Annotated in this window: 56 protein-coding genes and 1 other RNA gene (2 of these 57 cut by a window edge); 34 read left to right on the forward strand and 23 right to left on the reverse strand. The window is 68.0% G+C overall.

All coding sequences use genetic code 11. The features are described 5' to 3' along the window. A protein-coding gene (locus tag GGR03_RS08520) for a nucleoside hydrolase (protein ID WP_183207221.1) crosses the window boundary here: on the forward strand, positions 1-97 show its 3' portion. The gene continues 845 nt to the left of window position 1, outside the view; only the last 97 of its 942 coding nucleotides appear in the window; its start codon lies off the left edge, out of view; its stop codon occupies positions 95-97. 28 nt (positions 98-125) lie between these two features. Here the strand turns inward: GGR03_RS08520 and GGR03_RS08525 are convergent, their stop codons facing one another. After that, positions 126-347: a SlyX family protein gene (locus GGR03_RS08525; protein ID WP_183207222.1), complete on the reverse strand. Its 222-nt coding sequence runs from the start codon at positions 345-347 to the stop codon at positions 126-128. Beyond that, on the reverse strand, positions 344-802 hold the full coding sequence (locus GGR03_RS08530) for an acyl-CoA thioesterase (RefSeq protein ID WP_183207223.1): 459 nt from the start codon (positions 800-802) through the stop codon (positions 344-346). Before GGR03_RS08530 ends, GGR03_RS08525 begins: the two co-directional genes overlap by 4 nt. A 157-nt stretch (positions 803-959) precedes the next feature. Between GGR03_RS08530 and GGR03_RS08535 the strand changes: the two genes are divergently transcribed. Genes GGR03_RS08535 through deoA form a run of 8 tightly spaced genes read left to right on the forward strand, consistent with a single transcriptional unit; the run spans position 960 to position 8,399 of the window. Next, positions 960-2,492: an ABC transporter ATP-binding protein gene (locus GGR03_RS08535; protein ID WP_183207224.1), complete on the forward strand. Its 1,533-nt coding sequence runs from the start codon at positions 960-962 to the stop codon at positions 2,490-2,492. Further along, positions 2,489-2,932 carry a VOC family protein gene (locus GGR03_RS08540; RefSeq protein ID WP_183207225.1) on the forward strand — a complete coding sequence of 148 codons (444 nt, stop codon included), beginning with the start codon at positions 2,489-2,491 and terminating at the stop codon, positions 2,930-2,932. The genes GGR03_RS08535 and GGR03_RS08540 overlap by 4 nt, the downstream gene beginning before the upstream one ends. Positions 2,933-2,940: 8 nt before the next feature. Then, on the forward strand, positions 2,941-4,077 hold the full coding sequence (locus GGR03_RS08545) for an ABC transporter permease (protein ID WP_183207226.1): 1,137 nt from the start codon (positions 2,941-2,943) through the stop codon (positions 4,075-4,077). Then, positions 4,077-5,045 carry an ABC transporter permease gene (locus GGR03_RS08550; protein WP_183207943.1) on the forward strand — a complete coding sequence of 323 codons (969 nt, stop codon included), beginning with the start codon at positions 4,077-4,079 and terminating at the stop codon, positions 5,043-5,045. Before GGR03_RS08545 ends, GGR03_RS08550 begins: the two co-directional genes overlap by 1 nt. Positions 5,046-5,087: 42 nt before the next feature. Further along, the gene (locus tag GGR03_RS08555) at positions 5,088-5,480 is read left to right on the forward strand and encodes a cytidine deaminase (RefSeq protein ID WP_183207227.1); all 393 of its coding nucleotides are present in this window, start codon (positions 5,088-5,090) and stop codon (positions 5,478-5,480) included. Continuing rightward, positions 5,477-6,271, forward strand: coding sequence for a purine-nucleoside phosphorylase (locus GGR03_RS08560; protein WP_183207228.1), 795 nt, complete (start codon positions 5,477-5,479; stop codon positions 6,269-6,271). Before GGR03_RS08555 ends, GGR03_RS08560 begins: the two co-directional genes overlap by 4 nt. 53 nt (positions 6,272-6,324) lie before the next feature. Next, entirely contained in the window at positions 6,325-7,086 is a 762-nt protein-coding gene (gene deoC, locus GGR03_RS08565) for a deoxyribose-phosphate aldolase (RefSeq protein WP_183207229.1), read from the forward strand. Next, positions 7,086-8,399 carry a thymidine phosphorylase gene (gene deoA, locus GGR03_RS08570; protein ID WP_183207230.1) on the forward strand — a complete coding sequence of 438 codons (1,314 nt, stop codon included), beginning with the start codon at positions 7,086-7,088 and terminating at the stop codon, positions 8,397-8,399. The genes deoC and deoA overlap by 1 nt, the downstream gene beginning before the upstream one ends. Positions 8,400-8,430: 31 nt before the next feature. Here the strand turns inward: deoA and GGR03_RS08575 are convergent, their stop codons facing one another. The 5 genes from GGR03_RS08575 to GGR03_RS08595 all read right to left on the reverse strand — a co-directional run bounded on the left by GGR03_RS08575 (position 8,431) and on the right by GGR03_RS08595 (position 12,629). Then, positions 8,431-8,958, reverse strand: coding sequence for a retropepsin-like aspartic protease family protein (locus GGR03_RS08575; protein ID WP_183207231.1), 528 nt, complete (start codon positions 8,956-8,958; stop codon positions 8,431-8,433). A gap of 148 nt (positions 8,959-9,106) precedes the next feature. Then, entirely contained in the window at positions 9,107-9,736 is a 630-nt protein-coding gene (upp, locus tag GGR03_RS08580) for a uracil phosphoribosyltransferase (RefSeq protein ID WP_183207232.1), read from the reverse strand. A gap of 37 nt (positions 9,737-9,773) precedes the next feature. Continuing rightward, a complete protein-coding gene (locus GGR03_RS08585; RefSeq protein ID WP_183207944.1) occupies positions 9,774-10,769 on the reverse strand; it encodes an adenosine deaminase in 996 nt (331 codons plus the stop codon). 47 nt (positions 10,770-10,816) lie between these two features. Next, positions 10,817-12,013 carry a phosphopentomutase gene (locus GGR03_RS08590; protein WP_183207233.1) on the reverse strand — a complete coding sequence of 399 codons (1,197 nt, stop codon included), beginning with the start codon at positions 12,011-12,013 and terminating at the stop codon, positions 10,817-10,819. Positions 12,014-12,155: 142 nt separating this feature from the next. Continuing rightward, complete coding sequence (locus GGR03_RS08595) at positions 12,156-12,629, reverse strand: pilus assembly protein N-terminal domain-containing protein (RefSeq protein WP_183207234.1); 474 nt, start codon at positions 12,627-12,629, stop codon at positions 12,156-12,158. A gap of 223 nt (positions 12,630-12,852) precedes the next feature. Between GGR03_RS08595 and GGR03_RS08600 the strand changes: the two genes are divergently transcribed. The 9 genes from GGR03_RS08600 (at position 12,853) to GGR03_RS08640 (ending at position 21,827) form a co-directional block, all read left to right on the forward strand. Next, positions 12,853-13,023: a Flp family type IVb pilin gene (locus tag GGR03_RS08600; protein ID WP_183207235.1), complete on the forward strand. Its 171-nt coding sequence runs from the start codon at positions 12,853-12,855 to the stop codon at positions 13,021-13,023. A 116-nt stretch (positions 13,024-13,139) separates the two neighbouring features. Beyond that, entirely contained in the window at positions 13,140-13,661 is a 522-nt protein-coding gene (locus tag GGR03_RS08605; RefSeq protein WP_183207236.1) for an A24 family peptidase, read from the forward strand. 123 nt (positions 13,662-13,784) lie between these two features. Beyond that, complete coding sequence (cpaB, locus tag GGR03_RS08610; RefSeq protein ID WP_183207237.1) at positions 13,785-14,606, forward strand: Flp pilus assembly protein CpaB; 822 nt, start codon at positions 13,785-13,787, stop codon at positions 14,604-14,606. Positions 14,607-14,617: 11 nt separating this feature from the next. Then, a complete protein-coding gene (locus GGR03_RS08615) occupies positions 14,618-16,219 on the forward strand; it encodes a type II and III secretion system protein family protein (RefSeq protein ID WP_183207238.1) in 1,602 nt (533 codons plus the stop codon). Between the two features lie 20 nt (positions 16,220-16,239). Next, on the forward strand, positions 16,240-16,959 hold the full coding sequence (locus GGR03_RS08620; RefSeq protein ID WP_252920174.1) for a CpaD family pilus assembly lipoprotein: 720 nt from the start codon (positions 16,240-16,242) through the stop codon (positions 16,957-16,959). A gap of 11 nt (positions 16,960-16,970) precedes the next feature. Beyond that, positions 16,971-18,233, forward strand: coding sequence for a CpaE/TadZ family protein (locus GGR03_RS08625; protein ID WP_183207240.1), 1,263 nt, complete (start codon positions 16,971-16,973; stop codon positions 18,231-18,233). 36 nt (positions 18,234-18,269) lie between these two features. Further along, complete coding sequence (locus tag GGR03_RS08630) at positions 18,270-19,763, forward strand: TadA family conjugal transfer-associated ATPase (protein WP_183207241.1); 1,494 nt, start codon at positions 18,270-18,272, stop codon at positions 19,761-19,763. Then, complete coding sequence (locus GGR03_RS08635; protein ID WP_183207242.1) at positions 19,763-20,773, forward strand: type II secretion system F family protein; 1,011 nt, start codon at positions 19,763-19,765, stop codon at positions 20,771-20,773. The genes GGR03_RS08630 and GGR03_RS08635 overlap by 1 nt, the downstream gene beginning before the upstream one ends. 61 nt (positions 20,774-20,834) lie before the next feature. Further along, a complete protein-coding gene (locus GGR03_RS08640) occupies positions 20,835-21,827 on the forward strand; it encodes a type II secretion system F family protein (RefSeq protein ID WP_183207243.1) in 993 nt (330 codons plus the stop codon). A gap of 120 nt (positions 21,828-21,947) precedes the next feature. On the opposite strand, the gene GGR03_RS08645 is transcribed toward GGR03_RS08640, so the two are convergent. Then, positions 21,948-22,766 carry a tetratricopeptide repeat protein gene (locus GGR03_RS08645; RefSeq protein ID WP_183207244.1) on the reverse strand — a complete coding sequence of 273 codons (819 nt, stop codon included), beginning with the start codon at positions 22,764-22,766 and terminating at the stop codon, positions 21,948-21,950. Positions 22,767-22,893: 127 nt separating this feature from the next. On the opposite strand from GGR03_RS08645, the gene GGR03_RS08650 reads away from it, so the two are divergent. Genes GGR03_RS08650 through copM form a run of 3 tightly spaced genes read left to right on the forward strand, consistent with a single transcriptional unit; the run spans position 22,894 to position 25,719 of the window. Then, on the forward strand, positions 22,894-24,306 hold the full coding sequence (locus GGR03_RS08650) for a leucyl aminopeptidase family protein (RefSeq protein WP_183207245.1): 1,413 nt from the start codon (positions 22,894-22,896) through the stop codon (positions 24,304-24,306). Positions 24,307-24,352: 46 nt separating this feature from the next. Then, on the forward strand, positions 24,353-25,258 hold the full coding sequence (locus tag GGR03_RS08655; RefSeq protein WP_183207246.1) for a C40 family peptidase: 906 nt from the start codon (positions 24,353-24,355) through the stop codon (positions 25,256-25,258). Between the two features lie 53 nt (positions 25,259-25,311). Next, positions 25,312-25,719 (forward strand): CopM family metallochaperone, encoded by a 408-nt coding sequence (gene copM, locus GGR03_RS08660; RefSeq protein WP_183207247.1) that lies wholly within the window; start codon positions 25,312-25,314, stop codon positions 25,717-25,719. Positions 25,720-25,741: 22 nt separating this feature from the next. On the opposite strand, the gene GGR03_RS08665 is transcribed toward copM, so the two are convergent. Beyond that, positions 25,742-26,677 carry a LysR substrate-binding domain-containing protein gene (locus GGR03_RS08665; RefSeq protein ID WP_183207248.1) on the reverse strand — a complete coding sequence of 312 codons (936 nt, stop codon included), beginning with the start codon at positions 26,675-26,677 and terminating at the stop codon, positions 25,742-25,744. Between the two features lie 125 nt (positions 26,678-26,802). Between GGR03_RS08665 and GGR03_RS08670 the strand changes: the two genes are divergently transcribed. Next, positions 26,803-26,997 (forward strand): hypothetical protein, encoded by a 195-nt coding sequence (locus tag GGR03_RS08670; RefSeq protein ID WP_183207249.1) that lies wholly within the window; start codon positions 26,803-26,805, stop codon positions 26,995-26,997. A gap of 27 nt (positions 26,998-27,024) precedes the next feature. Here GGR03_RS08670 and GGR03_RS08675 read toward each other — a convergent pair whose 3' ends face one another. The 9 genes from GGR03_RS08675 to GGR03_RS08715 form a co-directional block, all read right to left on the reverse strand. Then, the gene (locus tag GGR03_RS08675) at positions 27,025-27,930 is read right to left on the reverse strand and encodes a 2-hydroxyacid dehydrogenase (protein WP_183207947.1); all 906 of its coding nucleotides are present in this window, start codon (positions 27,928-27,930) and stop codon (positions 27,025-27,027) included. Positions 27,931-27,969: 39 nt separating this feature from the next. Then, positions 27,970-28,626 carry an NUDIX domain-containing protein gene (locus GGR03_RS08680; protein WP_183207250.1) on the reverse strand — a complete coding sequence of 219 codons (657 nt, stop codon included), beginning with the start codon at positions 28,624-28,626 and terminating at the stop codon, positions 27,970-27,972. Continuing rightward, positions 28,623-30,266, reverse strand: coding sequence for an ABC transporter ATP-binding protein (locus tag GGR03_RS08685; RefSeq protein ID WP_418885032.1), 1,644 nt, complete (start codon positions 30,264-30,266; stop codon positions 28,623-28,625). Before GGR03_RS08685 ends, GGR03_RS08680 begins: the two co-directional genes overlap by 4 nt. A gap of 22 nt (positions 30,267-30,288) precedes the next feature. Beyond that, entirely contained in the window at positions 30,289-31,248 is a 960-nt protein-coding gene (locus tag GGR03_RS08690; protein WP_183207252.1) for a cation diffusion facilitator family transporter, read from the reverse strand. A 4-nt stretch (positions 31,249-31,252) separates the two neighbouring features. Then, positions 31,253-32,377: an ABC transporter permease gene (locus tag GGR03_RS08695; protein ID WP_183207949.1), complete on the reverse strand. Its 1,125-nt coding sequence runs from the start codon at positions 32,375-32,377 to the stop codon at positions 31,253-31,255. A gap of 376 nt (positions 32,378-32,753) precedes the next feature. Continuing rightward, on the reverse strand, positions 32,754-33,881 hold the full coding sequence (locus GGR03_RS08700) for a microcin C ABC transporter permease YejB (protein WP_183207253.1): 1,128 nt from the start codon (positions 33,879-33,881) through the stop codon (positions 32,754-32,756). Between the two features lie 128 nt (positions 33,882-34,009). Further along, positions 34,010-35,890, reverse strand: a complete 1,881-nt coding sequence (locus GGR03_RS08705) for an extracellular solute-binding protein (protein ID WP_183207254.1) — start codon at positions 35,888-35,890, stop codon at positions 34,010-34,012. Further along, complete coding sequence (locus GGR03_RS08710; protein WP_183207951.1) at positions 35,890-37,761, reverse strand: extracellular solute-binding protein; 1,872 nt, start codon at positions 37,759-37,761, stop codon at positions 35,890-35,892. Before GGR03_RS08710 ends, GGR03_RS08705 begins: the two co-directional genes overlap by 1 nt. 230 nt (positions 37,762-37,991) lie before the next feature. Continuing rightward, positions 37,992-39,335 carry a c-type cytochrome gene (locus GGR03_RS08715; RefSeq protein WP_183207255.1) on the reverse strand — a complete coding sequence of 448 codons (1,344 nt, stop codon included), beginning with the start codon at positions 39,333-39,335 and terminating at the stop codon, positions 37,992-37,994. 187 nt (positions 39,336-39,522) lie between these two features. Between GGR03_RS08715 and GGR03_RS08720 the strand changes: the two genes are divergently transcribed. Beyond that, positions 39,523-40,257 carry a 3-deoxy-manno-octulosonate cytidylyltransferase gene (locus GGR03_RS08720; protein WP_183207256.1) on the forward strand — a complete coding sequence of 245 codons (735 nt, stop codon included), beginning with the start codon at positions 39,523-39,525 and terminating at the stop codon, positions 40,255-40,257. Next, positions 40,257-41,150: a prephenate dehydratase gene (locus tag GGR03_RS08725; protein ID WP_183207257.1), complete on the forward strand. Its 894-nt coding sequence runs from the start codon at positions 40,257-40,259 to the stop codon at positions 41,148-41,150. The genes GGR03_RS08720 and GGR03_RS08725 overlap by 1 nt, the downstream gene beginning before the upstream one ends. Before the next feature lie 3 nt (positions 41,151-41,153). On the opposite strand, the gene nudC is transcribed toward GGR03_RS08725, so the two are convergent. Together nudC and GGR03_RS08735 are read right to left on the reverse strand one after the other, a co-directional pair. Beyond that, entirely contained in the window at positions 41,154-42,101 is a 948-nt protein-coding gene (nudC, locus tag GGR03_RS08730) for an NAD(+) diphosphatase (protein WP_183207258.1), read from the reverse strand. Next, positions 42,098-42,511: an HIT domain-containing protein gene (locus tag GGR03_RS08735; RefSeq protein ID WP_183207259.1), complete on the reverse strand. Its 414-nt coding sequence runs from the start codon at positions 42,509-42,511 to the stop codon at positions 42,098-42,100. The genes nudC and GGR03_RS08735 overlap by 4 nt, the downstream gene beginning before the upstream one ends. Before the next feature lie 62 nt (positions 42,512-42,573). On the opposite strand from GGR03_RS08735, the gene ffs reads away from it, so the two are divergent. After that, an RNA gene (gene ffs / locus GGR03_RS08740) (signal recognition particle sRNA small type) lies at positions 42,574-42,671 on the forward strand. Positions 42,672-42,722: 51 nt separating this feature from the next. Here the strand turns inward: ffs and GGR03_RS08745 are convergent. Then, positions 42,723-43,325 (reverse strand): methyltransferase family protein, encoded by a 603-nt coding sequence (locus GGR03_RS08745; RefSeq protein WP_183207260.1) that lies wholly within the window; start codon positions 43,323-43,325, stop codon positions 42,723-42,725. A gap of 229 nt (positions 43,326-43,554) precedes the next feature. Here GGR03_RS08745 and GGR03_RS08750 point away from each other — a divergent pair, with 229 nt between their 5' ends. The 5 genes from GGR03_RS08750 (at position 43,555) to GGR03_RS08770 (ending at position 49,531) form a co-directional block, all read left to right on the forward strand. Then, positions 43,555-45,411, forward strand: a complete 1,857-nt coding sequence (locus GGR03_RS08750) for a DNA polymerase III subunit gamma/tau (RefSeq protein WP_183207261.1) — start codon at positions 43,555-43,557, stop codon at positions 45,409-45,411. Between the two features lie 12 nt (positions 45,412-45,423). Beyond that, the gene (locus GGR03_RS08755) at positions 45,424-45,747 is read left to right on the forward strand and encodes a YbaB/EbfC family nucleoid-associated protein (protein ID WP_183207262.1); all 324 of its coding nucleotides are present in this window, start codon (positions 45,424-45,426) and stop codon (positions 45,745-45,747) included. 103 nt (positions 45,748-45,850) lie between these two features. Next, entirely contained in the window at positions 45,851-46,456 is a 606-nt protein-coding gene (gene recR, locus GGR03_RS08760) for a recombination mediator RecR (RefSeq protein ID WP_183207263.1), read from the forward strand. Positions 46,457-46,607: 151 nt separating this feature from the next. Further along, a complete protein-coding gene (locus tag GGR03_RS08765) occupies positions 46,608-47,828 on the forward strand; it encodes a lytic murein transglycosylase (RefSeq protein WP_183207264.1) in 1,221 nt (406 codons plus the stop codon). Between the two features lie 401 nt (positions 47,829-48,229). Then, the gene (locus GGR03_RS08770) at positions 48,230-49,531 is read left to right on the forward strand and encodes a ChaN family lipoprotein (protein WP_183207265.1); all 1,302 of its coding nucleotides are present in this window, start codon (positions 48,230-48,232) and stop codon (positions 49,529-49,531) included. A 29-nt stretch (positions 49,532-49,560) separates the two neighbouring features. Here the strand turns inward: GGR03_RS08770 and GGR03_RS08775 are convergent, their stop codons facing one another. Beyond that, the gene (locus GGR03_RS08775; RefSeq protein WP_252920175.1) at positions 49,561-50,412 is read right to left on the reverse strand and encodes an LOG family protein; all 852 of its coding nucleotides are present in this window, start codon (positions 50,410-50,412) and stop codon (positions 49,561-49,563) included. Positions 50,413-50,521: 109 nt separating this feature from the next. On the opposite strand from GGR03_RS08775, the gene dapD reads away from it, so the two are divergent. Continuing rightward, on the forward strand, positions 50,522-51,379 hold the full coding sequence (dapD, locus tag GGR03_RS08780; RefSeq protein ID WP_183207267.1) for a 2,3,4,5-tetrahydropyridine-2,6-dicarboxylate N-succinyltransferase: 858 nt from the start codon (positions 50,522-50,524) through the stop codon (positions 51,377-51,379). Positions 51,380-51,431: 52 nt separating this feature from the next. Beyond that, positions 51,432-52,217: a phosphodiester glycosidase family protein gene (locus tag GGR03_RS08785; protein ID WP_183207268.1), complete on the forward strand. Its 786-nt coding sequence runs from the start codon at positions 51,432-51,434 to the stop codon at positions 52,215-52,217. A 25-nt stretch (positions 52,218-52,242) separates the two neighbouring features. Here GGR03_RS08785 and GGR03_RS08790 read toward each other — a convergent pair whose 3' ends face one another. Further along, positions 52,243-53,322, reverse strand: coding sequence for a lytic transglycosylase domain-containing protein (locus GGR03_RS08790; RefSeq protein ID WP_183207269.1), 1,080 nt, complete (start codon positions 53,320-53,322; stop codon positions 52,243-52,245). A gap of 155 nt (positions 53,323-53,477) precedes the next feature. Between GGR03_RS08790 and dapE the strand changes: the two genes are divergently transcribed. Beyond that, positions 53,478-54,671, forward strand: a complete 1,194-nt coding sequence (gene dapE / locus GGR03_RS08795; RefSeq protein WP_183207270.1) for a succinyl-diaminopimelate desuccinylase — start codon at positions 53,478-53,480, stop codon at positions 54,669-54,671. Between the two features lie 4 nt (positions 54,672-54,675). After that, positions 54,676-54,966, forward strand: partial view of a hypothetical protein gene (locus GGR03_RS08800; protein WP_183207953.1) — the start only. Its footprint extends 300 nt past the window's final position; 291 of the gene's 591 nt are visible here — the first part of the coding sequence; the start codon lies at positions 54,676-54,678; the stop codon falls past the right edge of the window.

Below are 54,966 nucleotides of genomic sequence, written 5' to 3' on the forward strand. Positions count from 1 at the left end.
CGTCACCGGCCGGCGGAAGAACGCCTTCTGGGTCCGCTCGGGTGACCCGGACGCCTATTTCACGTTATTGAGCGAGCGGGTCGGCCGGTTGCCCTGAGGACTCGGCGAGCGTCTCGCGGCGCCCTTCAGTAGTGCGGCGGCTTGGTGGCCTCGGCTTTCGGCGTCGCCACCGCCTCCAGCGCCTCGAAGCGCTCGCCGAGCCCCTTCAGCGAGCGCTGCATCCGCTCGATCGCCTCGAAGGCGCGGCGCAGTTCCTCCGACAATTCCTCGATCGTCTGCGCCTGGTGCGCCACCATGATCTCGAGATCCTCGATCCGCTGGGTGGCAGGCTCGTCGGTGTTGCTCATCGGGCAATCTCCGAAAGTTTTGCCCGCATCGTCGCGGGCAGGCTCGCCGGGCGGCTGGTCGCCCGGTCGACATAGACATGGACGAAGAACCCCTCGGCGGCTGCCGTGTCCGCGTCGCCGCGGAACAGGCCGACCTCGTAGCGCACCGACGAGTTGCCGATCCGCGCCGCGCGGATGCCGGCGGTGACCGGATCGGGGAAGGCGAGCTCGGCGAAATAGCGGCAGCCGGTCTCGACGACGAGGCCGATCGTGTCGCCGGCCTGGATGTCGAGCAGGGCGTTTTCGATCAGCCAGCCGTTCACCGCGCTGTCGATCAGCGCGTAGTGGACGACATTGTTCATGTGGCCATAGATGTCGTTGTCCGACCAGCGCGTCGGCAGCGTCACGAAGGCGGCGTAGGCGCTCCGCAGGCCGGGCGTCGCCCGCCCGTCCGTGCGATCCTGTGCGGCTGGCATCGTCGCTCCCGGGTCCCGTGCCGTCGTCCCGTCCCGAGGACGGCTGGTGCCGTCGGCTATCGCACAAAACCTCGCCTCTGCCGAGGCGCTTTCCGCTTTCCATCGCCGGTTGCGCTGACTACTGTCCTGCCACGAGGGACGAGTACAGAGTGTGCCCATGGCCGAGCCGGCGATCGAGCTGATCGACATCGACAAGCGGTTCGGTGTGGTCCGGGCCAACTGGCGGGTCAACCTCACCGTCGAGCGCGGCACGATCCACGGCATCGTCGGCGAGAACGGCGCCGGCAAGTCGACCCTGATGTCGATCATCTACGGCTTCTACCAGGCCGATTCCGGCGAGATCAAAGTCGGCGGCCGCAAGGTCGACATCACCGATCCCAATGCCGCCATCGCTGCCGGGATCGGCATGGTCCACCAGCATTTCATGCTGGTCGAGAACTTCACCGTGGTCGAGAACGTCATGCTGGGGGCCGAGCAGTCGCCGCTGCTCCGATCCGGCATCGCGAAGGTGCGGGCCGAGCTGAAGCGGCTGGAAGCCGACCATTCGCTCGACGTCGATCCCGACGCGATTGTCGAGGAACTCCCCGTCGGGCGCCAGCAGCGGGTGGAGATCCTCAAGGCGCTCTATCGCGGCGCCGAGATCCTGATCCTCGACGAGCCCACCGGCGTGCTGACGCCTGCGGAGGCGAACCATCTCTTCGCCGTGCTCCGGCAGCTGCGGGACGAGGGCAAGACGATCATCCTGATCACCCACAAGCTGCGCGAGATCATGGCGATCACCGATCGTGTCTCGGTGATGCGGCAGGGCGAGATGGTCGCGACGCGCGAGACTGCCGCCACCTCCGTCGGCGAGCTCGCCGAGCTGATGGTCGGCCGGCGCGTGCTCCTGACCGTGGACAAACAGCCGGCGGCGCCGGGCGCGGTGCGGCTCGATGTCCGCGGCCTGACCGTGCGCGACGGCCGCGGCGTCACCATGGTCGACGACGTCTCGCTGACGGTGCGGGCCGGGGAGATCGTCGGCATTGCCGGGGTCGCCGGCAACGGCCAGTCGGAGCTGCTCGAGGCGCTGTCGGGCATCCGGCGCGCCGAGGCCGGGCGGATCAGCATGGCTGGCCACGAGATCGATCCCTGCGTCGAGGCCGACCCGGCGATGCTGCGGCGGATCGGCTGCGCCCACGTGCCGGAGGACCGGCACAATATGGGCCTGGTCCTCGCCTTCGAGGAAAACGAGAACGCCATGCTCGGCTATCAGCGCGACAAGCGCTTTTCCCGCGGCCTCCTGCTCGATCGCGATGCCATGCGAAGAGATGCGCGCGAGAAGATCGAGGCCTACGACATCCGCCCGCCAGACTGTCGGCTGAAGACCGCGAATTTTTCCGGCGGCAACCAGCAGAAGATCGTGCTGGCCAGGGAGATGGAGCGCGACCCGGAGGTGCTGCTGATCGGCCAGCCGACCCGCGGCGTCGATGTCGGCGCCATCGAGTTCATTCACAAGCGCATCATCGCCATGCGCGATGCTGGCAAGGCGATCTTGCTGGTGTCGGTCGAGCTCGACGAAATCCGCGCTCTGTCGGACCGGATCCTGGTGATGTTTTCCGGGCGCATCGTCGGCGAGCGCGCTCCGGACGCCAGCGAAGGCGAGATCGGCCTCCTGATGGCCGGGGTGGACGAAAGGGAGGCGGCGGCATGAAGGACGCGCGGATCTGTCTCGTGACGCTGGCGGTCGACGACCTCGAGCGCGCAGCGGCATTCTACGAGGCGCTCGGCTGGACGCGGACCACGGCCGGCAACGAGACGGTGGTCTTCATGCAGGGCGAGCGCATGGTCCTGTCACTGTTCGGCCGCAAGGATCTCGCCGCCGACGTCGGGACCTCGGTGAAGGGTAGTGCCGCGCCCTATCCCAATGTCGCGCTGGCGATCAACATGGCCAGCGAGAAGGAAGTCGACCGGCTGTTCGACAAGGCGGTGGCGGCGGGGGCTTCGGCGGTGAAGTCGCCGGAGCCGACCTTCTGGGGCGGCTATTCGGGCTATTTCTCCGATCCCGACGGCCATCTCTGGGAACTCGCGCACAACCCGTTCTTCCGGCTGACCAGGCGCGGCCATGTCGACCTCCTGAAGACGCCCGAATAGCCCGCCCAATGAGCCGCCCCTTCGCCAAGCTGCCGGCCTGGATCGACTATGGCCTCATCCCGCTGGTCAATCTCGTCGTTGCCTTCGCGGTCGCCGGGCTCGTCGTGCTGCTGGTCGGCGAAAGCCCGGTGGAAGCCGCGCGGTTGATGATCCGGGGCGCGTTCGGCTACGGCGAGGGGATCGGCTTCACCCTCTATTACGCCACCAGCTTCATCTTCACCGGGCTTGCCGTCGCGGTCGCCTTTCATGGTGGGCTGTTCAATATCGGCGGCGAGGGCCAGGCCTATCTCGGCGGTCTCGGCGTGGCCACCGTGGCGCTCGGCCTCGGCGGCATCCTGCCGTGGTGGCTGAACCTGCCGCTCGCCGTCGCGGCGTCCTGCGCCTTCGGGGCGCTCTGGGCGCTGATCCCGGCCTGGCTGCAGGCGCGGCGCGGCAGCCACATCGTCATCACCACGATCATGTTCAACTTCATCGCCGCGGCGCTGATGGTCTATCTGCTCGTCAACGTGCTGAAGCCCGCCGGCACGATGGCGCCGGAGACCCGCACCTTCGAGGCCGGCGGCCAGCTGCCGAAGCTGGATGGCCTGTTCGAGCTGTTCGGCGCAAGCCTCGGCGGCGCGCCGCTCAACGTCTCGCTGTTCGTGGCGCTCGCCGCCGCGCTCTTCGTCTGGGTGCTGATCTGGCGCACCCGCCTTGGTTACGAGATCCGCACGCTCGGCTTCTCGCCGCGCGCCGCGCGCTATGCGGGCATGTCCGGCACGCGGCTCGTCGTCGTCACCATGCTGATCTCCGGCGGCCTCGCCGGGATGATGGCGCTGAACCCGGTGATGGGCGACCAGTACCGGCTGTTGATCGACTTTCCGGGCGGCGCCGGCTTCGTCGGCATCGCCGTCGCGCTGATGGGCCGCGGCCACCCCGCCGGCATCATCCCCGCGGCCCTGCTCTTCGGCGTGCTCTACCAGGGCGGGGCGGAACTCGCCTTCGACATGCCGGCGATCTCCCGCGACATGATCGTCATCATCCAGGGCCTCGTCATCCTCTTCGCCGGGGCGCTGGAGAACATGTTCCGGCCGGGCGTCGGGGCCGCCTATCGGTGGGCGCTTCTGCGCCGGGCGCCGGCGATCGGCGCGGAGGAGGCGCGATGATGGATTTCGGCGCCTGGATCAACGTGCTCGATTCAACCATCCGGCTGTCGACTCCGCTGCTCTTCGCGGCGCTTGCCGGGCTTTATTCCGAGCGGGCGGGCATCTTCGACATCTCGCTCGAGGGCAAGATGCTGATCGCCGCCTTCGCCTCCGCCTCGGCGGCGGCGGTGTGGGGCTCGGCCGTGCTCGGCCTGCTGGTCGGGGTTCTTGCCGCCACCGCCTTCTCGCTGGTGCACGGCCTTGCCTCGATCACATATCGCGGCAACCAGATCGTCTCGGGGGTCGCGCTCAACTTCATCGCGGCGGGCCTGACCATGATTCTCGGCCAGGCCTGGTTCGCCCAGGGCGGCCGCACGCCGAGCCTCACCGGCGACGGCCGCTTCGCGTCCATCACCTTGCCGGGTGCCGAGGCGATCGCGGACGTGCCGGTGATCGGGCCGATCTACGCGGTGATCGTCTCCGGCCAGACGCTGCTCGTCTACGTCGCCTTCCTCATGGTGCCGGTGACCTGGTGGGTATTGTTCCGCACGCGTTTCGGCCTGCGACTGCGCGCGGTCGGCGAAAATCCCGCCGCCGTCGACACGGCCGGCATCTCCGTCACCTGGCTGCGCTACCGGGCGGTGATCATCTGCGGCATCCTCACCGGCTTTGCCGGCACCTATCTGTCCGTGGCGCAGGCCGCCGGCTTCACTCGCGACATGACCGCCGGCAAGGGCTACATCGCGCTGGCCGCGCTGATCTTCGCCAACTGGAAGCCGATGCCGGTGATGTTCGCCTGCCTCTTGTTCGGCTTCCTCGACGCCTCCTCGATCCGTATCCAGGGCCTGTCCCTCCCGCTGATCGGCGAGATCCCGGCGCAGTTCGTCCAGGCGCTGCCCTACATCCTGACGGTCGTGCTGCTCGCCGGCTTCGTCGGCAAGGCGACGCCGCCCAAGGCCGGCGGCATTCCCTACGTGAAAGAGCGATGAGGTCGCCGCGCGATGCGAGGGGCCCGATGAGGAGCCGTGTCCATGGCTGAGGATCTGTTCGCGCTGGCGCGCTCGGCGATGCGCAAGGCGCACGCGCCCTATTCGAAATTCCCGGTCGGGGCGGCGATCCGCACCAGCGACGGCCGCATCTATGCCGGCTGCAACATCGAGGTGGTGAGCTTTCCCGAGGGCTGGTGCGCAGAGACGACGGCGATCGCCCACATGGTGATGGACGGCGGCGGGCGCATCGCCGAGATCGCCGTGCTCGCCGAGAAGCTGGCGCTGTGCACGCCCTGCGGCGGCTGCCGCCAGCGCATCGCCGAGTTCGCCGATCCGCGCACCAAGGTGCATCTCTGCGACGCGACCGGGGTCAGGGAGACGCTGCTGCTCGGCGATCTTTTCCCCCGGGGCTTCGCTGCGGACGATCTCGGGTGAACGTCGATCCGGACCTGCTGAGGAGCCGGCTCGGCGACCGGCGCGCCCGCACCGCGATGGTCCTCGGCTCCGGCCTCGGCGGTCTCGTCGACGTGCTCGATGAGCCCGTGCGGATTGCCTATGGCGACCTGCCGGGCTTTCCGCAAAGCGGCGTCAGCGGCCATTCAGGCGAACTTGTCTGGGGCCTGTTGAACGGCGTGCCGGTGATCGTCCTGTCGGGCCGGATCCATTATTACGAGGCAGGCGACGCCGCGGCGATGCGGCCGGCGCTGGAGGCGCTGAAGGCGGTCGGCGTCGAGATCCTGGTGCTGACCAATGCCGCCGGCTCGCTGAAGCCGGAGCTTGCGCCCGGCTCGGTGATGCTGATCGACGACCACATCAACTTCTCCGGCCGCAACCCGCTGATCGGCGAGCCGTCCGACGCACGCTTCACCGGCATGACCGAAGCCTATGATGCGGCCCTGCGCCGCCACATGCGGGAGGCAGCAGCGGCCGAAGGGCTGACGCTCTCCGGCGGCGTCTACATGTGGTTTTCCGGCCCCTCCTTCGAGACGCCGGCTGAGATCCGCATGGCCCGCCTTCTCGGCGCCGATGCCGTCGGCATGTCGACCGTGCCGGAGACGATCCTTGCCCGGTTCCTCGGCCTCAGGGTGGTGGCGGCCTCGGTCCTGACCAATTACGGTGCGGGCATGACCGGCGCCGAGCTGTCACACCAGGAGACCAAGGACATGGCGCCGAAGGGCGGCGCGGTCCTGGCGCGCATTCTCGCGGCGGCCGTGCCGCGCTTTTGATGCCCGCCGTTGCGTTCGCTCGATAGTCCGCCGCAATTCTGAAAGAGCGTGAGATGACCGACAATCCCGATGCCGATGCCGCGCGTGCCCTGATCGCCTGTCTCGACCTGACAAACCTCAACGACGACTGCACCGAGGCCGACATCGCGGCGCTCTGCAAGCGCGCCGAGACGCCGCAGGGGCGCGTCGCGGCGATCTGCATCTGGCCACGCTTCGTCGCCCTGGCGCGGTCGCTCGCCGCCCCGGAGCTGCGCATCGCCACGGTGGTGAACTTTCCGCATGGCTCGGACGATCCGGCCCGCACCGCAGGGGACGCGGCTTCGGCGCTGGCGGATGGCGCCGACGAGATCGACATGGTGATCGACTATCGCCGACTGGCCGACACGCAAGGCCATGTCGAACGCCAGGTAGGGACGGTGAAGCAGGCCGTCGGCCCGACGCTGCTGAAGGCGATCCTCGAGACCGGCGAACTCGCGACGCCGGAGCTCATCGCGCGGGCTTCGCAGGAGGCGCTCGCGGGCGGTGCCGACTTCCTGAAGACCTCGACCGGCAAGACCGCCCGCCATGCCAGCCTCGACGCCGCGACGATCATGCTGGAGGCAATCGCTGCCCATGGCGGCAGCGTCGGTTTCAAGGCCTCCGGCGGGATCAGGGCTTTCGAGGAGGCCCGCGCTTACCGCGATCTGGCGGACAGCGTCTGCGGCGCCGGCTGGGCCGGCCCGGCGCGTTTCCGCATCGGCGCCTCTTCCGTGCTCGGCGATCTCCTGGCGGTCGCCGCCGGCACCGCCCGCGCCACTCACAAGGCCACCTATTGATGCTGCCGCAGGAGGTCATCCGCGCCAAGCGCGACGGCGGACAACTCGATGCGGCGGATATCAAGGCCTTCATCGACGGCTTTGCCGGCGAGCGGGTCACCGAGGGCCAGGTGGCGGCCTTCGCCATGGCCGTGTTCTTTCGCGGCATGGCGACGGCGGAGACCGTGGCGCTGACCGAGGCGATGCGCGATTCCGGCGACGTGCTCGACTGGTCGGACCTTGACCGGCGGGTGGTCGACAAGCACTCCACCGGCGGCGTCGGCGACAATGTCTCGCTGATGCTGGCGCCGATCGTCGCCGCCTGCGGCGCGGCCGTGCCGATGATCTCCGGCCGCGGCCTCGGCCATACCGGCGGCACGCTCGACAAGCTGGAATCGATCCCCGGCTACGACGTGGCGCCCGACAACGCGACCTTCCGCCGGACGGTGCGCGACATCGGCTGCGCGATCATCGGCCAGACCGCCCGTCTCGCCCCGGCGGACGCGCGCTTCTACGGCGTCCGCGACGTCACGGCGACGGTTGAATCGATTCCGCTCATCACCGCCTCGATCCTGTCGAAGAAGCTGGCGGCTGGGCTGCAGGGCCTCGTCCTCGACGTCAAGACCGGCTCCGGCGCCTTCATGGCGCGGCCGGAGGATGCGAGGGCCCTGGCGACCAGCCTCGTCGGCGTGGCCAACGGCGCGGGACTCAGGACCACCGCGCTGATCACCCGCATGGACGAGGCGTTGGCATCGGCGGCTGGCAATGCCGTCGAGATCCGTAATGCCGTCCGCTTCCTCACCGGCGCGCAGCGCGACCCGGCCCTGCAGGAGGTGACGCTGGCGCTCGCCGCCGAGATGCTCGTGCTCGCCGGGCTTGCGCCGACGCCGGCCGACTGCCACCGCATGGCGACGGCGGCGCTGGAGGACGGGCGCGCCGCCGAACGTTTCGGCAAAATGGTCGCGGCCCTCGGCGGCCCGGCCGATTTCGTCGAGCGGGCGGAGGCGCATCTGCCGCAGGCGCCGCTGGTCCGTGACGTGACGGCCGAACGGGATGGTACCGTCGCCAGCGTCGAGACCCGCAGCCTCGGTCTCGCCGTCGTCGAGCTCGGCGGCGGGCGCACAAGGCCGCAGGACGCGGTCGACCATGCGGTGGGCCTGAGCGAACTCGTGCCGATCGGCCGGCATGTGGCGAAGGGCGAGCCGCTTGCCCGCATCCACGCCCGCGACGAGGTGGCCTTCGCAAGGGCAGCCGCAACCATCCGGTCGGCCTATGTCCTCTCGGACACGCCCGCCCGCGAACCGGCACCGGCGGTGATTGAGCGGATCGGCTGAGAGCCGGCTTCGTCCGGCGGTCGGTTCCGGCCTACTGGCGGAGCGTCAGCTGGGCGCCGTCGCTCTCGAACCGCAGCTGGTTGAGGAAGCTCATGCCGAGCAGCGCGGTCGGCAGCGTCCCGTCCCGCATGACCATGGCGTCCACATTGCGCACGACGAGCAGGCCGAGCTCGATGCGGTCGAGCTGGGCAATGGCGGCAGGGGCAGCACCGTTGGCGGTCTGCACCGTGTGGCGCCAGTCGCTGGCGCGTAGCACGACGCCGAGGCGCCGGGCGGTCGTCTCGTCGATCGCGACCAACGTCGCGCCGGTGTCGACGAGCACGGAGACCGGCCGGCCGTTCATCCGGACATCGGCGCGGAAATGTCCGTCGCGATCGGCAGTCAGACGCGCGGCGCGGACGGGGGCAGGGGGAGCTATTGCCGCATCGAGAACGGTCGGCGCGGGGTCCAGCGTCTCGACCTGCCCCGAGAGCATCTGCGCCTGGTACCGTTCGAACACCGAAGGCGCGGCGAGCCCGACGAGGGACGAGACGACGAGGATCAGGGCGAATTTCGACATGACGGCAGTCTGCGCGGTTGCGGTTCGCAGACAGGCTGGGGCGTCGGGCTTAAGGCTTCGGCAAGTTGCGCCGCAAAGCGCCGGAATTCTGACATCGGCGTTGCCGAACGGTTAATGGCGGCGCGGCAACTCTCGCGGCAGGCCTCGCCTATTTCGTCCCGTACATCCGGTCGCCGGCGTCGCCGAGGCCGGGGACGATATAGCCCTTCTCGTTGAGATGGCTGTCGATCGCGGCGGTGAAGACCGGAATGTCCGGATGCGCCGCGCGAAACCGCTCGATGCCTTCCGGGGCGGCCAGCAGGCAGAGGAACCGGATGTTCTTTGCGCCGCGCTCCTTCAGCTTGTCCATGGCGGCAATGGCCGAGTTCGCCGTGGCCAGCATCGGATCGACGACGATGACAAGGCGGTTGGCGAGGTCCTCGGGCGCCTTGAAGTAGTATTCCACCGGCTGCAGCGTCTCGTGGTCGCGGTAGAGCCCGATATGGGCGACCCGCGCCGCCGGCACGAGATCCAGCATGCCTTCCAGAAGCCCGTTGCCGGCCCGCAGGATCGAGGCGAAGACCAGCTTCTTGCCCTCCAGCACCGGCGAATCCATCGGCTCCAGCGGCGTCTCGATGCGGACCATCGTCAGGTCGAGATTGCGCGTGACCTCGTAGCAGAGCAGCGTCGAGATTTCCCGCAGCAGCCGGCGAAAGCTGGCCGTCGAGGTCTCCTTGTCGCGCATCAGCGTGAGCTTGTGCTGGACCAGCGGGTGGTCGATGACGGTGACGCCGTCCATGGGGCCTCGCTTTCCTGTCTGCCGTTTCGCTTCCTGCTTAGCCGCCTGCCGGAGGCGCGCCAAGTGCGATCGCGGCAACGCCGAGACGCTCGAGCAGGCGGCGCCGTGTCGCTTCATCGACGAACGCTGCCTCGATCGCCTGACGGGTGAAGCCGAGCCGGGTGCCGGCATCGATCCCCACTTCGGCGGCAAAGGCATATTCGTCGGCAAGTGTGGTCCGGAAGAAAGGCGGGTCGTCGGAATTCAGCGTCACCCGCGCGCCGGTTGCCACCAGCTGCTTCAGCGGATGCGCGGCAGCATCCGGGTAGATGCCGAGCGCAAGGTTGGAGCCCGGGCAGACTTCCAGCACGATACCCTCGGCGACGATGCGCCGGACGAGCTCGGGGTCCTCGATGGCGCGCACGCCGTGGCCGATGCGCGACGGCTTCAGCGCATCGAGCGTGGCGCGGACGCTCTCCGGCCCACAGAGTTCGCCGGCATGGGCCGTGAGCCCGAGCCCGGCATTGCGGGCGATGGCGAAGGCGCGGGCGAAGTCGGCGGGCGTGCCCGTGCGCTCGTCGCCCGCAAGGCCGAAGCCGGTGACGAGGGGATGGCGTGGCTCGGCGGCGAAGCGCGCCGCCCGCTCCACCGCCTCGGGCCCGAGATGGCGCACCCCGACAACGATCATCCGTGCCTCGATGCCGCTCTCCTCTCGAGCCCGCTCGATGCCGCGCGACAGGCCGGCGACATAGGCCGCCGGGGGCAGGCCTGCGTTGCTCGCATGGTCGGGCGATACGAAGAACTCGGCATAGATCGCGCCTTGCGCGGCAAGCCGGCCGAGATGATCGGCGGCGAGGTCGGCGTAGTCCGCCTCGCCGCGGAAGACGCTGGAGGCGAGGTCGTAGGCGGCGAGGAAGCTGGTGAAATCGTGCCAGACATAATGGCCGTCGCGGATGATGCCGCTGACGTCGATGCCGTGACGCGCCGCATGGGCAAGGACGAGGTCGGGATGGGCCGCGCCCTCGATATGACAGTGGAGTTCGGCCATCGGCATGGCACCGCCGCGCCTTGCGCGGGCGACGGCCGGCGAGGGTGCTTCGCTCACAGGAAGCTCGTGCCGTGCCGGCCGGGGGGAAGCCCGAGATGGGCAGCGACGCTCTCGCCGATATCGGCGAAGGTCTCGCGGCGGCCGATCGGGCCGGGTGCGACGCCGGGCCCGAAGACCAGCACCGGCACGTTCTCGCGCGTATGGTCGCTTCCCGGCCATGTCGGGTCGCAGCCATGGTCGGCGGTGATGATCGCGAGGTCCCCCGGACGCAGCCGCGCTTCCAGCTCCGGCAGCCGCGCGTCGAACGCCTCGAGCGCCGCCGCGTAGCCGGGCACGTCGCGGCGATGGCCAAAGAGCATGTCGAAATCGACGAAATTGGCGAAGACCAGATCGCCGTCGGCCGCGTCTTCCACCGCGCCGAGCATCTTGTCGAACAGCGCCATGTTGCCGTCGCCCTTGCGCACCTCGCTGATGCCGTGGCCAGCGAAGATGTCGCCGATCTTGCCGATGGCGATGACCTTGCGGCCGGCGGCCACCGCCCGGTCGAGCACGGTCGGCTCCGGCGGCGGCACCGAATAGTCTCGCCGGTTGGCGGTGCGCCGGAAGCTCGCCGCATCCTCGCCGGTGAAGGGCCGGGCGATGACGCGGCCGATATTCAGCGGATCGACGTGCCGGCGGGCGACGGCGCAGAGATCGTAGAGCCGCTCGAGCCCGAAATGCGTTTCGTGGGCGGCGATCTGCAGCACGCTGTCGGATGAGGTGTAGAAGATCGGCTTGCCGGATGCGACGCTCGCCTCGCCGAGTTCCGCGATGATCTCGGTGCCGGAAGCATGCCTGTCTCCGAGGATGCCGGGAATGGCGCTGTCGTCGACGATCTGCTGGATCAGCGAGGCGGGAAAGGCCGGCACGCTGCGCGGGAAATAGCCCCAGTCGAACAGCACCGGCACGCCGGCGATCTCCCAGTGCCCGGACGGCGTGTCCTTGCCGCGTGAGACCTCCCCGGCCGTGCCGTAGCGGCCCCCGGCGGGGATTTCCTCGTCGATGTGTCCGGCGGCGCGGTGGAGCCCGAGGCGGCGGAGATTCGGCAATTTCAGGGGACCGCTGCGCAGGCCGTCGCGGTCCGCGGCGCCGGTTTTGGCCGCGGCGAGGATGTGGCCGAACGTATCGGCGCCGGCATCGCCGAAAGCGTCAGCGTCCCGGGCGCCGCCGATTCCGACCGAATCGAGAACGATGAGGATTGCGCGGCCCAAGATCATCTCCCTGCCGTCCCGCCTGAGCCTTCGCCGGCTTCGGCAACCGGCGGAAGCCGGCGGCTATGGTCAGGAAAATAGGCGGGCATGAGCGGAAATCACCGCCTTACCGTCGACCCACCGCAGTCGGTGAGGGTTGCGCTTAACGCCTGGCGGCGTCGGCAGCCATCTGCTGGCGCGTCTGGTATTGCTGGGTCGCCTGCAGGAAGCCGTCGCTGTTGTCGCCGATGGTCACCGTCGGCTCGCATTTCGGCGCGCAGGCATAGGTGAGGCGGTTCGCCTGCCGGTAGACCCGCACGGTGCTTGCCTCGAAGGTCTGTACCGCGACCTGTTCGTCGAGAATCGTGTCACCGCTTGCGTCGAGGATGACGACATTGGTGATGCCGTAATTCTTGCCGGTGAGGACCAGGCGCTCCGAGCTCAGCACCTCGATGTCGACGATGGCAGGATTGCCGACGATCACGGTGGCCGCCGGCCGGTCGATCTCCAGGATCCGCGCGTGGTCGACGGCAACGCCAATGATGTTGCCGGTATCGGCGGCGCGAACGCTGCCGGCCCCGAAGACGAGGGTGATCAGCGCGAGAAGCGAGAGGATCCGGCGGGGGCGTGTCGTCATCAGGCTGGCCTGCATGCGAGGGCGGTATCCCGACCCATAGCTGCCTGCCGTAAACGCTAGATTAACGAAGCACGTGTGAGGTTTAGAAAATTGGCAAGCAGAATGTAATACAAAGTCAACCAAAAAGCTTAAGTCGTTTGCAAGAGGCTGCAGGTACATTGGGTCATCCGATCGACGAAAACAGTCGACGGGAGTGCTGAAAACGGGTTTTCAAGGAGTTCCCATGTCCAAGCTTTTCGTTCGCTTCGCCAAAGACGAATCCGGCGCCACCGCCATCGAATACGCGCTCATCGCCGGCCTGATGGCCACCGCGCTGATCGCCATCTTCGGCGCCCTGAACACCGACCTGACCAATGCCTTCTCGAGCATCGGCGACAGCATGCAGCCTCAGTAAGCACCTGCCCGCGGAGCCGCCGGTCGCGCCCGGACGGCTCCAGGCAGTCGGCCTATCGGGATCGGAATGGCGGATTACATCTGCCGTTCCGATCCTGCGTTTAGGGATCCCGGACCATGCTCGCCGCCCTTCTGATCCTCACTTTCCCCATCGCGATGATCTATGCGGCGATGAGCGACCTCGTCTCGATGACGATCGCCAACCGGGTCTCCCTCGCCCTCGTCGCTGCCTTCCCTCTCGCAGCTCTGATGATTGGGCTACCGGGTAGCGCCATCGGCGCACATTTCGTCGTCGGCATCGCTTGCCTGGTTGTCACCTTCGGCATGTTCGCTGCGGGCTGGATGGGCGGCGGCGACGCCAAGCTTCTGGCCGCGACCGCCCTGTGGCTCGGGCCGACGCCCGCCCTTGCGCAGTACCTGCTGTTCGGCGCGGTCTTCGGCGGGGTCCTCACCGTCGCCATCCTGCTTTCGCGGGCCAGCCTCGCCCCGGTAACCGGGATCGTCTTCGTCGATCGCCTGCTGTCACGCGACACGGGCATTCCCTACGGGATCGCGCTGGGTGCGGCAGGCCTGACGGTGTTCGCCGACAGCGCCTGGATGGATCACGCCGTGGCCGGTTTGGCCGGTGCAGCCTTCTGAGCACTTATCCGCCGGTCAAGCCGCGCTTTACAGGTTTCGTTAACCATACATTGAGAGTTTCCCGGCGATAACCATCGCTAACGAGCTGCGTTCCTTGCGGCACTGTTGGCGGAGGTCGGTCGGATGAAACTTGCGCGTCTCGCGGTGATCGCCGTCGCTCTCGTTGCCGCCGTCGGCGCCGGCATCCTCGCCCTCAACCTCTCCCAGCCGGCACCGGTCGAGCCGGTGATCATCACCGCCGAGCCGGCCGAGCCGCCGATCAAGCTCGTCGACGTCCTGGCCACGACCACCGATCTGGCGATGGGCACGTCCGTCGACGGCACGCTCTCCTGGCAGAAATGGCCGGAAGACGGCATCGGACCGACCCTGATCCTGAAGCGCGATCGGCCCGAGGCCATCGAGGAACTCAAGGGGTCCATCGCCCGCCAGTCCTTCTTCGCCGGGGAACCGGTGCGCGAGGCGAAGCTGATCCGCACCGACCAGGGGTTCATGTCGGCGATCCTGCCGGCGGGAAAGCGCGCACTGGCCATTCAGATCGCCGCCGAGACCTCTGCCGGCGGCTTCGTCCTGCCCAACGACCATGTCGACGTCATCATGACCCGGCGCCAGCCCAGCACCAACGGCGAGGCAGACCGGTTCGTCACCGAGACCGTGCTGCGCAACCTGCGGGTCCTCGCCATCGATCAGACGATCGAGGAGCAGGACGGCCAGAAGGTGGTCGTCGGCTCCACCGCCACGCTGGAGGTGGATCCCGAACAGGCCGAAGCGCTGACCGCGGCCCAGCAGATGGCCGACCGCCTGGTGCTGTCGCTGCGCTCGCTGGCGGACTCGGTTCCGGGCTCGCCCGGCTACGCCGCCTTCCTGCTCGCTCAGGAGAACGCAGCGAAAGGCCAGATCAAGGTCATTCGCTACGGCCAGTCCACCGACATCACAACCAAGAAATGACGAGCCGACCGATGATCGCACGTTCCCCCTACGATCGGCTCCGGGCCGTGCTGCGCCGGTCGGTACTCGCTCTCGGCGCGCTCTCCCTGATTGTCGCCCCGCTCTCGCCGACCCAGGCGGTGGCCCAGACGGTGGTGAATGTCGGCCAAGGCGTGCAGCCGATCAGCCTCGGGCTGAACAAGACCAAAGTGATCGTGCTCTCGTCCGATGCCCACGACATCCTCGTCGCCAATCCGGCCGTCGCGGATGCGGTGACCCGCGACGCGCGCCGGATCTACATCTTCGGCAAGCAGGTCGGACAGACCAACATCGTCGTCTTCGACAGCCAGAACCGCCAGATCGCCTCGATCGATCTGCGCATCGAGCGCGACATCGGCGGCCTCGAGGCCTCGATCCGCAAATACGTGCCCGGCTCCGAAGTCTCGGTGGAGATGCTCAACGACAACGTCGTCCTGACCGGCAGCGTGCAGACGCCGCAGGACGCGGCCAAGGTCGAGCGCCTCGCCCGCATCTATGTCAGCGGCGGCGAAGCGACGACGGGCCAGTACATCCAGTCGGCCACCGCCTCGGGCGGCGCCGGCGGCGGTGACGGCGACGTCGCCTTCGCCCAGGAGGACCGGCGGCGGAGCCAGATCGTCAACCTCCTGCAGATCGCCGGCGAGGACCAGGTGACGCTGAAGGTCACGGTCGCGGAGGTCCAGCGTTCGGTGATCAAGCAGCTCGGCATCAACGGTGTCGGACAGGGCTCCTCCGACGGCATCGGCTTCGGCGCCATCGGCGACAATCCCTTCGGTCTCGGCAACGCCATCTCGGCGGCAGGCGGCTATCTCCTCAACGGCGGCAGCAGCGGCAACGGCATTTCGGCCCAGCTGAACGCCATGGAGCAGGCAGGCGTGATGCGCACCCTCGCCGAGCCGACCCTCACCGCCATCTCCGGCGAGAAGGCGAGCTTCAAGGTCGGCGGCGAGTTCACGGTGCCCTCGGGGCGCTCGGTGACGCCGGAGCAGGTGACCAACATCCGGGACGATGCCGGCCGGATCGTCGACCAGGAAGTCACCGAAGGCATCGCGACCATCGAGACCCGCCAGATCGACTACGGCATCGGGCTCGACTTCACCCCGGTCGTCCTGTCACCGGGACGGATCAGCCTGAAGATCCGCACCAGCGTGTCGGAGCCGACCTTCGAAAACCCCTTCAACATCGCCGGCGACAAATATGGCGCAGGTCTCAATCTGGTCGGCATTCGCAAGCGGCTGGCCGATACGACGGTCGAGCTTCCCTCCGGCGGCTCACTGGTGATCGCCGGCCTCGTCCGCGACGAGGTGCGCCAGGTGATCTCCGGCTTCCCGGGCCTTTCCAAGATCCCGGTGCTCGGCACGCTGTTCCGCTCGCGGGATTTCCAGCGCTACGAGACCGAGCTGGTGGTGATCGTCACCCCGTATCTCGTGCGCCCGGTGGCCCGGCAGGCGCTCGCCCGGCCCGACGACGGGCTAGCCATCTCGAGCGATGGTGCCGGCAACTTCCTCGGCCGCGTCAACCGCGTCTACGGCCACATGGAAACCAAGCTGCCGCCCGGCCGGTACCACGGCGTCGTGGGCTTCATCTACAAATGAACGCGTCGGGGAGATCGAACGTGACACCGCCCTTCCGATCCCGCGGCGCCGCGCGCCGCACGATCGCCCGCCCGGCGCAATGCCTGCCGCTGCTGGCGCTGCTGCTGGCGGGTGGTTGCGCCAATGTCCATCACGTCGAGGTCGGCGCGATCCCGGACGACTACCGCACCCGCCACCCGATCGTGGTGTCGGAGGCCGAGACCGCGATCGACATTCCGGTCGTGGTGTCCGACGGCGCGCTGTCCTATGCCAACCGGGGCCGGGTAGAGGACTTCGCCGACCGCTTCCGCGCCTCGGGCGCCGACTTCATCCAGGTGCAGCTGCCGTCGGGTTCGATGAACCAGTACGCCGCCGACCGGGTGTCGCACGACATCGTCAAGGTCCTGAAGGGACGCCGCGTCGCCCGCGAGCGGGTCTTCGTGCAGCCTTATCCGGCACCAGGCGCCAGCGGGCCGACCCCCATCCGGCTGGCCTTTACCACCCTCGTCGCCAAGACCGGGCCTTGCGGGCGCTGGCCGGCAGATCTCGCCGAGACCTCGCAGAACAAGAACTACCACAATTTCGGCTGCGCCTCGCAGCAGAACCTCGCGGCACAGATCGCCGATCCGCGCGACCTCCTGTCGCCGCGCGGCGTCGACACGATCGACGCGGAGCGCCGGACCACCGTCCTCGACCAGTATCGCCGCGGCGACCTGACGACATCGGCGCCCACCGAGACCGAAAGCGAATACGAATGGTAGTCCCGGAGAGCATGATCGATCTGCCTTTGCCAGAGGCTGAAACCGTCGCCGCCGAGGCGGGCCCGGACGCGCTGAACAACGTCCGTCCGATTCCGCGCGTTTCGATCCAGGCCTTCTGCGAGACCGACGGGGTGGCCAAGCCGATCGAGAAGGCCGGCCTCGACCGCCGCATGGCGAAGGCGCATCTCAGGGTGCACAAGGGCGGCATAAGGGCGGCGGCGGAGCATTTTTCCAGCGCCCCGACCCCGAACCTGGTGATCCTGGAGTCGCGGTTTGCGCCCGGCGAGCTCGTCGAGGAGCTGGAAGCGCTGGCAGACGTCTGCGATCCCGGCTCGAAGGTCGTGGTCATCGGCCACTACAACGACGTGACGCTGTATCGCGACCTGATGCGGCGGGGCATCTCGGAATATCTCGTCGCGCCGATCTCCATCGCCGACGTGATGGAGGTGATCGGCACGCTATTCACCGCCCCCGACGCCGAGCCGCTGGGCCGCTCCATCGCCTTCATCGGTGCCAAGGGCGGCGTCGGCTCGTCCACGATCGCGCACAACGTCGCCTGGGCGATCTCCAAGCGCTTCTCCAGCGATGTCGTGCTGGCGGATCTCGACCTGCCCTTCGGCACGGCGAACATCAATTTCGACCAGGACCCGGCCCAGGGCATAGCCGAGGCGATCTTCTCGGCCGATCGGATGGACGACGTCCTGCTCGACCGGCTGTTGTCGAAATGCGCCGAGCATCTGTCGCTGCTGGCGGCTCCGTCCGCGCTCGACCGAACCTATGACTTTGCCGGCGACGCCTTCAATGCGCTGATCGAGGCCGCCCAGCGCGGCGCTCCGGTGGTCGCGCTCGACGTGCCGCATGCCTGGGGCGACTGGACGCGCAGCGTGCTGACGCGCGCCGACCAGATCGTCATCACCGCCACGCCGGACCTCGCCAATCTGCGCAACGCCAAGAACCTAGTCGACACGCTGCGCAAGCTCCGGCCGAACGATCCCCCGCCGCATCTGGTGCTCAACCAGCTGGCCATACCGAAGCGGCCTGAGATCGAGCCGCGGGAGTTCTGCGACCCGCTCGGCCTCGAGCCGATCGCCGAGATCGCATTCGACCCGCAGATGTTCGGCAAGGCGGCCAATAACGGGCAGATGGTGGTGGAGACCGACCCCAAGCATCCGGCGGTCGCAGCATTCGACCATATCGCCCACGTGCTGACCGGTCGCCACGAGGGCCGCAAGCCGAAGAAGTCGGGCCTGCTTAGCCGGCTTCGCGGCAAGTAGTCCGGCAGCGGCAAAACGGCAGGAGCGGAGACCACCATGTTCGGAAAGCGCGGGAACGAGAAGCCGCTCGCTCGCCCGGCTGCGCAGCAGCCGGCGTCGCCGCCATCCCCGGCGGCCCATAATCCATCGTCCGGCGCACGGAACGGCGTCGCGACGCTGGAAGCCCCGGCGGCCGCTCCGCCGGCTCCCGCGCGCGACGTCCAGCGGACCGGCGAGCGCATGCCGGGCGTGCGCCCCGACAGCTATTACGAGCGCAAGGCGCAGGTCTTCACGGCGCTGATCGACACGATCGACCTCTCGCAGCTGGCCCGGCTCGACGCCGAGAGTGCCCGCGAGGAAATCCGCGACATCGTCAACGACATCATCGCGATCAAGAGTTTCGCGATGTCGATCGCCGAGCAGGAGGAACTGCTCGGGGATATCTGCAACGACGTCCTCGGCTATGGGCCGCTCGAGCCGCTGCTGGCCCGCGACGACATTGCCGACATCATGGTCAACGGCTCGCGCCACACCTTCATCGAGGTCGGCGGCAAGATCGAAGAGACCAACATACGGTTTCGCGACAACCAGCAGCTCCTCAACATTTGCCAGCGCATCGTCAGCCAGGTCGGCCGCCGGGTCGACGAGACCTCGCCGATCTGCGACGCGCGCCTGCCCGACGGTTCGCGCGTCAACGTCATCGCGCCGCCGCTGGCCATCGACGGCGCCGCGCTGACCATCCGCAAGTTCAAGAAGGACAAGCTGACGCTCGACCAGCTGGTCAAGTTCGGCGCGATCACGCCCGAAGGCGCGGCGATCCTGCAGATCATCGGCCGCGTCCGCTGCAACGTCGTGATCTCGGGCGGCACCGGTTCCGGCAAGACCACGCTGCTGAACTGCCTGACGCGCTACATCGACGCCGACGAACGCATCATCACCTGCGAGGACTCCGCCGAGCTGCAGCTGCAGCAGCCGCATGTCGTGCGGCTGGAGACGCGCCCGCCCAATATCGAGGGCGAGGGCGAGATCACCATGCGCGACCTCGTCAAGAACTGCCTGCGCATGCGCCCCGAGCGGATCATCGTCGGCGAGGTGCGCGGACCGGAAGTGTTCGACCTCCTGCAGGCGATGAACACCGGCCACGACGGCTCGATGGGCACGATCCACTCGAATTCCCCACGAGAATGCCTGAACCGCATCGAGTCGATGATCGCCATGGGCGGCTATTCGCTGCCGTCGCGCACGGTCAAGGAGATCATCGTCGGCTCGGTCGACGTCATCATCCAGGCCGCGCGCCTTCGCGACGGGTCCCGCCGGATCACCCACGTCACCGAGGTGCTCGGCATGGAGGGCGACGTCATCACCACGCAGGACATCTTCGTCTACGACATCCTGGGCGAGGACGCGCAGGGCAACATCATCGGTCGGCACCGCTCCACCGGTGTCGGCCGCCCGGCCTTCTGGGACCGCGCCCGCTACTACAACGAGGAGCAGCGCCTCGCCCAGGCACTCGACGCCAGCAACATCCCGGAAGGGGTGGGGGCACGCTGATGCTGACCTCGGCCGCGGGCATACTGTTCATCCTGCTGTCGACGATCGCCGCCGGCGGTCTGGCCTATGCCGTCCTGCAGCCGCGCATTACGGCGGAGAAGAAGGTCGAGGCGCGGCGTTCCCAGTACAGCCGCGACGAGAACGACCGGGTGGCGGTGAAGTTCGCCCGCGAGCGCCTGCGCGAACAGGACAAGCGCCGCAAGACCATCCAGTCCTCGCTGAAGGAACTGGAAGCGCGCACCCGCGAGCGCGACAAGCTGACCGGCAAGCTGTCGCTGGCCCGGCGGCTCGAACAGGCGGGGCTGACCATCACGCCGCGGCATTTCGCGTGGATCAGCGTCGGCACCGGCGTCACAAGCGCGATCCTGGCGCTGGTATTCGGGGCCGGGCTCGTGCTGTCGCTCGGCATCGCGGTCGTCGGTGGGCTCGGGCTGCCGCGCTTCGCGCTGGCGCATCTGCGCAAGAAGCGCCTGCAGAAATTCACCGACGAGTTCCCCAATGCGCTCGACCTGATCGTCCGGGGCATCCGCTCTGGCCTGCCGCTCAACGACACGCTGCGCATGATCGCGGGCGAGGCCGCCGAGCCGGTCAGGAGCGAGTTCCGCAAGATCGTGGAGACGCAGCAGATGGGCGTCTCGACATCCGAATCCGTCGAGCGCCTCTATCGCAACGTGCCGACGGCCGAGACCAACTTCTTCTCCATCGTCATCACCATCCAGGCCCAGGCCGGCGGCAATCTCTCGGAGGCCATCGCCAATCTCTCCAAGGTGCTGCGCGAGCGCAAGAAGATGAAGGGCAAGATCCAGGCGATGTCCATGGAGGCCAAGGCTTCCGCGACGATCATCGGCGCCCTGCCGGTCATCGTCGGCTTCCTCGTCTACCTGACCACCCCCGACTATATCGGGATCCTCTTTGCGACCCATTCGGGCAATCTGCTGATGATCGTCGCGGCGGTGTGGATGGCCATCGGCGTCTTCACGATGAAACGCATGATCAGCTTCGACTTCTGAGCGGGCGGGCCGGGCGGGAAGCGCCCGGCCGCGGAGTACAGCCGGGAAAGGCCGCCATCTTATGCAATCGCTCTTCGATTATCTGGGCGTATCGAGCTCGCTGGTACTTAGCACGGTCATCGCCATCGCGGTGTTCACCACATTCCTCGCCCTCGCCATGCCGATGCTCTCGGGAAACCGGCTGCAGAGCCGCATGCGTTCGGTGGCGCTGGAGCGCGACGAGATGCGCGCGCGCGAGCGGGCGCGCCTCGCGTCCGAAAAGGAGAACGGCCGCGGCGCCGGCCTGCGCCAGCAGCAGAACCGGGGTATCGCCGCGCTCGTCGTCGAGCGGCTGAACCTGCGGACGGCCCTCGCCGACGAGGGCACGGTCGCCAGCCTCCGGGTCGCCGGCTATCGCGGCCAGCGCGCGATGACGCTGTTCCTGTTCGCGCGTGTCGTACTGCCGCTGGTGATGCTGGCGGCAGCGCTGTTCTACGTGTTCGGTCTCGGTCTGCTGGAAAACCAGGGCACGATGATGCGTGTCGCGGCCTGCATCGGCATCGCCTATCTCGGCTTCTACGCGCCGATCCTCTTCGTGAAGAACCAGGCCGCCAAGCGCCGCCTGTCGATCCAGCGGGCCTGGCCGGATGCGCTCGATCTCCTGCTGATCTGCGTCGAGTCCGGCAATTCCATCGAGGCGGCCTTCCGCCGGGTTGCCGAGGAGATCGGCATCCAGTCGATCCCGCTCGCGGAAGAGCTGGTGCTCGTCTGCGCCGAATTGTCGTATCTGCCGGACCGCAAGGTGGCCTACGACAATCTCGCTGCCCGGACCGGGCTCGAAGGCGTTCGCGCCGTGACCACCGCGCTGGTCCAGGCGGAGCGCTACGGCACGCCGCTGGGCAACGCGCTCAGGGTGCTGGCCCAGGAGAACCGCGACATGCGGATGAACCTCGCCGAGAAGAAGGCGGCGTCGCTGCCGCCGAAGCTCACCGTGCCGATGATCCTGTTTTTCCTGCCGGTGCTGTTCGTCGTGATCATCGGCCCGGCCGCCATCCAGATCATGAAGCTGCAATAGCACCGCAAGGTGATCGTCGGTGGAGTGGGTCGCCCCGACCTATGCCGTTTTGGCCCGCGGCGGCAGCCGCAGGTCTGGCTTGGGAGAGCCGGTGCCGTGGTCGGAAAAGCCAGGCGGACCTCAGCCCTCCTGGCCTTCCTTCTCCTTCAGCATCGACCAGGTGTTCTGCTGCGCCAGCATCTGCCGCAGATAGGCGACGTTGGCTTCGGCCGCCTCGGGCGACAGTTCGGCCGAAGCGATCGTCCGGGCCTCGTCGAAACGTCCCTGCAGGCCGACGACTAGCGCCAGGTTCTGGCGCACGCGGCTGTCGACGCCGCGCTGGCCGGCGGCCGTCCTCAGATAGGACTCCGCGGCCTGGAGGTCGTTGCTGAGGAGATGCGACATGCCGAGATTGGAGAGCACCGTCGGCTCGTTCGGGGCGAGGTCCAGCGCCTTGCGGTAGAGCACGCGCGCTTCGGCGGACTGGCCCATCTGGTCGAGGATCGCGCCCTCCGCGGAATACAGCCGCCAGTCGGGAAAGTCCGGCGTCTGGGCGCGGCGCACGGTTTCCAGCGCCTTGGGCAGGTCGCCGGCGGCGGCCAGTGCCTTGCCATAGGCGGACAGTACGTCGCGGTCCTTCGGGTGGGCAATCGCCACCTGCTGCATGACCGCCAGCGACTGGTCGTTGCGGCCGACCATCTGCAGAGAGGCAGCGTAGGAGAGGCCGACGCCCTTGGCTTTAGGGTCGCGCTCATAGGCCGCGCCATAGGACTGGACGGCGCCCTGCAGCTGGCTGGAGGACATTGCCGCGACCGGCGCCGAACCGGACGATCGACCGATGGACCCCGTGGTCTCGCGCGATACGGAAGCGCAACCCTGCGCGGCGACGAGTGTGGCTGCAACGGTGACGAAAAGAGCCTGTCTGAAGCCGCGAATCGCTCTATTGTGCCGCGCGATCATGACCTGCTCCCGTGTCGTCCGCGATGTGCCGAAGCTTGGGCTCATTGAGCCACGCCTCGTCGCCAGTCATAGTCTGTTAACCCTAACGGTCGGTTAACAACCGGCTGCAGCCCCTGGAATCCATGCCATGCCGCTTACCCTGGTCGACGAGACGAACGAAGCCTTGCCGGTCTGGCTGGCCGAGACGGGCGGCCTCGACGCTCTCCCCGAGGCGGCGCGGGCCTGGGCGCGGGTCTCGCGCTTCACCGCCGAGGCGGGGAGCGTCCTCATCGTGCCCGGGCAGGATGGCAGGCCGGCCGGGGCCGTCCTCGGGCTGGGCAAGGCGGATCACCGCGGCGGCGCCGCCGAATGGCGGGGACTTCTCGCGGGCGCCCTGGCCGGCAAGCTGCCCGACGGCGAATGGCGCTTCGCGAAGGAGCCGGCGACGATCGACCGCGATGTCGCGACGCTGGCGCTGCTGCTCGGCCAGTACCGCTTTGCCCGCTATCGCAGCGGCGCCAAGGGCGATGACGCGCAGCCGCAGATCCGCTTCCAGGCGCCGGACGCCATCGACAGGGCGGAGCTCGCAGCGGTGGCTGATGCCGTGTTCCTCGCCCGCGACCTGATCAACACCCCGGCCAACGACATGGGGCCCGCCGAGCTGGAAGCGGCGGCCCGAAGCCTGGCGCAGCGCTTCGGCGCCGCGGTCGAGACCATCGAGGGCGACGAGCTGCTCGTCCGCAATTTCCCGATGATCCATGCGGTCGGCCGCGCCAGCGCCTCGGCGCCGCGGCTGATCGACCTCACTTGGGGCAAGCCGTCGGATCCGAAGGTGACGCTGGTCGGCAAGGGCGTCATCTTCGACACGGGCGGTCTCGACATCAAGCCGGCATCCGGCATGCTGCTGATGAAGAAGGACATGGGCGGCGCGGCGAACGTGCTGGCCCTGGCGCAGATGGTGATGGCGAGGGGCCTCGCCGTCCGGTTGCGGGTGCTGATCCCGGCGGTGGAGAACGCCATTTCCGGTTCCGCCTTTCGTCCGGGCGACATCCTGACCAGCCGCAAGGGCAAGACCGTCGAGATCGGCAATACCGATGCCGAGGGTCGGCTGGTGCTTGCCGACGCCCTGGCGCTCGCCGACGAGGAGGCGCCGGAGATGCTGATCGACATGGCAACGCTTACCGGCGCCGCACGGGTGGCGCTCGGGCCGGACCTGCCGCCCTTCTACACCGAGGATGACGGCTTCGCGGCGGAACTCGCCGCGGCAAGCCGGCGTGTCGCCGACCCGCTCTGGCGCATGCCGCTCTGGCAGCCTTACGCGGCCAACCTCTCATCCAAGATCGCAGACACCAACAATGTCACCAGCGACGCCTTCGCCGGCTCCGTAACGGCGGCGCTGTTCCTGCAGGGCTTCGTCGAGAAAGCGGCAGTCTGGGCGCATCTCGACGTCTTCGGCTGGCGGCCGAAGCCCGGGCCCACGGGCCCGGTCGGCGGCGAGGCGCAGGGCGTCCGTGCCCTCTACGAAGTGCTGAAGCAGCGCTATCCGGGTGCCCCGATCTGACGGACTGCGCGCCGATGCTGGACAGAAGAAGCAGGATGCCGACGCCATGACGAGCCTCGATCCGCGCCGGCACGCCTTCCGCGCCGACCTTGCCGAAAAGGACCTCGAGGGCCAGGTCGCCGCGACCCGCTTCGTCGAGGGCGTGCCGCGCCAGGTCGTGGCGCCGACGGTGACGTTGCGGCGGCGACCCGAACCCGACGCGCCGCTGGAGACCGAGGCGCTGTTCGGCGAGGCGGTCGTCGTCTTCGAGGAAGAAGCGGGCTGGTCGTGGGTGAAGCTCGCCCCGGACTCCCCCGCAAGCGCCTATGTGGGCTACATGCCGACCGGCGCGCTCGGCCCGTCCACGACGCCGACGCATCGTGTCTGCGTGCCTCGGACGCTGGTCTTCCCGGCGCCCGACATCAAGCGACCGCCGCTCTCCTTCCTGCCGATGGGCGCCCTCGTCACGGTCACCGGCGCTGCCGCCGACCAGAACGCCCGCTATTCAGCGGTGACGCCGGACGGTTTCATCGTCGAGCAGCATCTGGAGCCGCTGGCCGCTGTCGCGCCGGACTTCGTCGCCGTCGCCGAACGGTTTCTCGGCGCGCCCTATCTCTGGGGCGGCAAGAGTGTCGCCGGGATCGACTGTTCGGGGCTGGTGCAACTGGCTTGCGCGATGGCCGGCATTGCCGCCCCGCGGGATACCGACATGCAGGAGCGCGAGCTCGGCACCCGGCTCGCCGGCATCGAGGCGCTGGAGCGCGGCGACCTGGTGTTCTGGAAGGGCCATGTCGGCATCATGCTGGACGGGGCGCGGCTGCTGCACGCCAATGCCCACCACATGATGACCGCGGTCGAGCCGCTGGCCGAGGCGGTCGCGCGGATCGCATCGCGTGGCTCTTCCGTGACCAGCATCCGCCGGATCCGGCCGCTCACATCAGCGCAAGGCGACGGTCCGGAGATCGTGACTTGACCTTCCTGTAACAGGAAGCTCGCAGATGGGCTCCACCATCATGGAGAGTCCTTATGCTGAAGCACCTTGTTCTTCTCGCCGCACTTGCCTTCGCCCCGGCGGCCGCGGCCCAGGATCATGACGGCCACGGCACCGCCACCCCGACGGAGGGGACCGCCGGGATGGATCACGGCGCCATGGCGCATGGCACGATGGATGCGGCTGATTCCCCGTCGAGCAGAGCCTTCACCGAGGCCAATGACCGGATGCACGCGGCGATGGGGGCCGATCTCAGCGGCGACGCCGATGTCGACTTCGTCCGCTCGATGATCCCGCACCACCAGGGCGCCATCGACATGGCGCGGATCCAGCTGGAGTACGGCAAGGATCCCGAATTGCGGGCCCTGGCGGAAGCGATCATCACAGCGCAGGAAACCGAGATTGCCGAGATGGAGGCGTGGCTCGCGGCGCACGACCGTTGACGGATCGCGCCAGAGAGCCCGCTCAGTCGGGGGCGTCCGATCGGTTGGCGAAGCCGGTCAGCGGCGGCGGTGAGGCTGCCAGTTCCGTCAGCATCCAGTCCCGGAAGGCGCGGATCTTCGGGACGTTGCGCCGCGACTCGGCATAGCACAGCCAGTAGAAGTGCTGATCGTCGGCAACGAGTTCGAAGGGCTGGACGAGGCTGCCGTCGCGCAGCGCCTCCTCGTGGAAGACCGGGGTCAGGATGGCGATGCCGTGCCCGGCGACCGCGGCGCGGGCGACGACATGCTGGTCTCCCATGTCCGAGAATGGGCGGTTCGCCGGATCGAAGCCGCTTATGCCGGCGGCCGCGAACCAGAGCGGCCACCACACGTCGTGGGGATCGAGGAGGGGGGCGTTCAGGAGGTCGGCGGGTTTGTTCAGCGGCCCGAGCCGTTCGAGGAGAGACGGCGCGAGGATAGGCGTGAAGCCGGTCGCGAACAGACGATGCTGGACGAGCCCTGGCCAGGGTCCGCGACCGGCGCGAATGGCGACGTCGACCTCGTCGCGGCGAAAGTCGACGACGTCCCGCGTGGCAACCATGCGCACCCCGATCGTCGGGTGCTGCATCTGGAAGAAGCCGATCCGCGGCGCCAGCCATGCCGCGCTGAAGGTCGGCACGACGCTGATATGCAGCAGCGCATTCTCGTCGGTCATGATCTGCCCGAACCCGGCCGCGATCAGGTCGAAGGCCTCGGTCAATACCGGCCGCAGGCGCTCGCCGGCGTCGGTCAGCACCAGCCCGCGCGGCCGCCGCAGGAACAGTTTCAGCCCGACGCGTTCCTCGATCAGCTTGATCTGGTAGCTGACCGCGGCCTGCGTCATGCCGAGCTCTTCGCCCGCTTTGGTGAAGCTCAGATGCCGGGCCGCCGCCTCGAAGACCCGTACTGCTGCCAGTGGCGGCATCGACCGTCCGCTCATCGCCTCGCCCTCACTCGCATAAGCTCTCCTTATGCCAGCTGATCGAGCTTCGATTGGCTTGGCAAGCCCGTTCGGGCCCATGCTCCCAGATAGGCCGCTTGGACGGCAAGCCATGGGAGGTCAGCATGACTTGGGAAATTGGAAGGCTTCTGCCCGCCCTGATCGGGCTGGCGATTGGCCGCATGCCGCCGGGGTCGAAGCCGCCGCCGGCGCACCGGCTCGACGCGGACGACCTGCCCGACGCGATGAAGCGCGATCTCGGCCTGATGGACGGGCGCGGCCCGACGCTCCGGCGGCCGGAACGAAGCGGGCGGTTCTGACAGACGGAATTGCCCGGAAGAGGCCGCTCAGTACCCCGCCGCGCGATCGACCAGATGGCGGAGCTTCTCGCCCCGTTCATGCGCCGCGATCTGCTGCATGATCGTCGGCGCCAGCGCGTCCGGGTCCGACGAGGCTGCGACATGCGGCGTCACGAAGACCCGCGGATGCGTCCACAGCGGGCTCGTGGCTGGTAGCGGCTCGACGGTAAAGACGTCGAGCGAGGCCTCCATCAGCCTGTCCTGCTCCAGCGCGTCGAGGATCGCCGCCTCGTTCTGCAGCCCGCCGCGGCCGGCATTGATCAGCACCGGCCCGCCGAGCGGCGTGTCGCGCTTCAGGCGCGACAGCAGCTTGGCATCGATGATGCCGCGCGTCGCCTCGGTCAGCGGCAGCAGCACGACGAGGATGTCGGACGCGGCGAGGAATGGGCCGAGCCCGTCCTCCCCGGCGAACATCTCGACGCCCTCGGCCGGCTTCGGCGAGCGACCCCAGCCGGCAAGGCGGAAGCCGAGCGCCTTCAGCTTGTCCGCGGCGTCACGGCCGAGTTCGCCGAAACCCATGATGCCGACGGTGATCTCGCGCGCCGCGGGCTGCATGCGCTCGTGCCAGATCTTCTGCGCCTGCTGGGTGCGATAGGCCCGGCCGCGGCGGAAATGGTCGAGCACCCGCCAGACGACATATTCGCTCATCCGCCCCGAAAGATCCTCGGCGACGATCCGCGCCACCGGCACGTCCGGCAGGCGCTTGTCCGCGAGGATATGGTCTACGCCGGCGCCGAGCGAGAAGATCGCCTTGAGGTTCGGCAGGTTTTCCAGGAGCCCCGGCGGCTGTTTCCAGACTACCGCGTATTCGATCGACGGGTCGGTCGCGTCCTTCGGCTCGAGGACGATCGCGCGCTGGCTTCCGGCCTTCTGCAGCGCCGCCAGCCAGCGCATGGGATCGAAGCCCGTCACGGAGAGAAGAATGGTCAATGCTCAGTCCCTGATGTCGATCGTGCCGAGCAGCGCCTGCGCCCGCGCCCGACCCTTGCGTGCGAACCAGTGCGTGCAGGCGATGAGATAGCCGTTCTCGACCCGGCCCTCGTCGACGGCGGCGACGAGATCGTCGACCGGCGCGAGGATCGGCCGGATGTCCTCGTGCTCGTCCGCCTTGCCGGCCGCATCCGTGAGTTCCCCGGCATCGACGATGGCAAGGAAGATCGTGGCATGCTCGGTGGTAAGCCCCGGCGCCGGCAGCATCCGGAAGCACGCCTCGATCGCTCGGGGCACGAGGCTCGTCTCCTCGGTCAGCTCGCGCGCGGCAGCCGCCTCGATGCTTTCGCCGGGGTCGACGATGCCGGCGGGCAATTCCAGTGCTGCGGCGTTCGCGGTCTGCAGGGCGGCGGCGAAGCGGAACTGCCGGATCACGACAATGGCGTCGCGATCCGGATCGTAGGGAATGATCGTCGCGACGTGGCCCGTCGCCAGATATTCACGGTCGATCGGCCCGATCTCGCCCTCGCCGTCGAGCCGGGCGTGGCGCAGTGTGGCGACGCGAAAGTCGCGGAAGCCCTCGTGCAGCAGCGTATCGCTGTCGACATGGAAGGGCAGGGGCTGGTCGGTCAGCTGGTCGCGATAGTGGCTGGTGGTCATTCAGATACGATTCCGGTGGGTGCCGCGGCGAGATCGAAGGCGGCCGCCATCAGCGCCTTGGTGTAGTCCGTCTGCGGGCGATCGAAGATCTCGTCGGCCGGGCCGCGCTCGACCACGAGGCCGTTGCGCATGACGATCACCTCGTTGGCCAGCGCCCGCACCACCTTCAGATCGTGGCTGATGAACAGATAGGCGAGGTTGTGCCGCTTCTGCAGGTCGCGGAGCAGGTCGACGACCTGCGCCTGGACGCTCATGTCGAGCGCAGAGGTCGGCTCGTCGAGCATGACGAAGCGCGGGTTCAGCACCATGGCCCTTGCGATGGCGACGCGCTGGCGCTGGCCGCCGGAGAACTCGTGCGGATAGCGAAAGCGCGTCGCGGGATCGAGGCCGACCTCGTTCAGCGCCTGGACGACGCGGGCGTCGCGGCCGTCGGTATCGAGGCTGCGCTCGTGGATGCCCAGCCCCTCGGCGACGATGTCGGCGATGGTCATGCGCGGGCTGAGCGAGCCGAACGGGTCCTGGAAGACGATCTGGATGCGCTCGCGCAGCGGCTTCATCGCCTTGAAGGAGCGCTGGTCGATCCGCTCGCCGTCGAAGCTTATCTCGCCCTTCGAGGAGATCATCCGGCAGAGCGCGAGGCCCAATGTCGTCTTGCCGGAGCCCGATTCCCCGACGACGCCGACGGTCTGGCCCGCCCGCACGGCGATGTCGACGCCGTCAACCGCCTTCACGTGGTCGGTGGTCTTGCGGAAAAAGCCGGTCTTGATCGGAAACCAGACCTTCAGGTCCTTGGCTTCCATGACCACAGGCGCATTGGCGTTGGCTGCCGGCGGCCGGCCCTTCGGCTCGGCCGCCAGGAGGTGCTTGGTGTAGTCGTGCTGCGGGTCGGAAAAGATGCGGGCGGTCGGCCCGTGCTCGACGATCTTGCCGCGATACATCACGCAGACCCGGTCGGCGATGCGCCGCACGATGCCGAGATCGTGGGTGATGAACAGCATCGCCATGTGGCGCTTCTGCTGCTGCACCTTGAGGAGTTCGAGGATCTGCGCCTGCACGGTGACGTCGAGAGCCGTCGTCGGCTCGTCGGCGATGAGGAGGTCCGGCTCGTTGGCGAGCGCCATAGCGATCATCACGCGCTGGCGCTGCCCGCCGGAGAGCTGGTGCGGATAGGCGCCGAGCCGCTTCTCGGGGTCGCGGATGCCGACCTGGTGCATCAGCTCCAGTGTGCGTTCCCTGGCCGCGCGGTCGCGCATACCGCGATGGACCTTCAGCACCTCGCCGACCTGCCGCTCGATCGTGTGCAGCGGGTTGAGCGAGGACATCGGCTCCTGGAAGATCATCGAGATGCGGTTGCCGCGCACCCGGCGCAGATCGTCCTCGTCGTCGTCGATCAGATTCTCGCCGTCGAACATGACGGCGCCGCCCGGATGGCTCGCCGACGGATACGGCAGGAGCTTCAGGATCGACAGCGCCGAGACCGATTTGCCGGAACCCGACTCGCCGACCAGCGCCAGCGTCTCGCCGCGGTCGATCGAGAACGACACGTCATCGACGGCGAGGTTGGTCTTCCCGCCCTGATGGAAGGCGACCGAGAGGTTCTCCACCGACAGGAGAGGGCCTGGCGCGGGCGCGGGCGCGATGCTGCTCAAGACGCGATACCTTTCATGCCGGATGCCCGTGGGCGTGCTCGTGATGCCCATGATGGGCGTGGTCGCCCTCGGTTGCCGCGTCGGCGCAGCGGCCGCGCTCGATCTCGACGGTCGCGTGGCCGATGGCGAAACGCTTCGCCAGCTCGGCCTTGATCGCGCGGATCGCCGCCGTCGGCTCGGCGCCGTCGACGATCGCCGCGTGGAGCGTCACCATCGGCCGTTCCGGCGTCAGCGCCCAGGCGTGGACGTGATGCACCTCGCAGACGCCGGGCACGTTCGCGACGAGGTGCGGACCGATCGCATCGACGTCGAGGCCTTCCGGGACGCCTTCGAGCAGCAGATGGCCCGCATCGCGCACCAGGCGCCATGCCGAGACGAGGATCAGGAGGGCCACCACCACCGACAGGATCGGATCGATCGGCGTCCAACCGGTCCACAATATGACGAGGGCGGCGGCGATCGCGGCGACCGAGCCGAGCAGGTCGCCGATCACGTGGAGCACGGCGCCGCGAATGTTGAGATTGTCGCGGTCCGCCCCGTGCAGGATCGCCAGCACCCCGAGATTGACCGCAAGCCCCATCGCCGCGACCACCAGCATCGTCCCGCCGAGGATCTCGCCGGGCTGGCCCACGCGGTGCCACGCCTCGACGACGATGAAGCCGGCGATGGCGAACAATGCGACGCCGTTGACGAAGGCGACCAGCACCTGGAAGCGGGCATAGCCGTAGGTCCGCTTGTCGTCATGCGGCCGTCGCGCCAGGCGGAAGGCCAGCCAGCCGAGCGACAATGCGGTGAAGTCGGTCAGCATGTGCCCGGCATCGGCAAGCAGCGCCAGCGAACCCGAGACCAGGCCGCCGACCACTTCCGCCACCATGAACAGCCCGGTCACCACCGCGGCGATGGCGATCCGCTTCTCGCTGGCGCCATGGGCGTGGCCGGCAAAGCCGTGGGAATGGCCGGCGTGATCGCTCATCGCCTCACCGGAAGCTCTTGCGCGGATCGAAGGCGTCACGGACCGCCTCGCCGACAAAGACCAGCAGCGACAGCATCAGCGACAGGACGATGAAGCCCGAGAAGCCCAGCCAGGGCGCCTGGAGGTTGTTCTTGCCCTGCGCCAGCAGCTCGCCGAGGGACGGCGAGCCGGGCGGCAGGCCGAAGCCGAGGAAGTCGAGCGAGGTCAGCGTGGTGATCGAGCCGTTGAGGATGAACGGCAGGAATGTCAGCGTCGCCACCATGGCGTTGGGCAGCAGATGGCGGACCATGATCGTCCAGTCGCCGACGCCGAGCGATCGCGCCGCGGTGACATATTCGAAGTTGCGGGCGCGCAGGAACTCCGCCCGGACGACGCCGACGAAGGCGACCCAGGAGAACAGGAGCATGATCCCGAGCAGGATCCAGAAGCCGGGCGGCAGGATCGCGGCGATGATCAGCAGCAGGTACAGCACCGGGATCGACGACCAGATCTCGATGAAGCGCTGGAACAACAGGTCCACCCAGCCGCCGAAATAGCCCTGCACCGCGCCGGCGGCGACGCCGATGACGGCGGAAGCGCCAGTGAGGATCAGCCCGAACAGCACCGAGATCCGGAAGCCGTAGATCAGCCGCGACGCGACGTCGCGCGCCTGGTCGTCGGTGCCGAGCCAGTTCATGTTGCCGAGATTGCAGTTCGGATCCTCTACGCCGAGCGGATAGCGCTGGCAGCGTTCCTCCTCCGTGAACAACCACGAGGGGGCGGATGGCGCGGGGGTCGGAATCTCGTTGTTGACCGTCTGATAGGAGTAGCGGATCGGCGGCCAGATGGCCCAGCCATTGGCCTCGATTTCCTCCTGCACGAACGGGTCGCGATAGTTGGTCACCGGCAGGAAGCCGCCGAACACCTCCTCCGGGTAGTCGACGAGCACCGGATAGTAGAACTCGCCCTTGTACTCGACCAGCAGCGGCCGGTCGTTGGCGACGAGCTCAGCGAAGGAGGTGACCACGAACAGGAAAAGGAAAATCCACAGCGACCAGTAGCCGCGCCGGTTCGCCTTGAAGTTCTCCCAGCGCCTGATGTTGAGCGGCGACAGGCGCGGACGACGCGTCAGTCCCGCCTCCGGTGCCATCTGCGCGATGCCGGCGGTCTCCTCGCGTGCGATCTCGGCGGCGCGCTCCTCCGGCAGAGTGTCGGGTTCCCCCGGTCGGCGAGCCTCGTCTTCCTTGAGCCGGTCCTTGAGTGCGTCGTCCATGATCAGCGCCCTCCCATCGCGGTTGGAAGTCGGGCGAAACGACCACGGAGGCGTGCGCCCGTGCCTGGGAAGAGGACGACATTCAGCAAGAGCGCGCCGTCATCCTCGGGCTCCGTCCCGAGGATCCAGTGGCGGTCCTTAATGACAGTGACGCCCCTCACGGCATGCTCGGCGTGCAATTTCGGTGTTCCCCTGGATCCTCGGGACGGGGCCCGAGGACGACGGCGGAGGGGAGACTTGGTCATCGTCATGCTCAGACCTCCCGCCGCTCGAAGTCGATCCGCGGATCGATCCACGTGTAGGTCAGGTCGGAGATCAACGCCGTGAAGAGGCCGATCAGCGAGAAGATGTAGAGCGTCGCGAACACCACCGGATAGTCCCGCTGATAGATGCTCTCGAAGCCGAGGAGCCCGAGCCCGTCGAGCGAGAAGATCGTTTCGATCAGCAGCGAGCCTGCGAAGAAGGCGGAAATAAACGCGCCGGGAAAGCCGGCGACGATGATCAGCATCGCGTTGCGGAACACGTGGCCGTAGAGCACCTGGCGCTCGGTCAGCCCCTTGGCGCGGGCGGTGGTGACGTACTGCTTGCGGATCTCGTCGAGGAACGAGTTCTTGGTCAGCAGCGTCGTCGTCGCGAAGGCCGACAGCGCCAAGGAGATCAGCGGCAGGGTCAGGTGCCAGAAATAGTCCGGAATGGTCTGCGACACGCAGCGCGAGGCGTCGAACGCATCCGACCACGGCGCGCACCAGTCGCCGCGAATGCCGTCGGAGAGCAGGCCCCGCAACGGGAACCAGTCGTAGAACGAGCCGCCGGCGAAGAGGACGATCAGCAGCACCGCGAACAGGAAGCCCGGAATGGCGTAGGCGACGATGACGATAGCCGACGTCCAGACGTCGAAGGCCGACCCGTCCTTGAGCGCCTTGCGGATGCCGAGTGGGATCGAGATCAGGTAGGACAGGAGCGTGATCCAGAGCCCCAGCGAGATCGACACCGGCAGCTTCTCGAGGATCAACTCCCACACCGAAATCGAGCGGAAATAGCTCTCGCCGAAATCGAACCGGATATAGTTCCAGAGCATCAGGCCGAAGCGCTCGAGCGGCGGCTTGTCGAAGCCGAATTGCTGCTCGAGCCGGGCGATGAAGGCCGGATCGAGGCCCTGCGCGCCCCGATAGCCGGAATCGCCGCCGCTCTGGCTGGAGCCGAAGTCGCCGCCGCCGCCGGAAACGCGGTCCGTCGCGCCCCCGCCCTGGCCCTGCAGGCCGGCAATGACCTGCTCCACCGGGCCGCCCGGCGCGAACTGGATCACGATGAAGGAGATGGCCATGATCCCGAGCAGGGTCGGGATCATCAGCAGGAGGCGGCGGAGGATGTAGGCGCCCATGGCCGGGTGTCGTCTCCGAGTGGTCGCGCTTGGTGCCCGATTCGGGCTGTGTCACGATGCTTCGTCTTGATAGCCCGCATCGGCGGGTTCCGCAAAAGCCGGCGCTGGCCATCCTGCCGGCAGAACGGTCAGCCGCGCTGGACGGACTCTGCCTTGGCGGCATCGAGCCACCACAGCCGCTCGATCGGCCAGGCATAGTCGGGCTTGGTTTCCTTGAACCCGAATATGTCCCAGAAGGCGGCGCGATGGACGTCCGAGCCGATGTTCGGCAGCCAGTCGAGCCGCCAGCGCAGCACCCGGTCCAGCGCCCGCATGGCGGTGGTGAGGTCGTTGCGGTTGTCGGCCGCGCCCGCCGCAGCGATGAGCGTGTCCACCGCTTCGTCCGCCATGCCGGGATAGTTGTAGGCCCCGGGCCGGTCCCTCGCATCGCTGCCGAAGAACAGCGTCAGGCCCTCCCACGTCGGAGTAGGACTGAGGCTGAAGGCGGCGAGGATCATGTCGTAGTCGAAGCGGTTCACCCGGTCCTGGTACTGCGCCGGATCGACGAGGCGGATGGAGGCGTCGAGGCCGATCCGCCGCAGCGTGTCGATGAACTTGGCGTAGACGCGCTCCTGCTCCTGCCCGAAGGTGAGGAATTCGAGACGGAAGCTCTCTCCGGCAGCATTCACCATCCGTCTGCCGTCGAGCCGCCAGCCGGCTTCGGCAAACAGCGTCGTCGCCTGCCGCAGCAAGGCGCGATCGAGGCCGCTGCCGTCGCTGACCGGCTGCACCCAGACCTCCCCGAACACCTCCTCGGGGACGCGGCCGCGCAGCGGCTCGAGCAGTGCCAGCTCGGCTGCTGAGGGCGTTCCTTTGGCAACGAAGTCCGAGCCCTGGAAGGGGGAGTTGGAATGGATGCGCTGGCCGAACATCAAATTGGCGTTGGTCCACTCGAAGTCGAAGCACATGTTGATCGCGTGCCGCACCCGGCTGTCGGCAAACCGCTCGCGGCGCTGGTTCAGCGCCCAGCACTGGAACTTCGGCCGCTTCTCGCCGGGAAACTCGCGCTTGACCACGTCGCCGCGCGCCACGGCCGGAAAATCGTACTCGGTTGCCCACGCTTTCGAGGTGAACTCCTCGCGGAAGGTGATGATGCCCTTCTTGAAGGCCTCCAGCGCCGGCTGGCGATCACGGAAGAACTCGATGCGCAGGGTCTCGAAGAGATCGAGCCCGCGCGAGAAGGGCAGGTCTTTGGCCCAGTAGTCCGGCCGCTTTCGGTACTCGATGAAGCGGCCGAACTCGAAGCGCGAGACCTCGAACCGCCCGCTCCCGGGTATGCCCTCGCGTCCGACCCGGGCGAACTCCCGGTCGGCGAAATAGGCCCGCGGCATGATCGGCAGGCTCAGCGCGCCAAGCGCGTCCTGGTAGCTCTGGCGCTCGGTGAACCGGATCCGCACCGTCGCTGGATCGACCGCGACGATCTCGTCGAGTTCGCGCAGCGTGACCTGGAGGCTCGGATGGCCCTCTTCCTTCAAGGTCTCGTAGCTGAAGACGACATCGTCCGCCGTCACCGGCGCGCCGGTGGAGAACCGCGCCTCGGGCCGCAGCCTGAAGGTGAAGCCGTGGCGGTCCTCGGAAAGGGTGACGCTCTCGGCCAATGCGCAGTAGATGGCGTCGGGCTCGTCCATCGAGCCGAGCATCAGCCCGTCATAGAGGCTTTCGATCCGCGGCGGCGCATTGCCCTGCAGCACGAAGGTGTTGAGCGTGTCGAAGGTCTCCGGCGACTGGTTGAGGATCCAGTTCGACACCGCGAGGTTCATCTGCCCGCCGACCGGCGCCTCTGGCGAGGCATAGTCGAAATGCGTGTAATCGGGTCCGTATTTGAGGTCGCCGAACGCCGACAGGCCGTGCAGCGGCGTTTCCGTGGGAACCTCGGCGAAGGCTGCCCCGGGCAGGAGCGGAGCCGCACCGGCGGCCAGCGCGAGCTGCGTGAAGCGGCGGCGGGTGAGGGACGTCAGCGCCGTCGCCATCAGTTGGTGGGGGCCGTGTCTTCAGCGGCAGACGTGATCCACCAGGAGAAGGGGTCGAGCCCGGCATAGGCAGGGCCGGTTTCCGGCATGCCGAGCTTGTCCCAATAGGCCAGCCAGTCCTCCGACTTGTACCATTGCGGCACGACGTAATATTCCCAGAGCATCACCCGGTCGAGCGCGCGGGTGGCGGCGACCAGGTCGTCGCGATCCGCGGCGAAGACGATGGCGTCGATCAGCCTGTCGATGGCGGGGTTCTTCAATCCCGCATAGTTGCGGCTGCCGGGCACGTCGGCGACGGTGGAGCTCCAGAAGTCGCGCTGTTCGTTGCCGGGCGACAGCGACTGCGGGTAGTAGGCCATGCCCACGACCTCGAAGTCGAAATTGTTCATCCGCTCGATATACTGGTTGGTGTCGACAATCCGGACATTGGTCTTGATGCCGAGACGCTCCAGCTGGCGGGCGAAGGGCTCCAGGACGCGGGTATCCTGGGGGTCGTTGCCGAGGAACTCGATGGTGAAGGGCTCGCCGGTCGCAGTGTTCACCAGGGTCGTGCCACGCAGTTCGTAGCCGGCCTCCTGCAGCAGGCCCAGGGCCTCGCGCAGATAGACCCGTGCGGAGCCCGTGTCGCCGTAGACCGGCAGCGTGAATTCCTCGGTGAACAGCTCATCGGGAATCTGCCCCCGCAAAGGCTCGAGATATTTCAGCTCGCCCTCGCTCGGCAGGCCCTTGGCCGCCAGCTCGCTGTTCTCGAAATAGCTGGCGATGCGCTCGTAGAGGCCGAAGAACAGCGTCCGGTTCATCTCCTCGAAATTATACGCAAGTGTCAGGGCCTTGCGCACCCGGCGGTCCTGGAACTTGGGCAGCCGGTTGTTCAGGACATAGGCCTGCATCGACTGGACCTGCTCGGTCTCGATCGTCTCGCGCACTACCTGGCCATTCTGCGCCGCGGGGAAATCATAGTCCTCGGACCAGCGCCGGGACATGTTCTCCAGCCGCCAGTCGTCGAGGCCGCCCTTCTTGAAGGCCTCCCACGCGGCGTTGGAGTCGCGCAGATAGACGTAGCGGATGCTGCCGTAATTGTAGCGGCCGACGCGCGTCGGGTGGTCGCGCGCCCAGTAGTCTTCGACCCGCTCCCATTCGATCCACTGGCCGGTGGAACTGCGGGAAATGCGGTAGGGCCCCGAGCCGAGCGGCGTCTCGGATGTCGGCTGGGTGATGTCGCGCTTGTTGCCGGCGGCGTCGGTCCCCTCCCACCAGTGCTTCGGCAGGACGGTCAGGTCGCCCATGATATGGGGCAATTCGCGGTTGCCGGTCTGGTCGAAGGTGAAGGTGACCTCCCGCTCGCCGGTCTTCTCGACCTTGGTGACGTTCTTGTAATAGCCGGTCCATTGCGGATGCAGCTGGGTCAGCGTCTCGAAGCTCCAGATCACGTCCTCGACGGTGATCGGCTCGCCGTCGTGCCAGCGAGCGTCCGGATTGAGCCGAAGCGTCACCGAGGAATAGTCGGCAGGAAAGCGCAATGCCTCGGCAATCAGGCCGTGCGACACGCCCGGCTCGTCCGCCGACTGCTCCGTCAGCGTGTCGTAGAGCAGGCCGCCGCCGAAGGCCGCGAGGCCGGCCGCCGGGGTCCCCCGCACCACGAAGGGGTTGAAGCTGTCGAACGTGCCGACCACGGTCTCGTTGAGTTGCCCACCTTTGGGCGCGTCCGGATTGACATAGTCGAAATGCTCGAAGTCCGGCGGGTATTTCGAGGGGGCGATCAGCGAGTCCGACTCCTGCCATTCGCCCGCGGCCGGATCGGCAGCCACCGACGCCGCTGCTTCGCTGCCAGTCTGCGCCGGCGCGGCTCCGAGACCCAGGCCCATCAGCATGGCAACGAGGCAGGCGAGGGGGGCGGTTCGCGTCGGCAATGGCAAGAGTGGACCTCCGTCAGGATTGCGGGCGTCGAAAGCGAAGACGTTTCAAGACATTTATGGCCAAGGTGCGATGCCAAGTCACCTGACGAAAACTTAATCCCGGCGCGAGGGCGCCGCGGCAGCCCGGAACGCAAAAGGCCCCGGCGTTAGCCGGGGCCTTTTGAGCGGACGATATGGCGAACCCTTCAGTTCGCCTGGGCGCCGGTCTCGTCGAAGGTCGCGAGATAGGCGATGATGTTGGCGATCTCGTCGGCGTCCCGGATGCCGGGGAACACCATCTTGGTCCCAGGCACCAGCTCCCGCGGATTTTCCAGCCACTGCGTCAGCAGTTCCGGGGTCCACGTCGGATGCTCGGCGGCAAACGTCGTCAGCGCCGGCGAGAAGCTGTAGCCTTCCACCGAAGCGACGGTCTCGCCGACGATGCCGTTGAGCTCGGGGCCGATCTTGTTGGCCGCTCCCTCGCCGACGGCGTGGCAGGCAGCACACTTGCGGAATGCGGACTGGCCGGCAGCCGCATCTCCGGCGACGGCAACCGGCTCGGCTGCAGGGGCTGCGGCCCCTTCGGCAGGCGGTGCTGCCGCTTCCGGCGCAGCTGCGGGCGGTGCGGCGGCCGGGGGTGCAGCTTCCGGTGCGGCGGCCGGCGCGGCAGGAGCCGCCGGCGCGGCTGCGCCTTCGGCAGGAGCCACGCTTTCGGCGCCCTCGGCGACCGTTCCCTGGGCACCGGCGGTGGTGTCGCCGGCGGTCGGAGCGGCCGGGGCATTCGCTGCCTGCTCGGCTTCGGCGGGAGTCTCCGGCTGCGTGTCGGCTCCCTGAACGGGCGCTGCTTCGGCGCCTGGCGCCGGCTGCGCCGCGTCGGTGTCGGTGTCGGTGACGGCGGGGGCCTGCGCGGTCTCACCGGCCTCGGGCGACGGATTGCTCGAGGCTGAAGGGTCGGTGACCTCTGCGGCGGCTTCCGCCGGAGCGGCTTCCTCGGCAGGCGCTTCCGGCAGCGGCGCCGGGGTTTCGGCGAGCGTACGCAAATAGGCGATCAGGTTGGCGCGGTCTTCCGGATCGCGCATGCCGGCGTAACCCATTGCAGTGCCGGGCACGTGCCCCTTCGGATCCTCGATGAAGTAGTCCAGGTGCTCATAGTCCCAGACCACCGTGCCGCCCTCGGAGAACGCCTGCAGGGCGGCCGAATAGGAGAAGTCCGACTCGCCGGCGATCGGACGGTTGACGACGTCCCAGAGGTGCGGCCCGACGCGGTTCGCGCCACCCTGCTCGGCGGTGTGGCAGGCGCCGCAGGCGCGGAATCCCCCGGCCCCGGCCTCGGCGTCGGCGGTCTGCATCCGCGCGGCGATCGGCACGGTCGCCTCCTCGGCCGGCGCGCCGTCGGCGCCCTCTTCGGCCTCGGCCACGACGATCTCGAATCCCGGCGTCTCGGGGGTTTCAGCGTGGAACAGCCCTTCCGCGAGGAGGCTCCCGCCGAACAGGACGAAGATCGTCCCGAGCAGGGCGCCGAAGATCTTGTTGGCCTCGAAGGAATTCATGGGCGGAGGAAACCTCTCTGCGATGTCGGGGTCGACGCCGACGTTTTATCCAGCAAAAACGCGCGGAACCTAGGTCTTTTGCGGTTTGATGGCAACAGCTGTAAGACGCGGTTCCGCCGCGTCTATTGTCATCCATGAAGGCGCCATTCAAGCGCTTTCGCACTCACCTCCGGTTCACGTTTCGCCCATGTCCATCCTCGTGCTCATCCCGGCCCGCCTCGGTTCGACGCGCCTGCCGAAGAAGGCTCTCGCCGATATTGCCGGTCGGCCGATGGTCGTCCGGGTCGCCGAGCGGGCGCAGGCCGCGGGAATCGGCCGCGTCGTGGTGGCCACCGATGCGGCGGAGATCCGCGATGCGGTGGAGGCTGCCGGGCACCGGGCGGTGATGACCTCGCCGGATCACCAGTCGGGCTCGGACCGCATCTTCGAGGCTCTTCAGCAGGTGGATCCGGAGGGTGCGGTCGAGACCATCGTCAATGTCCAGGGCGACCTGCCGACCATCGAGCCGGAGGCGATTCGCCAGGTGCTCGCGCCGTTCGAGGATCCGCGCTGCGACGTTGCGACGCTCTGCGTCGAGATCCGCGACGAGGCCGAGAAGACCAATCCGAACGTCGTCAAGCTTGTCGGCTCGCCGACCGGGCCGTCGCGGCTTCGCGCGCTCTATTTCACCCGGGCGACGGCGCCCTGGGGCGACGGGCCGCTCTATCACCATGTCGGCCTCTACGCCTATCGGCGCGCCAGTCTCGAGCGCTTCGTGAAGCTGCCGCCCTCGACCCTGGAGATCCGCGAGCGGCTGGAGCAGCTGCGGGCGCTCGAGGACGGGATGCGGATCGACGCCGAGATCGTCGACACCGTGCCGCTCGGGGTCGATGCGGCTGACGACCTGGAACGTGCCCGCGCCATGTATGGAGTTGCCGTCTGATGAGCGATCGATCCACGAAGCTGCCGCTGATCGCCTTCCAGGGCGAGTTCGGCGCCAACTCTGACATGGCCTGCCGGCAGGTCTTCGGCGAAACGATGGAGCCGCTGCCCTGCCCGTCCTTCGACGACGCCTTCGAGGCGGTGCGTTCGGGCGAGGCCAAGCGGGCGATGATCCCGATCGAGAACACGCTCGCCGGCCGCGTCGCCGACATCCATCATCTGATGCCCGATTCCGGCCTGCAGATCGTCGGCGAGCATTTCATGCCGATCCATTTCCAGCTGATGGTCCTGCCCGGGGCAGGGCGCGAGGCGATCCGCAGCGTCCACAGCCACATCCACGCGCTTGGCCAGTGCCGCAACTTCATCCGCGCCAATGGCTGGAAGCCGCAGGTCGCCGGCGACACGGCGGGTGCTGCCCGCGAAGTCGCGGAGGCGAAGGACCCGAGCCGCGCGGCGCTGGCGCCGGAACTGGCGGCCGGCCATTACGGGCTCGACATCATCGAGCGCAATGTCGAGGATTCGGAAAACAACATCACCCGCTTCGTGATCCTGTCGCGCCCGGATGCGGCGCCGCAGGCGCTCTGGGCGCCGCAGGGCGGGCGCACCGTGACGACCTTCGTGTTCGAGGTGCGCAACCTGCCGGCGGCGCTCTACAAGGCGCTCGGCGGCTTTGCGACCAACGGCGTCAACATGACCAAGCTCGAGAGCTACCAGATCGGCGGCCATTTCGTCGCGACGCAGTTCTATGCCGACGTCGAGGGTCATCCCGACGACGATGCCGTGCGGCTGGCGCTGGAGGAACTCGCCTTCTTCACCCGCCGCGTGCAGATCCTCGGCGTCTACCCCGCCGCCGAAGGCCGCCTCGACGGGCCTGTCGGCGCGCCGGGGGAATAGGTCTCACCCGTCGGCGAACGCCTTGATCAGATGGTGGGCGATGGCGAAACGCTGCGGCACCGACAGGCCTTCCGGATGCGTGCCGGCCAGCATCGCGCGCACCTCGTCGCGGCCGAACCAGCGGCATTCTTCCAGTTCCGTCGCGTCGAAGACGATCGGCGACGGCGTCGCCAGCGCCATGCAGCCGATCATCAGGCTGCCGGGAAACGGCCAGGGCTGCGAGGCGAGATAGTCGACGCGGCTCACCGCGAGCCCCGCTTCCTCCAGCGTCTCGCGCCGCACCGCGTCCTCGACCGTCTCGCCGGCCTCCACGAAGCCGGCGAGGCAGGACCAGAACCTCTCCGGAAAGCGCGGCTGGCGCCCGAGCACGCAGCGCCCTTCGCCGTCATGCACCAGCATGATCGTCACCGGGTCGGTGCGCGGGAAGACGACGTCGCCGCACGCCAGGCAACGCCGGCGATAGCCCGCTGCCTCTGGATGAGTTTCAGCCCCGCACCGGGCACAGAACCGGTTGCGGGCGTGCCAGCCAAGCAGATGCTCCGCCTGGCCGAGCTGGCCCTCGCTGTCCGGGTCGAGCAGCCCCTGCATGGCGATCGACCGCAGATCGATCAGCGCCATGCCGTCCGCGGGCGCGAACCCGTCGGCGAGCCGCGCGGCCAGATGCGGCTCGCCCGCCCTGTCGGTGCCGAGCAGCACGCAGCCGGCGAGCTCGGCGCCAAGCGCTTCGGCCTCGGCGCGGCTGAACAGCGGGACCGGCGACGGCGCATCGGTCCGCAGCAGCCATTTTTCGCCGCTGGTCAGGAACAGCCGCGCCGCCGGATGCGCCAGCGCGTCGGCAAGGCTTGCATCGGTGCGGTGTTCGCCGTCTCGCGACAGCCAGTTGCCGGCAAAGCCGGTGCGAGCGCTGAGCTCTGCCCGCGCGCTCTCCGGACGGTGGTCGTCGTCTCTCATGCCGGCAGCACCGCCTGGCGGATCTGCTCGCCGAAGCGCTCGGCGTCTTCGTCGGCATAGGCTTGCCGCGCGCCGAACCCCCAGACCGGTCCCGGCCAGTTCGGGTCGCCGGCGCTGCGGGCCACGATATGCAGGTGAAACATCGGCACGACATTGCCGAGCGTGCCGATATTGATCTTCCCGGCGCCGGTCGAGGCCTTCAGCGCCTTGGCCACCAGCCCCATCTCGAATGTCAGCATGGTCTGGTCGAGCGGAGTCAGATCATGGAACTCGGTGATGTCCGGGCGTTGCGGCACGAGGATCACCCAGGGCCAGCGCCGATCGTTCATCAGCCGCAATTCGCACAGTCCGAGCCTGCCCACCGCCACGGTGTCCGCCGCAAGACGGGGATCGAGTTCGAAGGCTCGCATTGTCATGATCTCCAGAAGCGCCCGTCTTGCATTTAGGACGCCGATCATCGATATGGAGGCCGGGAGGTTGGTGGTGGACGAGCCACTCGCCAACCGGGTCAGGTCCGGAAGGAAGCAGCCCCAACGAGCTATGGCACGGGTCATCGTGCCAGCCTCCCACCTTTTCCGCCTTTGTGAGAGCCGCGCGCCCTGACGCTGCTCGCGCCGCCGCTCAGTAGAGCCGCAGCAGCACCGGCAGATAGCCCCCCGCCTGCAGCATCTCGACCGTCTCGAAGAACGGCATCGCCGCGAAGAAGACGAGGCCATCGCCCATCGTGCGGTACACCAATGCCATGTCGACGGTGATCTTCGGCACGTCCCGGAACAGCGAGATGTCGGGGAAGAAGCGCGGCACCCGCGCCACGTAGCTGTCGAACGAAGCGCCGAACGCCTCGCGCAGATAGGCCTCCTCCCGCAGGATCACGACCCTAAATGCCGCCGCGCAGCCGACCATGAAGACGAGGCCGAGCACGATGCTGCCCGTCGCCGCCCCGGCGCCGCCGGCGGCGATGCTGGAGAAGACGTAGAGCGGGTTGCGCGAGATCGAGTAGGGCCCTTCGGCGACGATCTCCGCGGCCTTGCGCCCGCCGATATAGAGGGTGCACCAGATCCGGCCGGCAATCCCGACCACGATCAGCCCCAGGCCGACCACTTCGATCGTCTCGTGGATCTCTTCCGGCCATGCCGATCCGACGAAGAGCAGCGCCATGAAGGCGCCGACGAGGATGGCGAAAAGCGCCAGTTTGCGCTGCTGCTGGTATCGTCCGAGAGCCATGATGTTTCCCTGCGGCGCACCCGGCCGCCCGGCATGCCACCGCCCGTTGCGGTCGCGTGGAATCGGGAAGTGTCGTCCGCTCCATTCAAGGCAAAACGACGGCCATGCCGCATCTACGCGACGGGGGTTGCGCCGTCCAACCTTTCGCTTCAGAACCGGGCGGAGCGTGGCATCTCGCCGGGCGGCGATGCCGACCGGGGCGCCTGCCTCCAGATCCGGACCTGACGCGATGAGCGATACCGACAGCGGCACTGCGACGAAACCGGAGGGCGCGACTGCGCCATACCGCGTCCTTGCCCGCAAATATCGCCCGGCCTCGTTCGAGGATCTGATCGGCCAGGAGCCGATGGTCCGCACCCTCACCAATGCCTTCGAGACCGGCCGCATTGCCCAGGCCTGGATGCTCACGGGCGTGCGCGGCGTCGGCAAGACCACCACCGCGCGCATCCTCGCCCGGGCCCTGAACTACCAGACCGAGACGATCGACCAGCCGACCATCCACATGGTGGAGCCGGGGATCCACGACCAGGCGATCATGGAAGGCCGGCATGTCGACGTGGTCGAGATGGACGCCGCCTCCCATACCGGCATCGACGACGTGCGCGAGATCATCGCGCAGGTGCGCTATCGCCCGGTCTCGGCGCGCTACAAGGTCTACATCATCGACGAGGTCCACATGCTGTCGAACCAGGCCTTCAACGGCCTGCTGAAGACGCTTGAGGAGCCGCCGGAGCACGTGAAGTTCGTCTTCGCGACGACCGAGATCCGCAAGGTGCCGATCACCGTCCTGTCGCGCTGCCAGCGCTTCGACCTGCGGCGCGTCGACACCCCGACCCTGATCGCGCATCTCCAGAAGATCGCGGACGCTGAATCCGTTGCGATCGACGCCGAGGCGCTGCGGCTGATCGCGCGGGCGGCGGAAGGCTCTGTCCGCGACGCGCTCTCGCTCACCGATCAGGCCATCGCCCACGGCGCCGGCGCCATTTCCGGCGTCGCGGTGCGCGACATGCTCGGATTGGCCGACCGCGTCCGGATCATCGACCTCTTCGAGACGCTGATGAAGGGCGACGGGCGCGCCGCGCTGACCGAACTGCGCGACCAGTACCAGGCCGGTGCCGATCCCGCCGTCGTTCTCGCCGATCTTGCCGATTTCACCCATCTCGTCACGACGCTGCGCTACGTACCGGAAGCCGCCGAGGACGCGGCGCTGTCGCCGATGGAGGCCGAGCGCGGCCTCGCCTTCTCGACGACGCTGTCGATCCGCACGCTGAGCCAGGTGTGGCAGATGCTCCTGAAGGCGCTGGAGGAGACCCGCAACGCCACGACGCCGCGGCAGGCGGCGGAAATGGCGCTGATCCGCATCGCCCATGCCGCCGACATGCCGTCGCCCGACGATCTGGTTCGGCTGATCCGCAAGGAGGGCACCGACGCCCTGCCGGCGCCGGTGACGCAGCCGACCCGCCCGGCCGAACCGCGCGATCCGCCTAGCGGCGGCAATGGTTCGGCGGCCTCGGCACAAGCGCGCTTGCCGCGGCCTGCACCCAGCGCATCCCCCTCGCGGGCGCATCTCGCTTTGGCCTCGACCAGCCCGGCGCCGGAGCGGGCATCGCCCGAGCAGGTCGCGGCACCCGACATCGGGATCGGATCGCTGGAGGATCTGGTCGCTTTGGCCGAGACGAAGCGCGATTCGCTGATGCGGGTGTCGATCCACCGCTACCTGCGGCTGGTGAAGCTCGTACCGGGCCGCCTGGAAGTGGCGCTGACCCCCGAGGCGCCGCGGACGCTGATCAGCGATCTCACCCGCAAGCTGCACGAATGGACCGGCCAGCGCTGGGTCGTGGCGATATCGAGCGGCGAGGCGATGCCGACGCTCGAGGAAGTCGAGACCTCGCGCCGCGCCACGCTTTTGTCGGATGCGGCGCTCGATCCCGAGGTCGCTGCCATCCTGTCGGCCTTTCCCGGGGCCAAGATCGTCGACGTGCGATTGCGTGGCGAAGCAGAGGCGGTGGTGGCCGTCGAGGAACTCGCCGCTATGGTGGACGACGACATTCTGGATGATCCGTCCGAGATGGACGACGACGAATAGGAGACTAGCGCGATGAAAGACCTGATGGGCATGATGAAGCAGGCCAAGGCCATGCAGGAGAAGATGGCCGGACTGCAGGAGGAGGTCGCCCGCATCGAGGTGACCGGCCAGGCGGGCGGCGGCGTCGTCAGCGTCAGCCTCAACGGCAAGGGCGAGATGCAGGGCATCGCCATCGACCCGAGCCTCCTGCGCGAGGAAGAGAAGGACATCGTTGAGGACCTAGTCGTCGCCGCGCATAACGACGCCAAGGGCAAGCTCGACCTCGCCATCCAGGAAAAGACCCAGGAGATGACCGCCGGCCTGCAGCTGCCGGGCGGCATGAAGTTCCCGTTCTGACGGCGCCGACCGCACCCGCGGATTAGCGGCGGATATTGGCGGGAGCGAGGGCCAGCTGGCCGCGCCCCGCCGCGACAGAGGATAGCCGACCGGCTCGTCATTCATGGCAAAACCCATTGCAGGCCCGGAGATCGAGCGGCTGATCCAGCTGCTGGCGAAGCTCCCGGGTCTCGGCCCCCGCTCGGCGCGCCGGGCTGCCCTCCATCTCGTCAAGCGGCGCGAACAGCTGCTGTCGCCGCTCGCCGCGGCGATGGCCGAGGCGCGCGACAAGGTCACGATCTGCTCGGTCTGCGGCAATATCGACACGTTCGACCCGTGCACGGTCTGCACCGACCATTCGCGCGACCAGTCGACGGTGATCGTCGTCGAGGACGTCGCCGATCTCTGGGCGCTGGAACGCGCCAAGGCGCTGAATGCCGCCTATCACGTCCTCGGCGGCGTCCTGTCGCCGCTCGAGGGCGTCGGCCCGGACGACCTGACCATCCGGCAGTTGGTCGAGCGCGTCCATCGCGGCGGCATCAAGGAACTCGTGCTGGCGGTCAACGCCACGGTCGAGGGCCAGACCACGGCGCATTACCTGATGGACCAGCTGGAAGGGCTCGACGTGAAGGTCACGCGGCTCGCCCACGGCGTGCCCGTCGGCGGCGAGCTCGACTATCTCGACGAGGGCACGCTGGCCGCCGCCATGCGCTCGCGCACGGGGCTATAACGAGTCGCCGACCCGGCCGGCGGACGTTTGCATGACATTTCCGACATCGTGCCCGCGCCGCCGTGATACTGCCATCGAAGCCTGCAGCATCGATCGGACGCAGGCCCGATCCTGCGTCGACTCGTCCCTCTCCGACCTTCGATGGGAAGCCATGCTCCGCACCCTGCTCGCCGTCACCCTGTTCCTCTGTACGCTCGCTCCGGCCGGCGCGCAGAACCTCGATGCCGGCTTCCGAACTTTTCTGGAGTCCGACATCTGGCCGGCGGCGCGCCAGCGGGGCGTGCCGCGCCCGATCTTCGACCAGGCCTTCCAGGGCGTCAGCCTCAACCTGAAGCTGCCGGACCTGCAGCTTCCGGGTTCCGGCGAGGGCGTCGCCGAGACCAACTTCCAGGCCGAGTTCAGGAGCGGCGCCGACTATCTCTCCGAGCGAAACGTCGCCGGCAATGTCAGCCAGGGAAGGGCGCTGCTCCAGCGACACAAGGCGCTGCTCGACCGCATCGTCGCGCGCTACGGCGTGCCGGCGCCGATCATCGTGGCGATATGGGGCCGCGAGTCCGGCTTCGGCGCGGCACGGATTCCGGAGAATGCCTTCCAGGTGCTGGGCACCAAGGCCTATCTGGCGCGGCGCAAGGCGATGTTCCGCGAGGAACTCATCGCCGCGCTGCAGATCGTCGCCGATGGCCATCTCAAGGTCTCCGAGATGAAGTCCTCCTGGGCCGGGGCGCTCGGGCAGCCGCAGTTCATGCCGACGAAATTCCTGGCGCTGGCGGTCGATTTCGACGGTGATGGCCGCAAGGACATCTGGAATTCGGTGCCCGACACGCTCGCCTCGATCGCCCACTATCTGCGCCAGTCGGGCTGGCAGCCGGGCCGCGACTGGGGCTTCGAGGTGGTGGTGCCGGAGGGCGTCTCCTGCGCCAACGAGGGGCCGGATCGCGGCCGGCCGATCTCCGAATTCGCCGCCGCCGGCGTCACCCGCGTCTCGGGCCGGCCGTTCCCGACCAACGAACTCGGAGCGCGCGGTCATCTGATGATGCCGGCCGGGCGCAACGGACCGGCCTTCATCGCGACGCCGAACTTCTATGTGATCAAGGAATACAACAACTCCGACCTCTACGCTTTGTTCGTCGGCCATGCGGCCGACCGCAAGCAGGGCGCCGGGCCGCTCGCAGGCCGGTGGCGGGACACCGACCGGCTGACGCGGGGCGACGTCGCCCGCATGCAGCAGAAGCTGATCGCGCTCGGCTACGATGTCGGCGGCGCCGACGGGCTGGCCGGCTTCAAGACCCGCCGGTCGATCGGCGACTTCGAGGCCAAGAACGGCATGGCCGCCACCTGCTGGCCGAGCCGCGCACTGGCTGGACGGCTGTGAGCGGGGTTTGTCCCCAGCTGATTTAACGTTTCGTTGATGATCCCTGCCAAAAGCTTTGGGTTGTGGCGGCGCGCGTCTATCGCGGGCCCTGGAGCGCTTGTACGCAGGAAGGGTGGAACCCGAGGAGAGTGGGCCGTGATTCGGCCTGCCAAGCGGCGGGAGTTGCCTGGGGAGGCGACACGGACGGTCCGGCAAAACCGGACCGTCCGGCCTTCTCCACTGGCGCGAGACCCGGACATTTTACCGGAATATTCACCGTTTCGATGTTTTCATCGGTTCGCGGTCGGAATTCGTCGCGAAAGCCCCGGTCTGCAATAGTTTTGCCACATCCGTTCCCGATCTCTACACGGTCCGATGGCCGCGATTCGCATCGGGACATCCGACATGGGGGACATGCCGACTTGGAACGCTTCGTCTGGATACCTGCTGGCATCGCCGTATTCGCGGGCCTCGGTTACGCGGCGGCCGGCAATGTCGAGCGCATCGTGGCGAAGCTTCCGCTGGCAGTGACCGACGATGTGACGTTCGTTGCGCCCAGACCCGACGATCGCGTGCGCCTGCCCTACAGCCGCGACGGCGGCGACACCTTCGTCGCGGTGGCGACGGCGGCGCCGTTCGGCGGTGCTGGCGCGGCGGATCCGGGAACGACGATCTCCCTCGACGAAGACGCAAGTTCCGCCGCCGAACTGGCGCGGCTTGCGGCTGCCGGTGACCGGGCTGCCCAAACCATCGACGTCGCCGAACTTCCCGTCGAAGACGGCGAGGCCGTCACCGCCACCAAGCTGTTCGATTCCGATGCGCCGCGCTGGAGTGCCCGGCATTTCGTCGTAAATCCCCTGGTTGGCGGCGTCTTCCGCGGCGACGGTCTGCCTTCGAGCGCCAGCGCTCTCCTGGAAGAAGCGGGTGCCGCTCGCTACGTCCTCCTCGGCGAGATTCACGACAATCCGGATCACCACCGGCTGCAGGCCGATATCGTTTCGGATCTCGCCCGAGCCGGCACGACACCCTCCGTCGTGCTCGAGATGGTGCCGGAGCGTTTGAACACCGCCCTCGAGAGCTTCCGCGACGCGGGTGTCGTCGATCTGGAGGCGCTCGCTCGCCAGCTCGAATGGACGGAGCGCGGCTGGCCGGATTTCTCGATCTATCGCCCGATCTTCGAAGCCGTGGCCCGGAACGATCTGACCATGGCCGCCGGCAATCTCGACGAGGCGGTGGTTGGCGCGATCTCGAAAGGCGGCCTCAAGGCGCTGTCCGCCGATGATGTCGAGCGGCTCGCCCTGAACGGCCCGCTGCCCGAGGCACAGTCAGAAGAACTTGCCGATGCCATCCGCGACGCCCATTGCGGCCTGATGCCCGATGCCGCGATCGAACCGATGAGCGTCGTGCAGCGCGCCCGCGACGGCGCCATGGCCGATGCGCTGATCGGTGCGGCGAAGGAGAGCGGCAGCGCCGTCCTGATCGCCGGGTCCGGCCATGTCCGCAACGACCGGGCGGTGCCCGCCATCATCGCGGCCCGCGAGCCGGATTCCAAGTCGGTCTCGGTCCAGATGGTCGAAGTCAGCGGAGCGGCCGGCTCGCAGGCCGATTACGGGCTGGTCCAGGATGCGCCCGCGCCTTACGACTTCACCATCTTCACGCCGCGCGCGGATATCACCGACCATTGCGCGAAGCTGCGCGAGCAGATGGGCCGCACCGCCGACTGAGCCTGCAGGCGTAAGCCGGGCGCCAGGTTTCAGAACGCGTAGAAGTCGCGGATTGCCTGCCAGCCATCCTCTGCCGTGTCGGCAAAGGTGATCAGCTCGAGATCGGACGGCGCGATCGTGCCTTCCTTTGCCAGCGCCTCGAAATTGATGACGCGGCGCCAGAATTCCTCGCCGAACAGGATCACCGGGATGCGCTGCATCCGCCGCGTCTGGATCAGCGTCAGCCCCTCGAACAATTCGTCAAGCGTGCCGAAACCACCTGGAAAGATCGCCATCGCCTTCGCCCGCAGGAGAAAGTGCATCTTGCGGATCGCGAAATAGTGGAAGTTGAATGAGAGCTCCGGCGTCGTGTAGGGGTTCGGCGCCTGCTCGTGCGGCAGCGTGATGTTGAGGCCGATCGAGACCGCGCCGACATCCGCGGCGCCGCGGTTGCCGGCTTCCATCACGCCGGGCCCGCCGCCGGTGACGATGACGAACTCCTTGCCGCCATGGGTGTCGGCGGAGTGCTGCGAGGCGAAGCGGGCAAAGCGCCGCGCCTCCTCGTAATAGCGGGAGTTCGCCTCGAGATTGCGCTTCTGCTCCGGGTTACGGGCCGCCCAGGCTTCCGCCCCTGGTTCCGGAATGCGCGCTCCGCCGAACAGGATGACGGTGGAGAGGATGCCCGCCTCGTTCAGCGCCATCTCCGGCTTCATCAGTTCGAGCTGCAGGCGGACGCCGCGCAATGCCTCGCTGGAGAGGAAGTCGGCATCGTCGAACGCCAGGCGATAGGTCGGCGATCGGGTCTGAGGCGTTGCAGGTATTGCTTTGACGTCCTGCTTGTCCCGCTGCGAACTGGGGAACGGATCCCAGCCGTTCTGGTCGCGGGGTGTCTCTTGCGCCACGAATGCCTCGCCTGCTCGAATTGATTCCTCAGGGGCCTTCAACTAGGGTCCGGGCCGATTTCGACAGGGCGTCAGCGCCCGTTTCTCCCGCTTTTCCAGGAGCCTGCCGATGACCGCGCCGGACCGCGCCGCCCTCGAATCGACCATCGAACGCGCCTTCGACGAGCGCGACACCATTTCCGCTTCGACAACCGGCGCGGTGCGCGAGGCGGTCGAAGCGGCACTGGAGATGCTCGACCGGGGCGAGGCACGCGTCGCGACGCGCGGCGACGATGGCGCCTGGACGGTGCATCAGTGGCTGAAAAAGGCGGTGCTCCTATCCTTCCGGCTCAACGACATGCAGGTTATCGAAGGCGGCGCCGGCGGCGCCACCTGGTGGGATAAGGTGCCCTCGAAATTCGCCGGCTGGGGCGAGGACCGGTTCCGCGAGGCGGGCCTTCGGGCCGTACCCGGCTCGATCGTCCGCAAGGGCGCCTTCATCGGCAAGGACGTCGTCCTGATGCCGTCCTTCGTGAATCTCGGCGCCTATGTCGATTCGGGCTCGATGGTCGACGGCTGGGCGACCGTCGGCTCCTGCGCCCAGATCGGCAAGAACGTCCACCTGTCCGGCGGCGTCGGCATCGGCGGCGTGCTCGAACCGCTGCAGGCGGGGCCAACGATTATCGAGGACAATTGCTTCATCGGCGCCCGCTCCGAGGTCGTCGAAGGCTGCATCGTGCGCGAGGGCTCGGTGCTGGGCATGGGCGTCTTCATCGGCCAGTCGACGAAGATCGTCGACCGCGCCACCGGTTCGGTCACCTATGGCGAGGTGCCGCCTTATTCGGTGGTGGTCGCCGGCTCGCTTCCCGCGGCCAAGCCGATGGGCAATGGCGAGCCGGGCCCCGGCCTCTATTGCGCCGTGATCGTCAAGCGGGTGGACGAGCGCACCCGCTCGAAGACCTCGATCAACGAGCTGCTGCGCAGCTGACCGCGCCTTCGGTGCCGCTCCGGCCTGCCGAAAATCCGCGACGGAGACCGTGATGGCCCGGCGAACCCGTCTGAACAGCGTCTGGCCGGTGTCGCTGGCGGCCTTCGGCAGCCTGCTCGGCTGGCTGCAGCCGATGCCGAGCATCCCGGCCGGGCACGACGGGATCTGCCGCACCGAGACGGCGTCCGGCGTCGAGTACATCGTCTGCGACGTGCCGCTCGACCGCTACGACGTGTCGCTGCGGGCCGAGGATACGGCCGGCCGCCCCTACGAGACCTTCGAGCGGGCGGGCGCCAGCGTCGATGGTGCGCGCGTCCGCCTGATCATGAATGCCGGCATGTATCACGAGGACCGGCGGGCCGTCGGCCTCGCCGTGCAGGACGGTCGCGAAGTCAGCTCGCTGGTGCGCGGCACGGGCACGGGCAATTACTCGCTGCAGCCGAACGGCGTGTTCTTCGTCGAGGACGGCAAGGCAAGGGTGATGGAGACCGGCGTCTATGTCGCCGGCGCCCACAAGCCGGATTTCGCCACCCAGTCCGGCCCGATGCTGCTGATCGATGGTGAACTGCATCCGCGCTTCATCGACGGCTCCGACAGCCGCTACGTCCGCAACGGCGTCTGCGCCAGCGAAGACGGGCGCACGGTCCGCCTCGTGCTGTCGCGCCAGGCGGTGAATTTCTGGGATTTCGGGCTGTTCTTTCGTGACCGGCTCGGCTGCCGCGACGCGCTGTTCTTCGACGGCCAGGTGTCGAGCCTCTATTATCCCGACGCCAACATAGCCTACCGGCGCGACCGGCTGGGGCCGATGCTCGTCGTCACCGACCGCCCCGCCGGCTGAGGCAGCTGGGCTTCTTGTCCTGGTGTTATTGCGCGTCGGCGCCGCGCAGCAGGGGGGCGACGTCGTCGTCGAATCCCATGCGGGCAGCGAGTGCCTCGTCGTCGATGCCCGCCTCTTCGGTTACGGCGGCGACCCGGCCGCCCTTGGCGGATGACGGTACCGGTGCTGCGGCAACCTCGGTCGTCTCGGCCGCTGTCGGCAGGGGCGGGGTGACGGTCTTCGCCGTCGGCACGAGGGCTGTCGCGACTGCTGCCTCTGCCGCAGGCTTGACCGATGCCACGGCCGGCGCGGCTGCAGCCGCCTCGGCGGGCTTTGCCTGAACCCTGACGGCAGGTGTCGTTGCGGCGGGCTTCCCGTCCGCGGCAGCCGGCTTCGGCTGGATCGCAGCGATCATCGTGCCGAGCAGGCCCTTTTCCTCTTCCGGCGCCGCCTCGGCCGGCGTTGCCACGCCACGCCGCTTGTTGACCTCGGCCATATGGGCTTTCACCGCCGAGCAATAGCGCGCCGCCGACTGGCTCATGCGGGTGGTGCGGTGGCCGCCTTTGTATTTCATCGACGCCTTGCAGACGTCGTGGCCGCCCTGTTCCCAGGCGCCCTTCAAATATTTCATGCCGTAGGTGAGGTTGGTGTCGGCATCGAACAGATCGCTCGGCGAGCCGGCAAAGCCCATGCTACGGGCCGTCGCGGGCTTGATCTGGCTGAGCCCGTAGACGCCGCCGGCACCCTTGGCCTTCGGATTGTAGCGGCTTTCCACGCGGACGACGGCATAGGCGAGAGCGGGTGGGATGCCGGCATTCAACGCGTGCTTTTCGATCAGCTGGTCGAGGGCGGCGCTACCGGAAATCGTGCCGGATTCGGCGGCCTTGCTGGCCTCGCGGGCGGCGATCTTGACGTCCTGTTCGGACGGTGCGGTGGCGGGAGAAGCTTCGGCGCTCTCGGTCTTCTCGGTCGCATCGGTCTCGGTGACGGCGGCGCCAAGGGCGAGCGGCGAGCCGCCCGGTCCGTCGGCGATGCAGCCGGAAAGCGCCAGCAGCGCTGCGATGCCGGCGAGCGGCAACAGACGTAGCCGTTGCGCGCCGATGGCGGCCCGATCCCCCGATCCCATGCAGTCCCCTCGCGGCAGTTGTCCCCGCTTCAGCGTTTCCGCCGGGAACGCGGCGGAAACGTGGCGCGCCCGCCACAAAGTCTGGGAGAACCGGGCCGTGCGGCCCTTGGCAAGCATCTGTGGCAACCGCGCATCATCTCGGCTATCTGAGCCGCATGACAGATACGACCGACCCCTCCGCCGTCCTAGCGGCGCTGATCCGCTGCCCCTCCGTGACGCCCGAGGAGGCGGGATCCCTTGCGACCCTTGCCGCCATGCTGGCGCCACTCGGCTTCGCCGTCGAGCGGCCGGTGTTCAGCGAGGCTGGCACGCCGGACGTCGAGAACCTCTTCGCTCGCAAGGGCAAGTCAGGGCCGCATCTGGTCTTTGCCGGACACACCGACGTCGTCCCGCCGGGCGACCGCGACGACTGGCACCACGACCCGTTCGCCGCGACCGTCGTCGACGGCGAGATGATCGGGCGAGGCGCGGTGGACATGAAGGGTGGCATCGCCGCGTTCGTCGCCGCCGTGGCGCGGCTCGAAGCGCGGGGCGACCTCCCGTCCGGCCAGGTATCGCTGCTGATCACCGGCGACGAGGAGGGACCGGCGGTGAACGGCACCGTCAAGCTGCTTGCCTGGGCGGGGGAACGCGGTGAGCGCTTCGACGCCTGCGTCGTCGGCGAGCCGACCAACCGTTCCGCCTTGGGCGACATGATCAAGATCGGCCGGCGTGGTTCGCTGTCGGGGGAGGTGAAGGTGACCGGCCTACAGGGCCACGTCGCCTATCCCGATCTCGCGGACAACCCGGTGCGCACGATCGTCGCAATCGCCGGGGCGCTGATGGCTGAGCCGCTCGATCAGGGGACGGACCGCTTCCCGGCGTCCAATCTCGAGATCACCTCGATCGACACGGGCAATCCCGCGGTCAACGTCATCCCCGCAAGGTCGCGCCTGTCCTTCAATGTCCGCTTCAACGATCTCTGGACTCCCGAGACCCTCGCCCAGGAACTGCGGCGCCGGATCGATGGGGCAGCGAGCGCATCGCCCCTGCGGCCGGGGCGCGCCGCTGCCTCGGTGGAGGTGGTGTGGCGCGAGCGGCCGGCCGACGCCTTCGTCACGCGGGACGACGCATTGACGCAGTCGCTGACCGCGGCCATCGCCGAAGTGACCGGGCGCACGCCCGAATTGTCGACCTCCGGCGGCACATCCGACGCCCGCTTCATCAAAGATTGTTGTCCGGTCGTCGAATTCGGGCTTGTCGGCAAGACAATGCACATGGCCAATGAGAGGGTTGCTCTGGTCGATCTCGAAGGACTGACGCAGATCTATGAAACCTTCATCGCCCGCTGGTTTGCCGCCCGCCCCTGACCTGGTGCCGAGTTTCGACGACGTGCTGCGCTATTTCTCGGGCGCATTGCTGCTGATGAGCGGCAAGAGCGAGGGCCTGCGGCGCCTCGATCTGTCGGCCGACGGGTTCTGGCAATCCTTCTCTGCCATCGTCGTGGCCCTACCGCCGATCGCGCTCTCCTGGATCGAATACGAGGCGGTGGAGCGCGACGGGCCGGTGGCCGAGACCGGGGCCGTGACCATCTACGCCGCCCACGCGCTCGCCGACGTCACCGGCTGGCTGCTGCCGATCATCGTCCTGATGCTGGCGGCCAAG

The sequence above is a fragment of the Aurantimonas endophytica genome (genome assembly GCF_014196845.1).
In the GTDB taxonomy this organism is placed as follows: domain Bacteria; phylum Pseudomonadota; class Alphaproteobacteria; order Rhizobiales; family Rhizobiaceae; genus Aurantimonas; species Aurantimonas endophytica.

Bases quoted from the DNA above. Each gene is read 5' to 3' on its own strand.
- GGR03_RS08525 (WP_183207222.1), bottom strand. From the start codon at position 347: ATGAGCAACACCGACGAGCCTGCCACCCAGCGGATCGAGGATCTCGAG.
- GGR03_RS08530 (WP_183207223.1), bottom strand. From the start codon at position 802: ATGCCAGCCGCACAGGATCGCACGGACGGGCGGGCGACGCCCGGCCTG.
- GGR03_RS08535 (WP_183207224.1), top strand. From the start codon at position 960: ATGGCCGAGCCGGCGATCGAGCTGATCGACATCGACAAGCGGTTCGGT.
- GGR03_RS08540 (WP_183207225.1), top strand. From the start codon at position 2,489: ATGAAGGACGCGCGGATCTGTCTCGTGACGCTGGCGGTCGACGACCTC.
- GGR03_RS08545 (WP_183207226.1), top strand. From the start codon at position 2,941: ATGAGCCGCCCCTTCGCCAAGCTGCCGGCCTGGATCGACTATGGCCTC.
- GGR03_RS08550 (WP_183207943.1), top strand. From the start codon at position 4,077: ATGGATTTCGGCGCCTGGATCAACGTGCTCGATTCAACCATCCGGCTG.
- GGR03_RS08555 (WP_183207227.1), top strand. From the start codon at position 5,088: ATGGCTGAGGATCTGTTCGCGCTGGCGCGCTCGGCGATGCGCAAGGCG.
- deoC (WP_183207229.1), top strand. From the start codon at position 6,325: ATGACCGACAATCCCGATGCCGATGCCGCGCGTGCCCTGATCGCCTGT.
- deoA (WP_183207230.1), top strand. From the start codon at position 7,086: ATGCTGCCGCAGGAGGTCATCCGCGCCAAGCGCGACGGCGGACAACTC.
- GGR03_RS08575 (WP_183207231.1), bottom strand. From the start codon at position 8,958: ATGTCGAAATTCGCCCTGATCCTCGTCGTCTCGTCCCTCGTCGGGCTC.
- upp (WP_183207232.1), bottom strand. From the start codon at position 9,736: ATGGACGGCGTCACCGTCATCGACCACCCGCTGGTCCAGCACAAGCTC.
- GGR03_RS08585 (WP_183207944.1), bottom strand. From the start codon at position 10,769: ATGCCGATGGCCGAACTCCACTGTCATATCGAGGGCGCGGCCCATCCC.
- GGR03_RS08595 (WP_183207234.1), bottom strand. From the start codon at position 12,629: ATGACGACACGCCCCCGCCGGATCCTCTCGCTTCTCGCGCTGATCACC.
- GGR03_RS08600 (WP_183207235.1), top strand. From the start codon at position 12,853: ATGTCCAAGCTTTTCGTTCGCTTCGCCAAAGACGAATCCGGCGCCACC.
- GGR03_RS08605 (WP_183207236.1), top strand. From the start codon at position 13,140: ATGCTCGCCGCCCTTCTGATCCTCACTTTCCCCATCGCGATGATCTAT.
- cpaB (WP_183207237.1), top strand. From the start codon at position 13,785: ATGAAACTTGCGCGTCTCGCGGTGATCGCCGTCGCTCTCGTTGCCGCC.
- GGR03_RS08615 (WP_183207238.1), top strand. From the start codon at position 14,618: ATGATCGCACGTTCCCCCTACGATCGGCTCCGGGCCGTGCTGCGCCGG.
- GGR03_RS08625 (WP_183207240.1), top strand. From the start codon at position 16,971: ATGATCGATCTGCCTTTGCCAGAGGCTGAAACCGTCGCCGCCGAGGCG.
- GGR03_RS08630 (WP_183207241.1), top strand. From the start codon at position 18,270: ATGTTCGGAAAGCGCGGGAACGAGAAGCCGCTCGCTCGCCCGGCTGCG.
- GGR03_RS08635 (WP_183207242.1), top strand. From the start codon at position 19,763: ATGCTGACCTCGGCCGCGGGCATACTGTTCATCCTGCTGTCGACGATC.
- GGR03_RS08640 (WP_183207243.1), top strand. From the start codon at position 20,835: ATGCAATCGCTCTTCGATTATCTGGGCGTATCGAGCTCGCTGGTACTT.
- GGR03_RS08645 (WP_183207244.1), bottom strand. From the start codon at position 22,766: ATGATCGCGCGGCACAATAGAGCGATTCGCGGCTTCAGACAGGCTCTT.
- GGR03_RS08650 (WP_183207245.1), top strand. From the start codon at position 22,894: ATGCCGCTTACCCTGGTCGACGAGACGAACGAAGCCTTGCCGGTCTGG.
- GGR03_RS08655 (WP_183207246.1), top strand. From the start codon at position 24,353: ATGACGAGCCTCGATCCGCGCCGGCACGCCTTCCGCGCCGACCTTGCC.
- copM (WP_183207247.1), top strand. From the start codon at position 25,312: ATGCTGAAGCACCTTGTTCTTCTCGCCGCACTTGCCTTCGCCCCGGCG.
- GGR03_RS08665 (WP_183207248.1), bottom strand. From the start codon at position 26,677: ATGAGCGGACGGTCGATGCCGCCACTGGCAGCAGTACGGGTCTTCGAG.
- GGR03_RS08670 (WP_183207249.1), top strand. From the start codon at position 26,803: ATGACTTGGGAAATTGGAAGGCTTCTGCCCGCCCTGATCGGGCTGGCG.
- GGR03_RS08675 (WP_183207947.1), bottom strand. From the start codon at position 27,930: ATGCGCTGGCTGGCGGCGCTGCAGAAGGCCGGAAGCCAGCGCGCGATC.
- GGR03_RS08680 (WP_183207250.1), bottom strand. From the start codon at position 28,626: ATGACCACCAGCCACTATCGCGACCAGCTGACCGACCAGCCCCTGCCC.
- GGR03_RS08690 (WP_183207252.1), bottom strand. From the start codon at position 31,248: ATGAGCGATCACGCCGGCCATTCCCACGGCTTTGCCGGCCACGCCCAT.
- GGR03_RS08695 (WP_183207949.1), bottom strand. From the start codon at position 32,377: ATGGCACCGGAGGCGGGACTGACGCGTCGTCCGCGCCTGTCGCCGCTC.
- GGR03_RS08700 (WP_183207253.1), bottom strand. From the start codon at position 33,881: ATGGGCGCCTACATCCTCCGCCGCCTCCTGCTGATGATCCCGACCCTG.
- GGR03_RS08705 (WP_183207254.1), bottom strand. From the start codon at position 35,890: ATGGCGACGGCGCTGACGTCCCTCACCCGCCGCCGCTTCACGCAGCTC.
- GGR03_RS08710 (WP_183207951.1), bottom strand. From the start codon at position 37,761: ATGCTGATGGGCCTGGGTCTCGGAGCCGCGCCGGCGCAGACTGGCAGC.
- GGR03_RS08715 (WP_183207255.1), bottom strand. From the start codon at position 39,335: ATGAATTCCTTCGAGGCCAACAAGATCTTCGGCGCCCTGCTCGGGACG.
- GGR03_RS08720 (WP_183207256.1), top strand. From the start codon at position 39,523: ATGTCCATCCTCGTGCTCATCCCGGCCCGCCTCGGTTCGACGCGCCTG.
- GGR03_RS08725 (WP_183207257.1), top strand. From the start codon at position 40,257: ATGAGCGATCGATCCACGAAGCTGCCGCTGATCGCCTTCCAGGGCGAG.
- nudC (WP_183207258.1), bottom strand. From the start codon at position 42,101: ATGAGAGACGACGACCACCGTCCGGAGAGCGCGCGGGCAGAGCTCAGC.
- GGR03_RS08735 (WP_183207259.1), bottom strand. From the start codon at position 42,511: ATGCGAGCCTTCGAACTCGATCCCCGTCTTGCGGCGGACACCGTGGCG.
- GGR03_RS08745 (WP_183207260.1), bottom strand. From the start codon at position 43,325: ATGGCTCTCGGACGATACCAGCAGCAGCGCAAACTGGCGCTTTTCGCC.
- GGR03_RS08750 (WP_183207261.1), top strand. From the start codon at position 43,555: ATGAGCGATACCGACAGCGGCACTGCGACGAAACCGGAGGGCGCGACT.
- GGR03_RS08755 (WP_183207262.1), top strand. From the start codon at position 45,424: ATGAAAGACCTGATGGGCATGATGAAGCAGGCCAAGGCCATGCAGGAG.
- recR (WP_183207263.1), top strand. From the start codon at position 45,851: ATGGCAAAACCCATTGCAGGCCCGGAGATCGAGCGGCTGATCCAGCTG.
- GGR03_RS08765 (WP_183207264.1), top strand. From the start codon at position 46,608: ATGCTCCGCACCCTGCTCGCCGTCACCCTGTTCCTCTGTACGCTCGCT.
- dapD (WP_183207267.1), top strand. From the start codon at position 50,522: ATGACCGCGCCGGACCGCGCCGCCCTCGAATCGACCATCGAACGCGCC.
- GGR03_RS08785 (WP_183207268.1), top strand. From the start codon at position 51,432: ATGGCCCGGCGAACCCGTCTGAACAGCGTCTGGCCGGTGTCGCTGGCG.
- GGR03_RS08790 (WP_183207269.1), bottom strand. From the start codon at position 53,322: ATGGGATCGGGGGATCGGGCCGCCATCGGCGCGCAACGGCTACGTCTG.
- dapE (WP_183207270.1), top strand. From the start codon at position 53,478: ATGACAGATACGACCGACCCCTCCGCCGTCCTAGCGGCGCTGATCCGC.